Source organism: Alkalicoccus luteus, from assembly GCF_012034335.1.
GTDB classification, from domain to species: domain Bacteria; phylum Bacillota; class Bacilli; order Bacillales; family Salisediminibacteriaceae; genus Alkalicoccus; species Alkalicoccus luteus_A.
In genome coordinates this window covers 1-40957 of sequence record NZ_JAATHJ010000027.1, presented here as the reverse complement: position 1 = coordinate 40957, position 40957 = coordinate 1, and the positions used below count along the sequence as shown (strand labels likewise).

The window sequence follows — 40957 nt, the reverse complement described above, 5'->3', positions numbered from 1 at the left end:
AGCGACAGCGGTGAGGTCACACCCGTTCCCATGCCGAACACGGAAGTTAAGCTCACCAGCGCCGATGATAGTTGGGGGCTCTCCCCCTGCGAAAGTAGGACGTTGCTGGGTCACCTGAGAGGGTGTCGCCCGGAACCAGACCCTGGTTCCCGGGCGGCACCCTCTTTTTTTGCGTTCTAATAATTCCTATTCAGCTCCCGTGTAATCTCCTCCTTCATTTGCAGCAAAACCTTTTTCAAATATGATTGACCAGAGTGGTCGATAAGCGTACAATAAAGAAAAATATGGTAGACCGATCTGGTCGCAAAAGTGAGGCGATGATGTGAACGATAAATTTGCGAAGCTGGATGACAGCAAACAACGTCAGATTATCAATGCTGCCTACCGTGAATTCACAAGCGAAACCTATAAAAAAGCCTCGACGAATCGAATCGTAGAAGAAGCTGGAATAGGAAAAGGAATGCTGTTTTATTATTTTAAAAGCAAGCAAAAGCTTTTTCTTTATTTAGTGGAACGATCACTTGCTGCGGCAATTCGTTATATTGAAGAAATTGACTGGGATATACCGGACGTAATCAGCCGCTACGAGCAGGCATCTCGTAAAAAGCTGGAAGCATTCCTCGAAGATCCCGAATCCTTTTATTTTCTTGGAAGTATTCTGCTGAATGATTTAGATTCTTTACCGGAAGAGCAAAGACAGCAAATTTTGCACATGCAGCAGCAGACGAAGGAAAGAATGTTCAGCGGGATTGATTATTCTCTTTTTCGCAGCGATGTTGACCCAGAAACGGCGCTGAAGCTGATTTTGTGGTCGATCAATGGCTACGAGCAGGATCTGATGGCCCGTCTCAAGGGAGAGACGTTTCAACACATCAATATGACGTCTTACTGGGATGAGTTTCATCATTATTTACAGACACTGCGAACCGTTTATTACAAGGGGGATGAGTGTGATGGCAATGGTTGAACTGAAGGGGATATCCAAAACGTTTGGACGAGTCCAGGCTCTGCAGGATGTTACTTTTTCCGTAAATAAAGGAGAAGTGTTCGGATTTATCGGACCTAACGGCTCGGGAAAATCCACGACGATTCGAGTGTTGCTAGGTATGATAAAAGCATCGACAGGAACAGCTGAGATCTTTGGACAGGATGTATGGAAGCAGGCGCCCGTTATTCACCGCCATACAGCATATGTGCCCGGCGACGTCCATCTGTGGCCCAATTTAACTGGCGGGGAAGTCATCGATCTCCTGATTGAGCTTGGCGGAGGAGGGGACCGTAACAAGCGGGATCAGCTGATCGACCGTTTTCAGCTTGATCCGACGAAAAAATGCCGGACGTATTCTAAAGGAAACCGGCAGAAAGTGGCGCTGATCGGAGCGTTTGCCTCCTTTGCAGATCTGTACTTATTTGATGAACCTACGTCAGGTCTTGATCCGCTGATGGAACGGATTTTTCAGGAATGTGTACGAGAGATCCGGGCTGAAGGCAAGAGCGTCCTTCTGTCCAGCCACATTCTTTCTGAGGTGGAAAAACTTTGCGACAGAGTGGGGATCATCCGCGATGGTACGATGATTGAAACTGGAAGTCTTTCCGACCTTCGTCATTTAACACGAATGACCATGGAGGTTGAAACAAAGCGTGACGTCGTGTCACTGGAAAAACAGGCTGGAGTGTACGACGTAAAGCGGGAAAGCTCTAAATTAACGTTTCAAGTAGATACAGAACATTCAGGCGCTGTCATAGCGTACCTAACTGAATTTGGCATTAAGCATCTTGAAAGCCGTCCGCCGACGCTGGAGGATTTGTTTCTTCGTTACTACGAAGAAGGGAGGCAGGCACCATGATGTCCCCATTCGACCGGACCTGGAGATTGACGAAGCTGTTATTAAGGCGTGACCGGATCAGACTGACAGGCTGGCTGTCCGTCATCACTGCTGCGACTCTGCTAACGGCAGCGGCGTTTCCCGGCCTGTATACGACGGAAACAGAACGGGAACAGCTGGCTATTTCCATGATCAATCCTGCTGTGACAGCCCTGGTCGGACCGGGACACGGCTTAGATGATTATACGTACGGACCGATGATGGCACATCAAATGTTAGGACTGACGGCTTTGATAATCGCGATCATGGCTGTGCTGCTCACCATCCGTTATACACGTGCGGATGAAGAGGAAGGCAGAACTGAAATGGTCCGGGCACTCGCGGTTGGCAGATCTGCTCCGCTGATGTCGGCACTGCTTGTCATGACGATGCTGTCTGGTGCGATTGGATTGGCAAATGCAGTCGGACTCGGTTTGCTTGGTTTAGAAGGAATGAACTGGGCTGGCTCGCTTCACTATGGAGCCGTGCTGACATTGACGAGCCTGTTTTTCACCGGTGTCACCTTTATTACCGCTCAGCTTGCGGAAACAGCGCGAGCTGCTTCCGGAATGGCTATTATTGCCGCAGTAGGGGCGTATGCCGTGCGGGCTGTCGGTGATATCAGCGTGGATATATTGACGTGGTTTTCCCCTTTTGGCTGGCTGCTTGCCGCAGAAACTTACGTAAACAATTACGTTTGGCCGCTCCTTCTTACGCTTTTTGCATCCACTCTGGCAATAACAGCAGGGCTTTGGCTTGCCGCCGGCAGGGATGTGGGCAGCGGACTGCTTCATTCGAAGGCTGGCAGAAGCCGTGCCAGAAAATCGCTTTTATCCCCAATCGGCCTGCAGATGCGTCTGCAGCGTACGAGCATTCTCGTTTGGACCGCTTCACTGTTCCTGCTTGGCGTGACGTACGGTTCGGTGCTTGGCGATATTGATTTGTTTTTCTCGGACATTGATTTTATGGAGGACTTTCTTCCGGCTGTAGAGGGTCTCAGTTTAACTGATCAGTTTTTAAGTGTCTTATTTGTAATCATGGCGATCATGGCATCCGTTCCGACTGTTATGCAGCTGACGAAGCTTCGATCTGAAGAGAAGAAACAGCGAATTGAACCGATTGTCAGTCTTGCTGTTTCCAGGGGTAAACTGCTTACTTCATACATGGTGCCTGCTTTACTGACGTCTGTTATCATGCTCTCAGCAACCTCAGCGGGGCTTGGAGCAGCAGCAGTGGCAGTCATCGAAGAGGGCCGGCCGTTTATGGAGTATTACGGAGCAGGAATGGCTTATTTACCAGCTGTGCTGGTCATGACAGCGACGGCTGCCCTGCTGATCGGATGGGTCCCGGCATTTACAAGTATTGTCTGGGGCTATTTAGCAGCCTCGTTCGTCATCGTTTATATGGGAAATTTGTTTCAGTTTCCAGACTGGATGGATCGGCTTACCCCATTCGGCTATGTTCCTGCCGTTCCAGTAGAATCAGCCGCTATACTGCCGACAGCCGGATTGGTGGCTGCAGCACTCGTGCTGACAGCTGGCGCTTATATCGGATTCGGACGGCGCGATTTGCAGCAGGGATGATTGTATCTTTTCGTAAAAATCGGTATGATAGAGCAATAGTGAATCAACTGGAGGGACCGCATCATGTATTTCCATACAAAAAACGTACATTTCCCAGCAAAAGAGCAGGCATCTGAAGTAAGCAAAACGAAACCGATATACCAGACATCGGCTTTCACCTTTACCGATTTTGAAGATATGGAATCCTATTTCAGCGGAGATAAATCGTATTTATATACGAGGATGGGCAATCCGAACAGCGATGATCTCGGCAGAGGCACAGCTGAGCTGGAAGGAGCTGACATGGGGGCAGCCTCTGCTTCCGGACTTTCCGCGATTTTAGCGGGGGTGCTTGCTGTTGCTGAGAACGGGGATCATATCATAGCGACAGAGGATCTTTACGGGGGAACGTGGTCGTTGTTTTCTGCGGAGCTGCAGCGATTCGGGATTGAGGTCAGCTTTGTAAACATGGAGAACCGTGAAGATATTGAAGCCGCTGTGAAGGACAACACCGTCCTGCTTTATTCAGAATCGATCACGAACCCGCTTCTTCGTGTCGAAGATATAGACGGACTCGCACAAATCGCTTCTTCTAAAGGAATAAAGCTCATGATTGACAACACGTTTGCGACCCCTTACCTGATCCGCCCGCATGAGAGCGGGGCAGATATCGTCGTCCACAGCGCCACGAAATATATCGGCGGCCACAGTGACGTAACGGCTGGGGTGGTTACGGGAAGCAGAGAGCTGATAGAAAAGGCACGGGCGAGAGTTGCCATGCTCGGCAGCAACATCGGACCAATGGATGCCTGGCTCGGAGTCCGTGGCTTAAAAACGCTCAGTCTCCGAATGGAGCGTCAGTGCCGCAACGCTGCGTCACTTGCGAAAGCACTTGAACGTCTGGAAGGGATCGAAAGCGTTTATTATCCTAAGGCGGCCTCACCGGATGGGAATGGAGCGATCGTGACGATCGAACTGGCTGATCATCTGGATATTATGAGCTTCTCTAAAAGCCTCGGCTGGGTCAAAGTCGTTCCGACTCTCGCCGGACTGGAAACCTCGGTGACGTATCCGGCAGCAACCTCTCATCGTCCGCTTCCGCGTGAACAACGGGAAGCACTCGGTGTGACAGATCAGATGATCCGGATATCAGTTGGTATTGAAGACGAACGCGATATTATTGAAGCGTTTGAACAAGCTGTCAAACGAACATTGACTAATATCAAGGCGTAATTAAAGGGCGTGCCGAAGCAGACATAATCTGCTTTGGCACGCTTTTCATCTGCGTCCCGTATTGATATAATGAGAAGCGATATCTGCAGAGAGGGGCCGCCTGACATGAATGAATTTGACTGGATTCGTTCCATTGCACCAACGCACCATCATCGAAGCAGCGTGATCCAGGGAATCGGAGACGACGCTGCTGTATTCCGCCCCCGGAACGGGTGGGACATGGTCACGGCAGTGGATTCATTCAGCGAAGGGGTCCATTTTACGAAAGATACGATGCCGCTGGATGCAGTAGGGTACAAGCTGCTTGCAGCGAACGTCAGCGATCTGGCAGCGATGGGGGCTGTGCCGCTCTATTATCTCGTGTCGGCGGCCATCCCTGCAACGGGCTGGAAACTGTCAGAGCTGGATCCGGTGTATGCAGGCATGAAGCGGCTTGGCGATGCTTACAGCATGGATTTGATCGGCGGAGATACGATCTCGACTGGAAACGGACTGGTGCTTACCATTACGGTGATCGGGCGAGTGGAGCAGGATCGCAGGCTGCTTCGCAGCAGCGCGAGGCCAGGAGACGTTTTGTTTCTGACGGGGCCGGTCGGACTGGCAGCAGCTGGTTTAAGCCGGCTGTTAGCGCAAGGGAAATCAGCCTGGAGCAAAGAGCGGGATATAGAAGCGCATCAATACCCGGTTCCGCACGTTGAGTATGGTCGCGTGTTTGCAGAAAGCGGGCTGCGTGTTGCCATTAATGATGTCAGCGACGGTATCGCCCATGAGGCTGAGGAGATCGCAGAAGCAAGCAATGTGGCTGTTACGATCATTCGCGAACGGCTTCCGGAAACAGGCATTCAGGCGGAAAGCTCGAAGCTTGAAGACTGGATGCTTCGCGGAGGCGAGGATTTTGTGCTGATCGGAGCAGCTTCGGAGGCAGATTACCTCGGCCTGGAGAAAACGTGCGCGGAACAAGAGCTGCCGCTATATAGAATCGGGTTTGTTGAAGAAGGAAACGCACAGGTAGTAATCGAACGGAACGGAAAAAGGGAGCGCCTGACCGGAGGCGGTTACTCGCATTTTTAGAGGGGGATCACAGTGGTGAGAAAGCAATGGCATTCAGCTTCAGAGGAAGAGACGAAAGCCGCTGCCGAAACGCTTGCGGCACTGTTAAAGCCAGGTGACCTGATTGCACTTTCCGGAGATCTTGGCGCAGGAAAAACAACGTTCACCAAAGCACTTGGTGCTGCATTTGGAGTGACTGAATTAATTAACAGTCCGACGTTTACGATTATGAAAGAGTACGAAGGGAGGCATCCATTTTATCATATGGATGCCTACCGGCTTGAAGACAGCATGGAAGAGCTTGGGCTTGATGACTATCTGGAGCATGGTGTGCTCCTTGTAGAATGGCCGGAAATGATTGACGATATACTGCCGAAAGAGCGCCTTCAGGTGACGATCCGCTATGACGGGCCATCCGAACGCACCATGACGGCTGAAGCGTTCGGCTCAAGGGCCGGACAGCTTTTGGAGGATTGGATATGAGAAAGCTGTTAACAGTGGATACGTCTACCTATGTGCTGAGCGTCGGCCTGTATGACGGAGACGAGACGCTTGCAGAATACGTTTCCACTAAAAAAGAAAACCATTCGGTCCGGCTGATGCCGGCTGTACGCTGTGTGATGGAAGATGCCGGAGTACGGCCGGAAGAGCTTGACGGAATTGCAGTCGCCGCCGGTCCCGGTTCTTATACCGGGGTACGAATCGGAGTAACGACGGCAAAAAGCATGGCGTGGGCTTTGCAGAAGCCGCTTTACGGCGTGTCATCGCTTGAGGCGCTCGCTTATAACGGATTATGGAGCAGCGCCAGGATTCTGACCTTTTTCGATGCAAGAAGGGGGCAGGCATTTGCCGGTCTTTACGAATCAGGGGGCGGTGCTGTTTATCAGGTTGAAGCGGACAGCATGGTAATGCTTGATGAACGGCTGACACGTCTTGCTGAAGAAGGCCGGCCGGTGCTTGCACTGAGCCCTGATCTTGATAAACACAGGGAACTGCTGCAGGAGAAGCTTGGCAGCCTGTTGGTTGAAGCGGCTGGACCGGTTCATACAGTCAAACCGTCCGGGGTATGGGCAGCAAGCCGGGGCAGAACTGCTGAAGATATTCATACGTTCGTTCCACAGTATCTCCGTCTGGCAGAGGCAGAAGCGAACTGGCAGAAAAGGCAGAGTGATCATGGCTAAAGCAGAAATCCGAATGATGGATACCATTGATATTGAAGAAGTGATGGACGTAGAAAAACGCTGCTTTTCGACACCCTGGACGCGTGATGCGTTTTGGCAGGAGCTGACGAAAAATCAGTTTGCCTATTATTTTGTTGCAGTCCATAAACATAAGGTGATCGGGTACTGCGGCCTCTGGGTAGTCGTCGAAAATGCGAACATTACTAACATAGCCGTTGATCCGGAATTCCGGCAGCAGGGAGTCGGGGAAAATCTGCTTCAGAGTGCGATGGAAATGTCCCGTACGCTTGGAGCAGAAAGACTGAGCCTGGAAGTGCGGGTATCCAATCATCCGGCACAGGCCATGTACAAAAAATACGGATTTGAACCTGGAGGAATTCGCAAGCGATATTATACGGATAATCAGGAGGATGCATTGGTTATGTGGGTGAAACTATGAACGAGAACATACGGATTCTGGCGGTGGAAACGAGCTGTGATGAAACCGCAGCAGCAGTGATTGAAAACGGCACGACTGTTATCAGCAGTGTCATCGCCTCCCAGATGGAATCGCATAAGCGGTTTGGCGGGGTTGTTCCGGAAATCGCCTCACGCCATCATGTGGAGCAAATTACAGTTATTATGGAAGAAGCGCTGAACGAGGCGAATCTGACGTTCCAGGATTTGCATGCTATTGCAGTAACGGAGGGTCCCGGTCTCGTCGGGGCGCTGCTGATCGGTGTCAATGCGGCGAAAGCAGTAGCGTTCGCTCATGGTCTGCCGGTGATTGGTGTGCACCATATTGCAGGCCACGTTTACGCCAATCATCTCGTAGAGCCGCTGCAGTTTCCACTGCTCTCCCTTGTCGTCTCCGGCGGACATACTGAGCTTATTTATATGAAGGAACACGGTTCGTTTGAGGTTATCGGACGTACGCGAGACGATGCGGTCGGAGAGGCATATGATAAAGTCGCACGAACTCTCGGACTTCCGTATCCTGGTGGACCGGAAATTGATAAGCTCGCGGCTTCCTCTGATGAAGCAGTGGAGCTGCCGCGTGCCTGGCTTGAAGAAGGATCGCTCGATTTCAGCTTCAGCGGCTTAAAGTCAGCTGTAATCAATACGCTTCATAATGCAAAACAAAAAGGGGAAATCGTTGATCCCGGAGCGCTTGCAGCCGGATTTCAGCAGTCCGTAATTGAGGTTCTGGTCGGGAAAACGATTGCTGCCTCCAGACAGTACGGCGTCAACCGGCTTGTGCTCGCAGGCGGCGTAGCAGCTAACAGCGGTCTGCGAAAAGAGCTGGAAAAAACGGCAGCTAAAGAAGGGTGGGCGCTAACCATTCCGCCGCTTTCCTTGTGCACAGATAATGCTGCCATGATCGGAGCAGCGGCCTATGTACGCTATCAGCAAGGTCGTTTTGCTGATGATCGCTTAAACGGTGTGCCCGGACTATCGATCAGCTGAAGCAATCATACGTAGAGCGAGCCGTCCTTCAAAGGGCGGCTCATTCTTTTGTCAGGGTGAAAGCAGGACCTTTATCTTGTATGTGTATAAATTGTTAAGGTTCTGTGGATAATGTGAATAAAACGGATACATTCCCACCGTAGAAGGGTTCAAGTTGTTAACAGAAAATATGTGGATAACTGTGGATAATGTGAGTAACTAAATCAAAATGCGTTTCCTGAGCCGATGAAATGTGCATAAGTCTGGGGATAACGTTGATAACTGTGAATAGGTGACCATTTTTGTATTGACTCGCGTCACGAACTGTGAGTAACTTTGTGAACGCGTTCAGCCTGTGGACAACATAAAAAGGAACGGCGATTATTCACCGTTCCTTCCAGAGTGTGGATAAAGTCATTTTAAGTGAATAACGTTGCATCTGCCTGTATCTGCGGACGCTCGCTTTCCGGAGGGAACGGCCTCAGCTAACCGATTCCTCCTGCTGTCGGAAGCGCTGGATCTTCGCCTCGTTCTGATCCTCCCGGAGTCGAGATCCTTCGATGCCGGCATCTGGCAGTGCGTTTCATGTGCTGGTTATGAAGGCACGATCCGGTTCCATATGGATAGCCCCCCCAGATCAGACGTTTCGATGTTAAATAGGGATGCCAGTCCTTCATCGAATTCATGATAAACATAAAAAAACAGTCGTGTCTGTCTGTTGTGACGTTGTTCTCCAACAAGCAGAGCCGTTTCCCCGATGTGTCCGGCGGGGACGCCTGTGGAATCAGCGCAGTCTGAAGATCCTTTCTCAGGGGTCACCCCGAGAAATAGCTGAAGACAAGCCCATGGCAAGCTTCCGCCGGTAAACAGAGGGGAAATACAATCAATCGAATAATCATGTAAGCTGATTGACTTTGTCAACAGCCTGAAAGGAACGGCGATTATTCGCCGTTCCTTTGCGTTAATCCAGCTGTTCCTGCAGCGTTTCCCATTCATTCATCCACTCTTCCAGACGGCTGTTTATTTGCTCAAGCTGACCATTCAGCTCCAGCGTACGCTCGTGGTCCTGATAAACGTCAGGCTCGCATAAGAGCGCCTCGATTTCTTCAATAGCCGCTTCTTCCTGTTCGATAGCCTGCTCGAGCTCCTCAATTCGCCTCGTCAGCTGCCGAACCTCTTTTTGACGGGCTTTTCCAGCTTTAAAATCGGCTTTTGCAGACGGCTGCGAAGCGACGTCCACAGGCGACTCCTCGGCTTTGATACGGGCGAGCTCCTGCTGCTCCTGCTTTTTTTCTGCATAGTAGTCATAATCTCCGAGATAGCTGATTGCCGAGCTGTTCGTCAGTTCAATGATTCTCGTCGCCATTCGATTGACGAAGTAGCGGTCGTGAGAGACAAACAGAATCGTACCTGGATAGTCGATGAGGGCATTCTCCAGTACTTCCTTGCTGTCGAGATCAAGGTGGTTCGTCGGCTCATCGAGAATGAGCAGATTGGCTTTTTTCATCATCAGCTTAGCGAGCGCGACCCGGGCTTTTTCCCCGCCGCTTAAATCCTGTACCTGCTTCAGCACATCGTCTCCGCTGAACAGGAAATTACCGAGCACAGTGCGAATATCCTTCTCATTTACGTGAGGATAATGATCCCACAGCTCCTGCAGCACGGTTTTACTGGAAGTGAGTTCGGTCTGCTCCTGATCGTAGTAGCCGATCGATACGTTACTCCCGAGACGAATCGTCCCCGCATGAGGCTGAATAGCGCCCGTGACTGCTTTAAGCAGACTCGATTTGCCAATTCCATTCGGACCAAGGAGCGCGACGCTCTCACCTCTTGTGAGTCGTGCGGTGATATGGTCGATCAGCGGCTGATCAGGCTTGTAACGGACGGATACATCGTCAAGCTGCAGTACATCGTTGCCGCTCTGCCGATCGATCTGAAAGCGGAAGGAAGCTGATTTATCATCATCTTTCGGCCGGTCCATTAAATCCATCCGCTCCAGCTGTTTGCGGCGGCTTTTCGCGCGGTTGCTCGTAGAAGCTCGTGCCAGATTGCGCTGTACGAAGTCTTCCAGCTTCTTTTTTTCATCCTGCTGCTTCTCGTACTGCTTCATGTCGAGTTCGAGCTGTTTCGCTTTCTGATCAAGGTAACTGGAGTAGTTGCCGGTAAACCGGTGTGTTCGCTGAAACGACAGCTCATAGACGGTATCGACGACCTTATCGAGAAAATAGCGGTCGTGGGACACGATCAGGACGGCGCCGTCATAGCTGCTCAAATACCCTTCAAGCCATGTCAGCGTCTCGATGTCCAGGTGGTTGGTCGGCTCATCGAGAATCAGCAGATCCGGCCGTGACAGCAGCAGTTTTCCGAGTGCGAGCCTTGTTTTCTGACCGCCGCTCAGGGACGAAACGGGTGTATCGTAATCGAACGACTGAAAGTGCAGACCGGTTAATATGCTGCGGATATCGGCTTCGTACTGAAAGCCGCCGCGCTGCTGAAATTGAAGCTGCAGCTGATCATATTCGGCGAGCACTTTTTCGCCGCCTGCGGCCATTTTTTCTTCAAGCCGGCGAAGCTCCTTTTCCATTGCCCGGAGCTCGGTAAATACCGTCAGCATCTCTTCCCAGATGGAGCGTTCTGAGTGCAGACCGCTGTCCTGGGCCAGGTAGCCGATGGACACTTCCTTTGGAATCATGAGATGCCCGTCGTCATGTTCGTATTCGCCGGAGAATACGCGCAGCAAAGTCGATTTTCCAGCTCCGTTCCGGCCGACGAGGGCGATCCGTTCACGGCTTTTAATTTCCATTTTCACGTTTGCCAGCACCTGTTCAGATCCAAAAAACTTGGACAGCTGCGAGCATTGCAGTAATATCATGGCGGTTCATCCTCTTCTGTCAGTTCATTCTTCTCCTACTACAGTGTACATGAGCTGTCCTGCACAGGCAAAGCATGCATTGAAATAGCGAATAGTGTACAATGGATGATGGAAATGTGAGGTGGAAGCATGAGTGATTTAACACACTTTAATGAAGAAGGCCGTGCACGCATGGTCGATATTTCCGATAAGGAGATCACAAAGCGGACCGCCCGGGCGATATCCAGCGTGGAAGTAAATGAAGAGATATATACAAAGATCCGGGCCGGCCAAATCGGAAAAGGTGACGTGCTGCAAGTGGCGCAAATTGCCGGAATCATGGCAGCTAAAAACACGGCTGATATCATTCCGATGTGCCATCCGCTCCCTCTTTCAGGCGTGGACGTTGCTTTCGACTGGATTGTGAAGGAGCAAACATATACACTGAAGATAGAAGCAGCTGTAAAAACGACAGGCAGAACCGGTGTCGAAATGGAAGCGTTAACATGCGCCTCTGCCACAGCGCTTACGGTTTACGATATGTGCAAGGCCGTGGATAAAGGGATGGTCATTGGTCCGACCTACCTGAAAGAAAAAACAGGCGGCAAAAGCGGCGACTTCTCACGAGAGAGCAACGACCGCTAAAGGACAGGGGGAAATGGAATGATGGATATTGATCAGGCAAAAATACCGCAGGCGACCGCAAAACGGCTGCCGCTTTACTACCGGTTTTTAGAAGGGCTGCAGGCTTCCGGTAAGCACCGCGTATCGTCGTCTGAGCTCAGTGAGGCAGTGAAAGTGGACTCGGCTACGATCCGCCGTGATTTTTCCTACTTCGGCGCGCTAGGGAAAAAAGGCTATGGCTACAATGTCAGCTACCTGCTTTCATTTTTCCGTAAAACGCTCGATCAGGATGAGCTGACGCAGGTTGCGCTTGTCGGCGTCGGAAATCTCGGAACAGCCTTCTTAAAATACAACTTCAGCAAAAGCAACAACACCCGGATCGAAATGGCGTTTGATGTGGACGAATCGATTGTAGGAGAAGTGATTGGCGAGGTGCCGGTGCATCATTTTAAAGATCTCGTTAAACATATCGAAGGAAAAGTGGAAGTGGCGATTCTGACCGTGCCGTCCCAGCATGCACAGGGGATTGCAGAAGAGCTTGTGGAAGCCGGCATCAAAGGTATTTTAAATTTCACACCGGCAAGATTGTCGCTCCCGGACCACGTCCGCGTCCACCACATCGACCTTTCTGTTGAACTGCAGTCGCTGATTTATTTCATGAAGCATTATCCGCTCTCTTAAACGATGGAGGAAGCTGAGCCGTCCCGGAAACGGGGCGGTTTTTATCATGCAGGAAGCCCGGCTCTTAATCACCGCTCAGGGCAGAGGGGCGTGCTTTATGATAGGATAGAAAAAGATTCGTTAATCGAAAGAAAAATGAAGGTGACATCATGGCACGCATACCTCAAAAGTGGCTCGTCGTCATATCCGTGCTGCTCGGTACATTTACGGTAATTTTAAATAACAGCATGCTGAATCCTGCTGTTCCGCACTTGATGGAAGTGTTCGATTCCGGAGCTGTTGCAACCGGCTGGGTGATCACAATTTTTATGGTTGTGATGGGCATGACGATGCCGCTGACCGGCTATTTAGGCGATAAATTCGGTAAAAAACAACTGTTCATGGTCGGACTGGCGATTTTTTTAACCGGCTCGGTGCTCGGTTCGATGTCGTGGGATTTAAGCTCGCTTATTTTCTTCCGCGGCCTGCAAGGAGTCGGGGGCGGTATTATGATGCCGCTCTCACTTGCGCTTATTTTTGAAGTGTTTCCAAAAGGAGAGCGGGGACTTGCCACTGGCGTCTGGGGCATCGCTGCGATGATGGCCCCGACCATCGGTCCAACGCTCGGCGGATTTATCATTGAATTTGGCACGTGGGAGTGGCTCTTTCTCTGCAACCTGCCAACCGGGATATTAGGTCTCGCCTTCTCCTGGCGCTATCTCAGGCAGACGAAAAAGGTCGATGATATTCGCTTCGACCTGCCGGGCTTTCTAACCGTGACAGCCGGAGTCGGCGCGATTCTGTTTGCGCTAGGGCGTATGAATGAGCTTGCGCAGTTGTATAATCCGGTCAATCTCTCGCTCGTCGCAGTCGGGCTGGCACTGCTCGTTCTGTTTACACGGATAGAGCTGAAAAGTCCGCAGCCTCTGCTCGATCTGTCTGTTTTTCAGGCAAGAGCGTACACGTACAGCGTTGTTGTGGCGATGATCAGCTCGATTATGCTCTTCAGCGGCATCTTTTTAATCCCGCTGCTCATTCAGAACGTGTACGGCCTCGGTGCCGTGATGACCGGTCTGGCATTTTTGCCGGCAGCTCTTTTGTCCGGCATCTTTATGACGGTCGGAGGCAGGATGCTCGATAAAATCGGCCCGGCTCTTCCCGTCACCGCCGGGCTGTCGATCATGGCAGTCGGAACGGCCGTGCTCGGGTTTATGCAGCTGGAAACGGCTGTCTGGATCGTGATTGCGGTGAACGCGGTGCGCGGGATCGGCATGGGGCTTGCGCAAATGCCGGCAACAACGGCTGGCATGAACGCGATACCGGAAAAGTTTGTGTCCCGAGGTTCAGCTATGAACAACGTCTTCCGGCAAATGAGCTCAGCGTTCGGGATCGTATTCGTCTCCATCTATTTTGAAGTGCGCCGCGGCCAGATCATGGCTGTAAACGGCAGTACACTCGAGCAGGCCAGTCTCACTGCAATCAATGAAGGCTTTCTGATTGTTGCTGTGCTCGGCTTTCTGTCGATTCCGGCAGGCATTTTGCTCGGAAGAGAGCACAGGCGCCAGCAGCGTCAGTCATAAACCGCCATACCGGCGTGGGTGATCTGGGAACCGATCCGCCCGCGCCCTTTTTGAATCAGCCCTTCGCGGTCAAGCTCGTTGACGAGACGCCGTATTTGCTGGAGCGTGAGCGGAGAAGCTTCCTGCTCCAGCTGCTTTAAGCTTTTACGTGTCCCGTCGCGAAGCGAGTCAAGAATCCTCAGGTGATCGGGCGTCATACTGCTTGCAGGACGGGTTAATACTGTTGCTGGCAGATCATTTGTGGAAATCACATCACCGCCAAGCGTCACGGCATAAGCGAGGCAGCTTTTCAACTCGCGGATGTTGCCCGGCCAGCTGTAGGAGGTCAGTGCTTCGAGAGCGGCTTTGGAAAGCCTTTTTCCTTCCGGTAAAAAAGCTTCCACTAAGAGCGGCAGATCTTCTTTTCGTTCACGAAGAGGCGGGATCGTGAGCGGGAGGACGCGCAGCCGGTATACGAGATCTGACCGGAAACGGCCCTGCTCCACTTCCTGATCGAGCACTTTGTTCGTTGCGGTCACAATTCGTACGTCTACGGGAATGTTGCGGCTGCCGCCAACGCGGCGGATTTCGCCCTCCTGGAGCACACGCAGCAGCTGACCTTGTACGTTTGGGCTCAAATCCCCGATTTCATCCAAGAAAAGCGTGCCGCCTGAGGCGAGCTCAAACAGACCGCGGCGGCCGCCTTTTTGCGCACCGGTAAACGTCCCCTCTTCATAGCCGAACAGCTCGCTAAGCAGCAGGCTCTCCGTCATCGCCCCGGCATTTACAGCGAAAAACGGGCCCTGCCAGACAGGGGAGTTATGATGCACGGCGTGGGCAAACAGCTCTTTTCCGACTCCCGTTTCCCCCTGCAGAATCACCGGATGGAGCGACGCAGCCATTTTACGCGCTGCTTCTTTTGCGCGGACCATTTCCGGGTCGCGGGCGATGATGTCGTCAAGCGTATACTGCGGGCGGAGGCCGTCCTGCTTGGCCCGTTTCGCCGTCTGTTCGACTTCAAATGCTGTTTCCACACTTTTCATCGTCATAATCGTGCCGGAACCCGTATCCGTTTTATAAAGTACATATTCATCATCCTCGCCGGATACGGTCTGACGACTGTTGTCGCTCGTTAAAAATTCACCGGCAGGCGTGGCGGTAAGCACGTCGGCGGCACTCCGGCCGAGCAAGGTCGTTTCCTGCATGCCGCAGAAGGCTGCCATGCGCTTATTCGCTGCGGTAATGAGACCCGAATGATCGACAGCGAGAATCGCGTCGTCGACCTGATCTAGCAGATCATGGTAGTGACTCATAAGCGAGGACGTCTGCTCCTCTTCTTCAAGCAGCCGCCGCTGCAGCCGCACAATTGTCTGCAGATAGCGCTCGGAAATTTGAGAAGCAAGCGGAAGCTTAAACGAAGCGACGATGTCGAGCAGCGTCTTCATACTGAAAGGACGGACCCCGATATCCACCATCGTGGAAATCGAAGGAGGACATTTTTCTGGTTCGCCTGGTGTAACGGCGGTATCGATGCCGTCGTAGTATAGCCTAGATGTCTCAAGTGCAACCGGAATCAGGTGCGTCAAGCCGAGCTGATACATGGACTCTGCGGTTTCACGGATGGACTGGGCGTCATCGTTCACAATTAACACCCGGCCTGGAGCAATGTGGAGCAGCACGTTTATCGCTTCCGGATCAATCGTCCGGATCCCCGTGATCGCAGGTGTGCGATTATTTGGAATCGTGCGCTCCCATTCCTTTCGAACCGAGTCAGAGGAGAAAACAAGCAAGTCAGCCTGAGGCAGCCACTCCGGGACGGGCACCTCATCAAGGGCGCATGAGCGTATCGATAAAAAGTCGCCGAGCAGCTGGTCGAGTTGAGAATACAGCGCTCTTTCTGTTTTCCTGCTTCCTGCAATTAATCCAAGCATCGTCATTCTCCTTTATATGTTTTTATCTATTTTATCATAAGAACACATAAAAATAGGGGAGCAAAAAAACGAAGCTTTGTGCATATTCCTTCAGTCTGATCAAAGCTGTTTAAAGGTGAATAAAAAGCCACAGACCAGTCATGGCTGCATAATGAGAGTGTTTTCGAAACGAATTTAATGTCGTATTGCAAAGTTGGCACCTAACTTGCATTAGTAAATAACCAGTCTTGAAAGGAGTGGGAAAGATGCCGAAGAAAGGAATTCAAATGCCCCATACGTTTGTCATTATTTTCGGGGTTGTCGTTCTGGCAGCACTGATGACGTACTTGATTCCGATGGGGATGTTTGAAACAGAAGAGGTTACATATGACAATGCAGGGCAGGAAGACACGCGTACCGTGCTCATTCCGGATACGTTTGAATACGAAACCGATGAAGCAGGAGAGCCTGCCCGCGAAGGAGTCAGCTTATTTGAACCGTTTGGCGGCGCCGGATTTTTAAATTACATGTTCGAAGGACTCGTTTCCGGGGATAGATGGGGCTCGGCTGTCGGAGTCGTCGCCTTTATTCTCATCATCGGCGGTGCCTTTGGCATTATTATGCGCACGAAAGCCATTGACCAGGGCATTTTGGCAGTGATTGATAAAACGAAAGGGAAGGAAGCGCTGCTCATTCCCGTCATGTTTTTCTTTTTCTCACTGGGCGGCGCGGTGTTTGGCATGGGGGAAGAGGCGATTGCGTTTGCGATTATTCTCGTTCCGCTCGTCATCGCACTCGGCTATGATGCAATCACCGGCGTGATGATCACCTACGTGGCAACCCAGATCGGTTTTGCTACGTCGTGGATGAATCCGTTTGGTGTCGCTATTGCCCAGGGAGTTTCGGACGTGCCGGTGCTTTCTGGAACGCCGTTTCGCATGCTCATGTGGGCTGTGTTCACCGGTGTCGGCATTGCCTACACGATGTGGTACGCTTCCAAAGTAAGGCGTGATCCGTCCAAATCGTATTCACCGGATGCGAACGCCTATTTCAAAAAGCACAATAACGTCCAGGATATTAACGGCAAGTTCACCGTTGGAGATTCACTTGTCGTGATTACATTAGCGCTAGGGATTGGCTGGATTATCTGGGGGTCGTACGGGACGCATATTATATTCCGGAAATTGCCACGCAGTTTTTCACGATCGGCCTTGTCGCAGGTGCGATTGGCGTGATTTTCAAGCTGAATGATATGACGATCAACGATGTAGCAGAGAGCTTTGGCGAAGGTGCGCAGCAGCTGCTGCCGGCAGCGCTTGTCGTCGGGATGGCTAAAGGGATCGTCATCATCTTAGGCGGCGATGATCCGGCTGCGGCATCTGTTCTGAATACGGTGCTGTACGCAGCGGGAGGACTCGTCGATGATATGCCGGAAGTGCTGTCTGCGTCATTCATACTTGTCTTTCAGTCAGTGATCAACTTCTTTGTCGTATCCGGATCCGGCCAGGCGGCGCTCACGATGCCGCTTATTGCACCACTTGCGGACATCGCAGGCGTGACGCGCCAGGTCGCTGTCCTCGGCTTTCAGCTCGGTGACGGACTGAAGAACATGATCGTGCCAACGTCCGCTGCGCTCATGGGAACGCTCGGTGCAGCACGGATCGGCTGGGGAACATGGTTCCGGTTTATTTTCAAATTCCAGCTCCTCATGTTCGGACTCGCGCTGGCCTTTGTCATCGCCGCAGTCTTAATCAACTTTTCATAACAGATACGGAGGGATTGCATGTTCACGCTAATTAAGGGGGCTTCGGTGTATGCGCCGGAGCCGCTCGGGGAGAAAGACGTGCTCGTTGCTGCAGGAAAAATTGCCGCAATCGCCGATTCACTGGAAGCACCGTCGGCAGGGGAAACGGCCGTTATCGAAGCAAAAGGACAAGCGCTTATTCCAGGGCTGATCGACAGCCACGTTCATATCATCGGCGGCGGCGGAGAAGGCGGCTATCATACGCGCACGCCGGAGCTGAAGCTGTCTGACGCGGTGAAAGCCGGGATCACAATGATTGTCGGCGTCATCGGAACCGACGGAGCAACAAGAACGATGGCGGAGCTGATCGCAAAAGCACGTGCCTTGGAAACCGAGGGCATCAGCTGCTACTGCCACGTCGGAAACTATCATGTTCCGGTGAGGACCATCACCGGCAAAATTGAAGATGACATGATGCTGATCGACCGGATTATCGGCGTCGGTGAAGTCGCAATCAGCGACCACCGCTCGTCGCAGCCGACGACGGACGAGCTCGCAAAAGTAGCTTCCCAGGCCCGGATTGGAGGCATGCTGTCTGGGAAAGCAGGTATCGTTAACGTCCATATCGGCGGCGGAGAAAGCAGGCTGGATCCACTGCTTGCGGTCGTTGATTCAACGGATCTGCCAATCACGAGCTTTTGCCCGACGCACGTTAACCGGACCGAAAAGCTGTTTCAGGCAGGGCTTGCATTTGCTGAACGAGGCGGCGTAATCGACTTTACGACTAGTACGATTCCGCAGTTTCTGGATGACGGGGAAGTGAACGCTCCGAAAGCGCTGCGCCGAGCGCTGGAGGCAGGCACCGATGATCGGAAAATCACGATGACGTCAGACGGTCAGGGAAGCCTCCCGGAATTCAACGAAGCAGGAGAGCTGACCGGGCTTACGGTTGCAGATGTCGGCAGCCTGCAGCGCGCGCTTACAGAAGCGATAGTTACCGAAGGAGTAGCGCCGGAGCAGGCCATCCGCACGGTCACAGAAAATCCGGCCAGTGTGCTCAAGCTGCGGGATAAGGGCCGGATTGAAGTTGGACGAGATGCAGATATGCTGCTGATGAATGAAGACTGGGAGCCCGAAACAGTGCTTGCCCGCGGACGCATCATGATGCAGGAGAGAAAAGTGCTTGTGAAAGGTACATTTGAATAAGGAGGAAATGTGACGGACCAGCAGAAGGGCAGTCACAGATGAATCCATATATGAGAAAAGAGCCAGCCGGCAATGCGGCTGGCTCTTTCTATTTCGATCCGTTCTCGCGCCGTTCTCTGGCAGAAGCGCCTAGAAATTTAAAGGCGAGAACATAATCAAATGCGGCAAACGCGATCAGAATAATGGTCAGTGCATCCATGCCTCCGGTCCGGTTCGTGCTTTGAATCGCCATGAGCACGAATACAGTACCGAGAAAGACGAACAGATACCCGTTGAAGCGAAGCGATCCGATCATAGCAGCCAGCCTCTAACAATCAATTGAATAGACTGCTCCATTTCCTCCATCTGCTCCATCAAATCCTGAAGCTGTTCGCCAAAAATGACCTGAACGAGCATCACGAAGGAGTTGATCCCAACGTGCGCAATGATCGGTACGATGATCCGCTTCGTCTTCACATAAAGCCATGCAAACACAACGCCCATTGCCAGGTAGACGAGCAGGTGCTCAAAGTCGAGATGAATCACCGCGAACAAAAAGCCGCTTCCGAGCGCTGCGATCCAAAAGCCGAAGCGTTTGTACAACGCACCAAAGATCACCATACGGAAAACGATTTCTTCTATAACCGGTCCTAATACGGCAACGACGAAGATGACGAACGGCGCGGCGTTGGCCATGCCGACAATCATGTCCGTGTTCTCGGATCCCGGCTCAATGCCGAACGCAAACGTCTCAATTAAAGCTGCAGCATACTGGGCGAAAAAAGCGAGGAAAATACCGCCGATTGACCAGAGAATCGTCTGCGGAATGTCTGCTTTACCATCCTGAAGCTTCGGATTCGGCTTCGCACGGAGCGCGAGCCAGACAATAATGAAGAAACCAATCGTAAACCCGACCGAAATCGACTGGCCGGACAGCTGTTCCATCGACCCACCAAACCCAAGCGCGATTAACAAAGGCGCGATAACGACCGGGGAAAGCTGCATGAGAATAAAGGCTACAATAATGAGCCAATAGTGTTTATTCAAACGAACGTCTCCCCTTTTATAGTAAAGTCACAAGTCTAAAATCCATTGTAGCATACGAACGATGGCACCGCCTTTCTTACGTTTTAACGTTTCTGTGAACGGGCATAGTAGGAAGGTGTGTGCGGTTACAAAGCCTAAAAAAATCAGCCGAAAGGGTTGCAAATTTTTCTGAGGTTGATTATTATAGGAATTGTGTTAGCACTCAAATTATCCGAGTGCTAATAACACTACTTAACGTGAAAAAGCATGCCTGGCATGCCCAAATATTAAAGGAGGGTGTTTTCCTTGTTAAAGCCATTAGGAGATCGTATCGTAATTGAACTCGTACAGCAGGAGGAAAAGACGGCAAGCGGAATCGTACTGCCGGACTCTGCAAAAGAAAAGCCGCAGGAAGGGAAGGTCGTAGCAATTGGTACCGGCCGTCTCACAGAAAGCGGAGAGCGCGTAGCGCTTGAGATCAAAGAAGACCAGAAAATTCTGTTCTCCAAGTACTCCGGAACAGAAGTGAAGTATGAAGGTCGCGAGCTTCTGATTCTTCGCGAAAGCGATGTACTGGCGATCATCGAATAAGGAATTCCCGTTTACACTAAATCTACGTATGGAGGTTGATTCAGCATGGCAAAAGAAATTAAGCACAGTGAAGATGCACGCCGCGCAATGATGCGCGGGGTAGACCGTCTTGCAGATACAGTAAAAGTAACGCTTGGACCTAAAGGACGCAACGTTGTTCTGGAGAAGAAGTTCGGCAACCCGCTTATCACGAACGACGGTGTGACAATTGCGAAGGAAATCGAACTGGAAGACAACTTCGAGAACATGGGTGCCCAGCTCGTATCCGAAGTAGCTTCTAAGACGAATGACATCGCTGGTGACGGTACAACAACAGCGACTGTTCTTGCACAGGCTATGATCAAAGAAGGACTGAAAAACGTCACTTCCGGTGCGAACCCGATGGTTATCCGCCGCGGAATTGAAAAAGCGACTCAGGCTGCGCTTGACGAGCTGAGGAAAATCTCTAAGCCGATTGAAGGCCGCGAGTCTATCTCCCAGGTAGCAGCAATTTCTTCTGCAGACGACACTGTCGGTGAACTGATTGCAGAAGCAATGGAACGCGTTGGAAACGACGGCGTTATCACAGTTGAAGAATCCAAAGGCTTTTCGACAGAGCTTGAAGTCGTAGAAGGAATGCAGTTCGACCGCGGCTACGCTTCTCCTTACATGGTAACGGACTCTGACAAGATGGAAGCCGTTCTGGAAGATCCGTACATCCTTATTACGGATAAGAAGATCGGCAACATTCAGGAAGTGCTTCCTGTGCTCGAGCAGGTTGTACAGCAGAGCAAGCCGATCCTCATCATTGCAGAAGACGTAGAAGGCGAAGCGCTCGCAACACTCGTTGTGAACAAGCTGCGCGGCACGTTCAACGCAGTAGCAGTAAAAGCACCTGGCTTCGGTGACCGCCGTAAGTCTATGCTCGATGACATCGCGACGCTCACAGGCGGCGAAGTGATCACAGAAGACCTCGGTCTCGACCTGAAGTCTGCGCAGATCACACAGCTTGGCCGCGCATCTAAAGTTGTTGTCACAAAAGACAACACGACGATCGTGGAAGGTGCCGGCGACTCTGCGAAGATTGCAGACCGCGTCAACCAGATCAAGTCCCAGATCGAAGAAACAACATCTGACTTCGATCGCGAAAAGCTGCAGGAGCGTCTGGCTAAGCTTGCAGGCGGTGTAGCAGTCGTCAAAGTCGGTGCAGCTACAGAAACAGAAATGAAAGAGAAGAAGCTCCGCATCGAGGACGCCCTCAACTCTACGCGTGCAGCAGTAGAAGAAGGCATCGTTGCAGGTGGTGGTACAGCGCTCGTAAACGTGCTGACAGCACTGAAGACGCTCAACCTCGAAGGTGACGAAGCAACTGGTGCCAACATCGTGTACCGTGCGCTGGAAGAGCCAGTACGCCAGATCGCTGAAAACGCCGGCCTGGAAGGCTCTATCATCGTAGAGCGCCTCAAAGGTGAAAGCGTCGGCATCGGCTACAACGCCGCAACTGGCGAGTACGTCGACATGGTCGAGCAAGGTATCGTAGACCCAACAAAAGTAACACGCTCTGCCCTTCAGAACGCAGCATCCGTATCCGCGATGTTCCTCACAACAGAAGCAGTCGTAGCAGAACTGCCTGAAGAGGACAACGCCGGCGGTGGCGGCATGCCTGACATGGGCGGCATGGGTGGAATGGGCGGCATGATGTAAGCCCAGCCCCCCTTATATAAAGAGGCAGAAAGGAATTCGTTCCTTTCTGCCTTTTTTTATAGAAAAAGCAGTTGTAAACTCGGTTATCTGGTTAAGAGTAATGGCGGGTTAGCTCGAGTGGAAATTGAAAGCTAGATCACAGAGGAGTTTTGTAACATACATTAAAAGCGAATGTATCTTCGAAAGTGAGTCTTTAATCAACAAATTCAGCTAATACCGGTAAAGTGTTAAGGTAGTTATGGAGAACGTTTATGTCAAAGTAAAAAAAGTATTGGCACGGCCCGCCCGCTGTTCAGGGTTTCACATCAATCCACTATTAAGAAGATAGTGATCTTCACAGCAGAGATGCATTCATTTTTATCTTAATGGTTGATTATACTAGAAAGCATACTGATCTATGTACAGAAGTAAGTTCCACTTCAATCTTAGTATTCTTACTTTTAAAAGCTGTCGTGCCGTCTGTTGAAAGAGGGTTTGTTACAACATGGTGTTAATTGGTAAATCAGTTCCCAATTCATTATAGTAAAAGGCTAATATGCTATACTGTGTGAAAAAAGAGGGTGGAATTGTATGGGAACGGAAGCTGCCAATAAGAAGGAGATGATGACATTACTCCGCTCTATTATAGAGAATCAACTGAGCGAAGAAAATGTGCGCGTTTATCTGTTCGGCTCCTGGGCTCGTAAGCAGGAAAAGCATAGTTCGGACATTGACATCGCCGTGGAATCAGTTGGTCCCATTTCACCTGCCGTATGGAACAGCTTACTTGACGAAATCGAAGAATCAGCTATTCCGTATAAAGTAGACGTTGTAGACTTGCATACTGCTAATGCAGTGTTCAGAGAACGCGTGAAGAAGGAGGGAATTATTTGGAAAGATTACATCAGCGACTAGCATCAGCTGAAAAAGCACTGAACTCTTTCGAACAGCTGGCGCTACTGGATACACTTAGTGAAATTGAAAGAGATGCTGCTATTCAACGTTTTGAATTTACGTTTGAAGCAACTTGGAAAGCTGCGAAGCAATATTTATATGATGTAGAAGGAATAGACGTCGGGTCGCCTAAAGGTGTGATTCGCAGCAGCAGAGAGGTTCATCTGTTCAATGATGAAGAAACTGTTCAAGCACTGGAAATGGTAAACGACCGTAATCTGACGGTTCATACGTACAACGAAGAGGTGGCATTCAAAATTAAGCAAAACCTCCCTCGCTATTATCAGCTTCTCAGAACTTGGACCGACCGTATGAAGCGCCATGTTAAATGAAATGTAACCAGTTCAATCAAGCAGAACGACTGCTGATAGAGAAAGGAGTATATCACCAAATGAAGCCTATCTCGATGGAATCGTATATCAAGAAACATAGCCAATCGAATCCGCACAGTAATCCAGAATCTATCAGAAAAGCTCTTAAAGAAGCGGTTAAGAGTAAAAAGAATGGTGAAACATGCAGCACATGTGGCAGCACTATATGGGCGCTTGGCAGTGCATTCGCAGGAAAAGAATGTTTTACCTGCATCACCGGAGACACGGATTCATCAGATGATTACGAAATCAGAGAAGTGTGCTGGTAGCAGCTGTTCAGATAAGAGCGTGTCTCGTCTATTCATAGCGCTAATAGGAATTTGCAGAGAGATTGTTCAATGAAGCAATCTTGCTGTGCCCGTAGCGTCTGGCAGCTTGAAGGTGTAAGGACATGGCGCACTTGATAATGGGAATCTTTAGCGAACGAAAAAGGCGTCCGGGGTGGCCCGTGAGTTGAAGGAAACCGGACGCAAACAAACGAGGTAATGAACTGAAGCAAGATTCAATACCAAACTGAAGCGTAAAGGATAAATCTGACAAACTGATGAAGGCCAATAAATGAAACCTCCTATGCCATCTTATTTACCGTGTAGCGTCAATACAGTTGTTGTCACTGAAAGCTATAAAGTAAACTGTAAACAGCATCGACTTTACAAATAAATAAGCATGTTCGATAAATGGATCCCTTCTATTTTCAGCTTGGCGAGAACTTACCTTAATGCAGCTCCTTGATGTTTAAAGAAGGTAAGGCTAGCTCGTTCTTTTCCAACCTGACTTTTCGAAGCGAAGATCGCCTTCTCAGGAGGATCAGAACGAGGCGAAAGCCGAGCCCGTTCCCTCCGGAAAGCGAGTGCCCGCAGATACAGGCAGATGCAACGTGATTCACTTAAACCGACTTTGCCGACACTCTCAGACGTTATCCCACAGGATAAGGTCTTTTTTTATTCCTCTCCTATTAAAAAACGTCCAGATTTCTTTTGACAAGGGGGGATTCACGTGTTATCGTTAAAAACGTTAAATAAATTCTTAACAAACTTAATTCACTTCAAGAACTGGAGTTGATCATAATGGATGTCAATCTAACACTGAAAAATTACATTAATGGGGAATGGGTGGACGCGAAGTCCGGCGAGACGCGCGATATCATCAATCCGTACAATCAGGAAGTGATTGCAACGGTCCCGGAAGCAGATGAAACAGACACGAAAGAGGCGATCGCCGCAGCACGTGAAGCGTTTGATAACGGGGAATGGCCGGAGACACCGGCGACGGAGCGCGGAGCGATCGTGCGACGTATCGCGGAGCTGATCGAGCGGGACAAAGAGGAGCTTGCTTACCTCGAATCCCTTGATACCGGCAAAACAATGGACGAGAGCCGCGGCGACATGGACGATATCGCCGGCGTGTTCCGCTACTACGCAGAGCTTGCGGATAAGAACGGCGGAGAGCTGATTGATTCTCCGGTGCCGAACTCTGTCAGCAAGGTCGTTCACGAGCCGGTCGGTGTCTGCGGTCAGATTACACCGTGGAACTATCCTCTGCTGCAGGCGTCCTGGAAGCTGGCGCCGGCACTTGCAACAGGCAACACGCTTATCATGAAGCCTAGTGAGATTACACCGCTCACAACGATCAAGACGTTTGCGCTCATGGAAGAAGCCGGCGTACCAAAAGGTGTCGCAAACCTCGTCTTAGGTGCAGGCGCTACTGTCGGAAACGAGCTTTCCACAAGCAACGATGTTGATTTGATTTCCTTTACCGGCGGAATTGAAACGGGTAAAAAAATCATGCAGGCAGCAAGCGGCAACGTGAAGAAGCTGGCGCTTGAGCTTGGCGGGAAAAACCCGAACGTGATTTTCGCGGATGCTGACTTTGACTTGGCAGTGGACCAGGCGTTAAACGGCGTCTTTTTCCATGCCGGTCAGATCTGCTCAGCAGGAACTCGTCTGATCGTAGAGGAAAGCATTCACGATGCATTCGTGGAGGCTCTCGTTGAACGCGTGAAGAAATTCCGCATCGGCAGCGGTTTTGATGAGGATACGCAGATGGGGCCGCTCATTTCAGCGGAGCATCTGGCGAAAGTAGAAAAGTACGTTGAAACCGGCAGGAAAGAAGGCGCTACGATCGCTGTCGGCGGCGGACGCCCGGAAGATCCGGAGCTTCAGAACGGCTTCTTCTACCTGCCGACCATTTTTACCGGCTGCACGACCGATATGAACATCGTGCAGGAGGAAGCGTTCGGTCCGATCATCACGGTCGAAACATTTACGTCTGAGCAGGAAGCAGTAAAGCTAGCGAATGACTCCATTTACGGACTTGCCGGCGGCGTATTCACACAGGATACGGTGAAGGCAGAGCGTTGTGCGGCTAAGATGCGCATGGGCACCGTCTGGATCAACGAATTTAACCTGTACTTCCCGCACGCGCCGTGGGGCGGCTACAAGCAGTCCGGCATCGGCCGCGAGCTAGGAAGACTCGGAATTGAAGAATATACGGAAACAAAGCATATTTTCCAAAACCTGAAGCCGGAGCCGCTTCACTGGTTTTAATTACAGCCGCTTAGGCACACAGATTGGAACATCAAGGAGGAATCGATCATGAGTGAACGTTACGATTATGTCATTGTAGGGGGCGGAAGTGCCGGGTCTGTACTCGGCAACCGTCTCAGTGAAGATGGAAAGAAAAGTGTTCTCGTACTGGAAGCGGGACGCAGCGACTATAACTGGGATCTGCTGATTCAAATGCCGGCGGCTCTGCCGTTCCCGGCAGGAAAGAGCCTGTATGACTGGAAGTACGAATCAGAGCCGGAGCCGCATATGAACGGACGCCGCATCAAGCATGCGCGCGGAAAAGTACTAGGCGGATCAAGTTCGATTAACGGCATGATTTACCAGCGCGGCAACCCGAAGGACTATGAGCGCTGGGGCGCAGATGAAGGCATGGATACGTGGAACTTCGCTCACGTGCTGCCTTACTTTAAGCGTCTGGAGAATGCACTCGCTTCTCCAAAAGATGATGAGATGCGCGGCCATGACGGTCCGATCAAGCTGGAGCGTGGACCGGCAACGAACCCGCTCTTCCAGGCCTTCTTTAATGCAGGTGTCGAAGCAGGGTACAACAAAACGGCTGACGTGAACGGTTTCCGTCAGGAAGGTTTCGGACCGTTTGATAAGCACGTATACAAGGGACAGCGTATGTCTGCGTCCCGTGCCTATCTGCATCCGGTCATGGACCGTGAGAACCTGACGGTCATGACGCGCGCATTCGTTCAAAGCATCGACTTTGAAGGCAAGCGTGCGAAAGGGCTCACGTATAAGCGCAACGGTAAAATCCATCAAGTCGAAGCGGGCGAGGTTGTCCTTGCCGGCGGTGCGATCAACACGCCGCAGCTGCTTCAGCTCTCCGGTGTCGGTAACGCTGAGCACCTCCGCTCATTAGGAATCAAGCCGGTGATCGATCTGCCGGGCGTCGGTGAAAACCTGCAGGATCACCTCGAAGTGTACGTGCAGCACACGTGCCCGGAGCCGGTATCTGAGCAGCCGAACCTGAACAAGCTGAAAATGCCGTTCATCGGCCTTCAGTGGATGCTCGGCCGTAAAGGTCCGGCAGCGACGAACCACTTTGAAGGCGGCGGATTTGTCCGCTCCAACGATATCGTCGATTATCCGAACTTGATGTTCCACTTCCTGCCGGTAGCGGTCCGCTACGACGGGGAGAAGGCAAAGACAAAGCACGGTTTCCAGGTGCACATTGGACCGATGTATTCCGATGCGCGCGGATCTCTTAAGATTCGTTCCAAGGATCCGAAAGAGCATCCAAGCATGGTATACAACTACCTGTCGACTGACCAGGACCGCCGTGAGTGGGTAGAAGCGATTCGCATCACCCGCCACATTATGTCCCAGCCGGCCATGAAAAAGTACAACGGCGGCGAAATTTCGCCAGGACCTTCTGTGCAGACAGAAGAAGAAATTCTCGACTGGGTTCGGGAAGATGCTGAAACAGCGCTGCACCCGTCCTGCACAGCAAAAATGGGGCCGGAGTCTGACCCGATGGCTGTTGTCGATCCACAGTCTATGCGCGTGCACGGTCTGGAAAACGTCCGCGTAGCAGATGCGTCTGCAATGCCATACGTAACAAACGGCAACATTCACGCACCTGTTTTGATGCTGGCTGAAAAAGCAGCAGATCTGATCCAGGGCAAAAAGCCGCTTGATCCAGTTGAAATGGACTACTACCAGCACGGGATTCACCCGGAAGATGCTGGAACAGTAGAATAATTGTTTCGTAAAGAGAAGGCCTCGGTGCCTTCTCTTTTTTATGGGTAAATAGTTAAAATATACTATGAAAATAGATGTGAATAGGTGAAGTTTCTGTTCTCCCTTCCGATATAAAGAGAGACTATTGGAAGAGAGGAAGAAGTATATGAAGCTATCGATTCGCACAAAGCTGCTCAGCTTTATACCCATCATGGTGGTTGTCGTCCTGTTGATCACAGGGCTTAGCTACAGCTTTGCTAAAGGAGAAATAGAGAATCAAATTGAAGAGAGACTCGCGCGGCAGGCAGGGGAAACGGCACAGGGAATGAACCGTGAACTTGCCGAGCATCAGCGCATCGGTGAAACGCTGGCAGAAACGGTCGGAACAGAGGGATCGGCGTTCAGTCAGGCAGATTACGCAGCTCTGCAGGAACGGCTCGTGCAGCTGAACGACGCCACATTCGGCATCGGCGTCTGGTTTGAGCCATTCGCCTATGACGCAGATACGGAGTATTTCGGTCCTTACAGCTACGAAGACGGCGACAATGTCGTGTTTACGGATGAATATGAGTCGGCAGAATACGACTACCCGTCCCACGACTGGTACGAGGCAGGGGTGGAAGCAGGGGAAGCAGCCTGGACCGAGCCCTATTACGATGAAGCGCTCGACACGGTTCTCGTTACGACGAGCACACCGTTTTACAGCGGGACCGGTCAGCTGGAAGGTGTTATCTCGAGCGACATGGATGCGGCTAACATTCAGCAGATGGCAGAAACGTTGGAAGTCGGCGAGAGCGGCTGGGCGTTTCTCGTAGATGGAACCGGCACGTTCCTTGCCCATCCGAATGCCGAGACGCTGGAGAACGATCCCGCGCTTGCAGCCTTAAGCGACCAGTTCGGCGAAAGCGGCACACGATCCGTCACGTTTGCGGATGGGGATGCAGTCGTCTCTCACGTGCCGCTCGATGCTACGGGCTGGACGCTTGGACTCGTGCTGCCGGAAGCAGAAGTATATGCCGGGCTGAATGCGCTGCTGCGAAACATCGCGATCACAGCTGGTATCCTGCTTCTGCTCACAGGAGCGGCGATGGCTGTGCTGGCAGGACGCATCACGAAGCCGATCCGGGCTTTAAATGAGGAAGTAAAACATGTCGCAGAGGGCGATTTGTCCCGCCAGCTGACGGTTGAATCGCGTGATGAAACCGGCGAGCTGACAAAAAGCTTTAACGTCATGGTTGCAAACTTACGCTCGCTCGTCGATTCAGTTAAGCAGTCGGTAAATACCTCAGCAGACGCGGTGGAACAGCTCAGTGCTGTTTCAGAAGAAACGATGGCGTCAAGTGAAGAGATTTCCCGGGCGATTCAGGATGTCGCAGATGGAGCTACGAACGCGGCGGCCTCTGCCGAGCAGTCCTCACAAAAAACAACGGACTTATCTGGTCAGCTGACAGCACTTGCATCGATCACTGCTTCGTTAAACCGGCAGGCGAGAGAGGTGCAGGAGACCAATAAAACAGGCAGTGAACAGACGAACGAACTGCAGCACAAGGCAAAGCAGACGGATGCGATGATCAGCCGCGTAGAAGATACGGTGCGGGAGCTGAGCAGCCGTATGGGGGAAATCTCCTCGATCGTCAATACGATCACCTCGATCTCCGAACAGACAAACCTGCTTGCTTTAAACGCATCGATTGAAGCAGCGAGAGCCGGTGAACACGGGCGCGGCTTCGCCGTCGTTGCAGAGGAGGTACGAAAGCTCGCTGAAGAGACGTCCAGTGCTACAGGCCATATTCGGCGCTCCATGGAAGAGATTCAGGAGCAGACAGAAACAGCAGCGGGGGAAATGGGCAGCGTCCGTAAACTTTCCGGAGAGCAGTTTACGATTACAGAGACGACCGTCGCCTCCTTTGCGACCATTGCCGAACGCAATGAGCAGATGAGCATGCTCGTCGCGCAAATGAACGATGGCATCACAGGAATTGAACGGAATAAAGAAGAGGTCGTCGGCGCGATCTCCCACATTGCGTCGGTGGTGGAAGAGAGTGCAGCTGCTTCTGAAGAAGTGAGCGCTTCGGCCGACGAGCAGCTCCAGGCGCTGAAAACCGTCGCGTTTTCAGCTGAGGATCTGCAGCAGGCGAGCGAACAGCTGAAGCAGCAGATCGAACAGTTTAAAGCATAAAAAACAGGCGCCCGTGATGAGTTTGGTCACAGGCGCCTGTTTTTAGTCTTCTTCTTTTTTCTCTTTTTCTTTTTCCTGCTCCTGGAGGTATTCCTTCCGCTTGCGCTGCCGGTACCCGTACGTTCCTTTCAGCACCGTCTCTTCGTCTTCGAGACCGGCACCGATCGCACCGATCACCGTTGCGAGACTTGTTACGAGCCACGACAGATAGACGTAGTACCCGAAGCCGGCTTCGCGGCCGATACCATCTTCCGACTCCAGCAGATCGGGCGGAATGAATAGAAAGACGGCAATCAGGAAACAGGCAAGCAGAATAAAGTAATAAACTGCAACACCTAATCCGATCGTAAACAGGGTCGAATAGTTGTGAAGCTTAATGAGCGATCGTTGATCCGGAGAGTCGCTCTTTTTCTCCCAGAGTCCGTGTGCCAGAATGATCCAGGAGGTCATCGCACAGTACGATATCACCATCAGCGTGATGGCTCGCGTTAATGTATAGTGGTCAGCCAGCATCCACACGGTCGGAAAGATGAGGGCATAGGCCCCGGTTGCAAACGCGATGGCGACAACGCTTTTAAACGTACTGATCACCTGCCACGGATGGTTGGCGCGTACCATGCCGGTCGTAACTCTGAAATAACCGTTTCCTTTAGGACGCGCGCAGTAGCGCACGGCTGTATCCTCATTATCATCGGTGACGACACGACTGATCGGCAAAAGCTTTTTCTGAGGACCGCGCTTAATCAGCTCCCTGGAATTGAGGCTGTGAAGCTCCCTTCGCTTCGCTTTAGGAAGATCGTCGATCCGCTTCTGCTCGTTGTCCCGGACGTCGTCCGATGTGCCGTGATGCATTTCACTGATCAGCTGAAGAGTCGAGGAGCGCACGCGTTTGTAAAGCGGGGCAATCCCAAGGGCTGGAAATGAAATTTGAGCGATCGCTTCAGAATCGTCAACCTCTGCAACGAGAAATTCGTTGTCTTTAAAAAGTGGAATGTCCGTAATAGCGACCGTATAATCCCACTCTTTCTGCTTCGCGATCCGCTGGGCGTGCTGCATCGTTTTGTCAGCGTCTTCTTCAATGCCGACGTAGGAATCGACGACGACTTCCACCTTCCACGTGTACGCATCGTCCACGTAATCCTGAAGTAAGTTGGATAAATCGTTGGAAAGCTTATTGGATAAGTCAGAAGCAGCTTCCGGAGCCGGTACAATGCCGACGATCAACTCCTTTTTAGAGTCATCGTCAGACTCGCTGTCCGGCATCGATTCCTCTTCTTCCTCTTCCCGTTCTTCGGATGTTTTCTCCTCTTCCTGGCTATCCTGGTATTTTTCTTTTTCTTCTTCCTGCTGCAACGAAAAAACCTCCTTCATCATGTGACGTTGTATATGCATGTTCTAACTACCGTATATACCCTTCTTCCTGCGGATTTAATCATAGGTCAAAAGGATATCACAGGGCTTTTCGCGCAAAAGGAGTTGAACGACTTTCCATACAGGAACGAGCCGTATGGGGAAGAGGCGCCACAGGATAAACAACCAAATTTGGCAAGGAAAAGGGATTTACTGTAAAATGAACAAGCGTAGCGCAGTTGTTCTCATAGAGTGCTGCATGGCTGTCCAATGTTTCATTGGTGGCTGGCGGATGAAAGCGCTGATGAGCAGAATCGCTCTGTGTGTTCCGTATGTATTTGTCTAGTTTGTTTGAAAGGAAAACAGGTCGGACAGGAATCTGAATAAACGAGCTTCCTGACCATGAGTGCGTTTGCCGGAATTTTCTCATCCTCCCGTAATACGAAAACACAAGAACCTTCTCTTATTCGGGCAGGAAAAACGGTGATCATGCAGAAGTGTTAACGAGTGAAAGGAAGGAAGCAGATGAATCCATACGATTGCATCACGGATTTTATATACGTTGATCATCCACCGGAAGAGGCTGACATGATTGTGATACCCGGTTCGGATCACCTGCCGCTCGCGCGGAAGGCAGCCGAGCTGTTTCGAAACGGATTTGCAGCGCGGATTCTGGTTACTGGCGGACAGCCGGCTAACATGCAGGAGAGCGAATGGACGTTTTTATCAAGAGAGTTACGGCAGCTTGGTGTACCTGATGACGCCCTTATCAAAGAAGATAAAGCGCTGAATACGTTTGAAAATGCAGTATTTGCAAAAAAGGCAGCCGACGAGAAGGGCATACCTTATAGAAGGCTGTTAATTCCGGCGAAGGCGAGCCACGCGAGGCGGGTGCTGCTCACGTTTCAGGCGCGCTTCCCGGCTGATACGGAATGTTTCATCGTTTCCGTTCCGGACAGGAACGGTGTGACGGCATCAAACTGGATGCATTCAGAAGCAGGAATCGAGCGGACGATGCTTGAAGTCGAAAAAATCGGCCGTTATTTTAAACAGGAGGTGAGCAGATGGACAGCAGGAACAAAACCACAAAAGTGAGCGTGATTCAATCAGAGCAAGACCTTGAACGGGCGTTTTCCATTCGTCGACGCGTATTTATTGACGAACAGCATGTGCCGCCAGAGGATGAATTTGATGAGCACGATACGCTGACCTCAGACTGTGTGCATGTGCTGGCAGAGGCAGACGGAGAGGCTGCGGGAACGGGCAGAATGAGGCGCTCCGATACATACGGCAAACTGGAGCGGATCTGCATGCTTCCGGACTGCCGCGGCCGCGGAATCGGTCAGGCGGTCATCAAGGCACTGGAACAGGAAGCAGTCTCGCAAGGTCTTCAGGCAGTCAAACTTCACGGTCAGACACACGCGGAAGGATTTTATCAAAAACTCGGCTATGAAACGGTATCGGACGTGTTTATGGAAGACGGTATTCCGCATATTGTTATGACGAAACAGCTGAAGGAACGGGAGGAGTAATAGCTTGTATATCACATCCATCACAACGTCAAGACTCACCAATCCACTAAAAAAACCTTTTAAAACGGCACTTCGCACGCTCCATGAAGCAGAAGCAGTTCTCATCCGCCTTGAAACTGATACGGGCCTGACCGGCGTTGGAGAAGCGCCTCCGACCGCAGCTATTACAGGTGAGACACTGGAAAGCATTGAAACAGCAGTAAATACTGTGATTCGTCCAGCCCTTCAAGGCCTCTCCATAAAAGACAAAGAGCATCTGTTTCAACGGCTCCATCGCTGCCTGATTGGCAATACAAGCGCGAAGGCCGCTGTCGACATGGCGATTCACGATGTACTTGCAAGGCTGAGCGGACTCCCTCTTTATCAATATCTGGGAGGATGGACTAACGAGCTGGAAACCGATTATACGGTCAGCGTAAACGAGCCGGCTGAAATGGCAGAGGATGCCGGCTTATTTCGCCGGTCAGGCTTTCGTATATTGAAAATAAAAGTCGGAACCGACACAATCAAGAAAGACTTGGAACGCGTGCAGGCGGTGGCAGACGCTGCAGGAGAAGGAGTCCTGCTGAGGCTGGACGCCAATCAAGGCTGGAAGCCGAAGGAAGCGATTGAAGCGATTCAGGAAATGAGCCGCAGAGGACTGCCCGTCGAGCTGATTGAGCAGCCGGTGCACCGTGAAGATCTGCACGGACTGAAGCAGGTGACGGATGCCGTGTCGATCCCGGTCATGGCAGATGAGAGCGTGTTCTCCGTAGAAGACGCTCGCCGCGTGCTCGAGGGACGATGTGCCGATATGATCAACATTAAGCTGATGAAAGCTGGCGGCATCTACATGGCCCAAAAAATCTGTACGCTGGCAGACGCATACCGTGTTCCGTGCATGGTCGGCAGTATGATTGAATCACGACTGGGCATCTCGGCAGCTGCTCATTTCGCCGGCTCGAGCCGGGTGATCACCCATTATGATTTTGATGCGCCGCTATTAATGAAAGAAGATAAGTGGACAGGCGGCCTTCACTATGAAGGCGCGGCCATGTACCTTCAGGAAGACCCGGGGCTTGGAATCAATCCGGTTCCGGCAGAGAAAGGAGTGCCAAACGTATGACATATCGAGTGATTGTTCCGGTGGCGACGGTCTGGACGAGTCCGGACAAACCGCGCATCGAGGATGAAGAGGCACTTCAGGAGCCGATGGACGTACGCAGCTGGCTGAATGGATTGTCAACGAAAGAGGCAAGAGAGCAGTTGACAAAAGACAACATCATTCAGACACAAGTGCTCTATAACGACACGGTGGAAGTGGAAGAAATAAAAGGGGAGTGGGCGAAGGTGTACGTTCCGCATCAGTCCTCTCGCAAAGCGGAGCAGGGCTATCCCGGCTGGATGCCGCTCAGGCAGCTTCAGCAGGCAGAAAACGACGGCGCTCGGGATACCGCTGTGTCAACTGCGACTGCGTGGCTGTATAAAGACGGGGAAGCCTTCATGGAAGTCAGCTGGCAGACTCGTTTCCATCAGACTGGTACCTCTGGTTCAGCTATTCTCGTGGACACACCGCACGGAAAGCTGGAGCTTCCTGCAAAATCAGCAGGCCCTGCTGAGTCGGAAGGGAACGGCGAGGAAATCGTACGCAGCGGACTTCCGTTTCTCGAACTTCCTTACCTGTGGGGCGGCATGAGCGGCTTCGGCTTCGACTGTTCCGGTCTCGTTTACACAGTGCTGCGTGCCTGGGGCATTGAGGTTTCCCGTGACGCATCCGATCAGGAAAAAGAAGGAGAACCAGTGGCATTCCAGGACAAACAGCCGGGCGACCTGCTCTTTTTCGCGAAGGATGGGGGTACAGGAAACGTGTATCACGTCGGTTTTTATTACGGCGGCAACCAAATGCTGCATGCACCAAGCGCCGGCAACGGCATTGAGCTCGTCGATCTTGAACGGGCCCGGCACATGAAAGACTACTGCTCAATAAAACGTGTCATCACATGATAGAAAGAGACCGCTTCAACCGGAGCGGTCTCTTTCTATTGATCAAAGCTCTCTATTGAGCTTTTTTGTTTTCCGTAAGTAAGCAAGAAACGGCATAAACGAGAAAACGAAAGCTGTGACGCTCATGATGAGCAAGACAGTCAGGATCGGTGTGAGCCAGACCGGGTGGGTCATGTTCGTCAGAACCAGCAGAAGGATCAGCGGCAGCAGCGTCCAGAGCGACCAGCGGCCAAACTGCTTCTGCAGCGACAAATAATTCTCGTGGATGGTGGAAACGTCCGTGTACATCGGCACGGCTTCCGGAGCTGCTTCAAAGACGTGCATATCTCCCGTGGAAACGACGTGCATCCAGCCTGATTCAGAAAATAAACTCCAATAAGACGAATCCGGCTGCTGTTCATGATGAATGCTGTACTGCACAGCTTCCGGTTCTGCCTGACGCAGTTTGTAAAAAAAGCCGAACATGGCGAATCCTTCAAATTTCCAGCCTGCCGCAGCTAAATCCGACAGTTTTCGTAAATCCTTTTCTTCAGAAAATGCTAACCCTCGATTCATCACATACTTATGCTTCATTCTGCACGCTCCTCTCGTTTCGTCAGAACATCCTCCGCCAGCTGAACCATGCGGCGCCGCCTTTCTATTTCCTCTTCGAGCATCGTCTGCCCTTTTGCCGTAATACGGTAAGCTTTTCGCTTTCCGCTGCCGCCAGCTGTTTCGATCACTTCGGCATCTGTGAGTTTTTTTAACGTCGTATATAAGGAAGCCGGTCCAATCTTCATTTCTCCACCGGTCCAGTCTTCCACCTGCTGCATAATGAGATACCCGTGCTGCTCTGTCTGCAGGGAAAGCAGAATATAAAAAGCCGCATCTGTCAGCGTTCCGCTCTCAAGCGAGTCTTTTCTTGCCAACTAAATCCCTCCTTTATATCATTTAATGATATATCATAATGTGATTGTATCATTAAATGATATAAATGCAACTTATTTTTTGGTGCTTTACATGTCATAAAGAATTAGTGTACTATGTAGTTAATACACTAGAACAAAAAAGGAGGAGCAGCAATGGACATTGTGCTGGAGGCAGTTGGACTGACAAAACGAATCAAACGAAGTACGCTCGTCGAAAATGTAGACGTATCGATCAGAAAAGGAGAGGTATTTGGTCTGCTTGGACCAAATGGTGCAGGGAAAACAACGACGATTCGGATGCTTTGTGGCTTAATTCGTCCGACAAAAGGAACCGTTCATATTAATGGGGCAGACTTAAAGCAGCAAAAACGGGAGGCGTTATCAGGTGTCGGAGCTGTCGTGGAAAATCCGGAGCTGTATGATCATTTAAGCGGCTGGGACAATCTGAAACACTATGCAAGAATGCAAAGCGGCATTGCCATACCCGATATAGTAGAAGCAGCGGAGAAGGCGGGAATTGCAGACAGGCTTAAAGAAAAAACGGGGACGTATTCACTGGGCATGCGGCAGCGGCTCGGTCTTGCCCAGGCATTGCTCCATAAGCCGCGTTTGCTTATTTTGGATGAACCGACGAACGGACTCGATCCGGCAGGCATTCGTGAAATGCGAAGTTATTTTCGTGAACTTGCTGAAAAAGAGGGCATCAGCATTCTTGTGTCCAGCCACCTGCTTTCAGAAATGCAGCTGCTATGTGACCGGGCAGCTGTGATGCAAAACGGACGTATCATTCATACCGCTACGATTAAGGAACTGCTGCATGCAGACAAGCAAATTGTGTTGAAAACAGAGGATATGGAGTTGGCGGCCAACGCATTAAGCGAGCAGACGATTGTAACGAAAGATGGGCTGCTGATTGAAGCGGGTTCGGCAGATGTACCCGATTTGAATCGGACTCTTGTAGAAGCGGGAGTCCGGGTTCAGGCACTGTATCCCGAAGAAAATGGCACGTTGGAAGAAACGTTTTTATCGATGACGGGAGGGAAAGAAGGATGAAGCTGCTGCAAAATGAATGTATGAAGCTGTTTAAGAAAAAAGGAACGTGGGTGATGGGAACGCTGCTCGTTCTGTTTGTGATTGCAACATCTGCACTGTTTACCGTGATTCTGGAGCCACCTCCGCAGTCAGTAGACATGCAGGAGGCAGAAGCCGCTTATGCGGAAGCGGAGGGGCTCGCCTACGCCGGTGAGGAGCATATTCTCGTGCCGGTTATTGAGAACGCAGCGTTGATGAGCATCGTCACGATGTTTACCGTCATCGCAGCAGCCACCATCACTGCTGGCGAACATGCGAAGGGAACGATTAAGCTATTGCTGATCCGTCCCGCTTCCCGGTGGCAGATTCTGCTGTCAAAGCTCGGAGCGGTTGTCCTCTTCGGACTCGTCATGACAGGTTTGCTGTTTGCTTCCTCGTTCGTATCAGGTATGCTGTTCTATGGATGGAATCTTCCGGAAGGATATGTCGTGCAGACCGCAATGGACGGAATGACGGCACACGGAGTGTACAGCTATATCGCTGCGATGTACAGCCTTTGGTTTGTGGATTTGCTGCTGTTTGCTGCAATCGCCTTTATGATCGGCACCGTGTTTAAAAGCAGTGCTCTCGGAATTGGAGTACCGCTCGTGCTGCTGTTTACCGGCAGCACTGCCGCAACGCTGATTGCGGATTACAGCATTGCAAACGTATTTTTGTTTTCACACACGGATCTGGCATCACGCTTTATGGGCTTTCCCGGGGTAGTGGACGTGTCACTTGCTGTTTCCGGTCTCGTGATGGCGCTGTACGCAGCTGCTTTTCTCGCTGTTTCCTTCTGGCGGTTCACCGTACAGGACGTGCTCGATTAGAACGGAGTAAAGAGGTGAAGGAATGGCTATGGAATTCAATGACTACCAGCCGATTTATCAGCAGCTGATGGATCACATCAGCCAGCGGATCTGCCGCGGCGATCTTACACCAGGCGAGAAGCTGCCGTCGGTCCGCCTGCTGGCAGCGGAGGCCGGGGTCAACCCAAATACGGTTTCAAGAACCTACATGGAGCTGGAGCGTGAAAACATCGTGGAATCAAAGCGAGGACAAGGAACATTTGTGACCACCGAACAGCCGGTGATCGAAGAACTGCGCCGCAGTCAGGCTGCGGTTCAGGCAGATCGGTTTAAATACAGCATGGAGCAGCTCGGTATTGACAAAGATACTGCAATCGGACTGCTTCAGCATGCGTGGGATGAAAAGGGAGGTTCGTCATGACAGAGGTGAATTTGCACAAGCTGACGAAAAAATACGGAAGAAAAGAAGCGCTCAGCCAATTGGAAATTCAGTTGCCGAAAGCCGGCATCACCGGTATCATCGGACCGAACGGGAGCGGCAAATCAACGCTTTTAAAGCTGATTTGCGGATTGATCCGTCCCAGCAGCGGATCAGTCGAGCTGAATGGTGAACAAGCAGGTCGAAAAAGCGGCGCAGTCGCCGCTTACCTCTCGGAGGAGGATTCGCTTTACGATTACATGACGATTAAAGGCACCGTCTCATTTGCAGCAGGAGTGTATCCCGACTTTGACCAAGAGCTTGCCATGACGCTGCTGAAGGAAATGAAGCTGCATGAATCTGAAAAAGTAAAGGAGCTGTCGCGCGGGAATAAAGCACGGCTGAAACTTGCAGTGACGATGGCTAGGAAAACGCCTGTGCTCTGTCTGGATGAACCACTCTCCGGGATGGACCCGCTAGTGCGGGAAGACATTCTCCGGCTGATTGTGACGCATCTGGACGTCGACCGTCAGCTGTGCCTGATCACGAGCCATGAAGTGAAAGAGCTGGAGCCGTTTCTCGATCATGTTCTGATCGTGCACGAAGGCCGTGTCGTCGTTGACCGGAACGTTGAAGACCTGAAAGAAGAGAATCGGAAATCACTGATAGACGTGCTGCGGGAGGTGACGGTCTGATGTGGACAGCGCTATGGAAAAAAGAGTGGCAGGAAAGCATTCCGCGATTCGCCGTTATCATGGGCATTCTTCTGCTGGCGTATGCCGCGATGATTTACTTCGCGTTTAACGGTTCCGGCTACAGTATTTTACTTGGATTTTTAAGTATTGGCCTTCATACGGTGTTCCTGTTTCTCGTCTGGGCACTTTCATTCCATGGAGAATGGAAAGGAAAAACGCAGTGGACGTGGCTGAATATCCCGGCATCAGGCTGGAAGCTTGTCACCTCGAAGCTCGCGGTAGGCTTCACACAGTTTCTGATTTCGGTGGTGCTGCTGACGGTCGTCGGCTTTTGGACACTCAGCCTCTTTGGCGAACATGCACAGCAAGTGGAAGAGAACGGGATAGCTGTTATTTTTGATGCGTTGTGGGCACTGTACCCGCTGCTGATCGGCCTGCTGATGTCGGTTGGGGTGACGCTTGGATTAGGAGCGGTGTTCACCATTTTGATGATGCGCATCATCAAGCCGTTTGGCTGGGCAGTCGGTATCGCCGTCTGGGGTGTGTTTGTGTATGCAATTATGCGATTTACGCAGACGCCGGTCTATGAAGCGATGTTTCGGCACGGGCAGCTGTTTGATGCGGAGGCGCAGCTTCAAGAGGCTGTTGTGGGAAATGCGACTTTTCAGCTGGAAGTGGATGAAGGCATCTATTTATTCGCTGGAGAAATTGCGTTCGAACTGCTTGCAATCGCAGCTGTTATCGTCCTGTTTTCGTGGCTGGTGGACCGCTTTGTTCAGGCCTAACCAGGAAACAGTTGTAAGCAGCTGGGAATTTTGATACAGTGAAAACAGAATATCCACTAGGGGAGCCCAAAAGGCTGAGACGGCTTACGCCGGACCCTTTGAACCTGATCTGGTTGATACCAGCGGAGGAAAGTGGGAATGTGTCTGAAATGGTCGCGTGAAGACCGTTTACGCTTTCAGGTGCTTCTCTTTCTCCGGACTGAGAAGCACTTTTTTCGTGTCCGGAGAGTGGGTGTTCGTCCAAATCATCCGGTACGCCGGAATAATCAGGAGGGCCTATACAATGCGATTTTCAGAAAAGCTGAGACAGGAAGCAGACCCTATTTTCAACGCGATTTTTGAGCACCCGTTTGTAAAAGGAATCGGAGAGGGGAATGTCCCAAAACAGGCGCTGATCCACTACGTCATGCAGGATTATGAATACTTGACCACCTTCTGCCGGATCTATGGTCTCGCCGTTTCCAAATGCACAACCAGAGAGGATATGACGTTTTTTCAGGAGCAGATCGGCTTCGTTCTGAATGAGGAAATTCATCCGCACAATAACTTCTGTGAAGTCGCAGGCGTCCGTTATGAAGATTTACAGAAAGCGCCGCTTGCACCGACGGCTCATCACTATACGCGCCATATGATGGAGGCCTCCATAAACGGCAGCCTCGGGGAGACGCTTGCTGCGCTCGCTCCTTGCCCGTGGACCTACTGGGAAATCGGCCGCAAGCTGAAGTCAGAGGTTAATCCGGATAAGCAGCACCCATTCTATGACTGGATCAGCTTTTACGGAAACGATGAAGTCGGCACGATTACAGAGACATTCATGGCCAAAATCGATGCCTGTGCAGAGCAGGCAGGAGAACGTGAAAAAGAGCTGATGCTCTCCCATTTTCTAAAGAGCAGCCAGCTTGAGCATCAATTCTGGACGATGGCGTATGAGCAGGAAGAATGGCCGGTCCGACTGCAAAGCAGCATCTCGTCATTGTAAACGACAGAACAGGGCACTGAAAAAACGATTCTTATTCAGTGCCTTGCTCATTATTGCTTTTCATTTGGCAGGCTTCGGCTCAGCAGCAGACCAAGAGCGCTTACGCCGGCAAAAAGGCCGACGAGAATAAGAAAATCATCTCGGTAGTTGAAGCGGTCAGCTGTCACGGCGTAGACGAGAAGAGCTCCGAGACTGCCAATTAAGTTAATCCAGAGCAGCGGTTTAACAAGGTTCATGATAAGCCTCCGTTTCTAATTCCAGTATAGCCCAGAAAAAAGATGAAAAAAGGTCTTGCGAGTATTGTCAGAATTATTTACACTGTTAGAATACTTACGCGAGTGCAAAAACAGCGCCTTATTGGCCGCTGTTTTTCTTTTTCGCATCATTTTTGGAGAAGGAGTTTTTATCCATGACTCGAGTTCGACAGTAAATAGGCACATTTCCGCTTTTCTGGGCCTCATGGTCCACTCCTGACAAGGCATGAAGCGAAAATGCGCTCCTTTTTTACAATTTTTACATAGGCACACGTTTATATTATT

41 protein-coding genes, 1 rRNA gene and 1 riboswitch are annotated in these 40957 nt (G+C 51.2%); of the genes, 33 read left to right on the top strand and 9 right to left on the bottom strand.

Features of this window, described 5'->3' with window-relative positions; all coding sequences use genetic code 11:
• From rrf to tsaD, 10 genes are all read left to right on the top strand, one after another.
• A 5S ribosomal RNA gene (rrf, locus tag HCN83_RS14130) occupies positions 1–111 on the top strand; the annotation flags it as partial.
• 211 nt (positions 112–322) lie between these two features.
• Complete coding sequence (locus tag HCN83_RS14125) at positions 323–967, top strand: TetR family transcriptional regulator (protein ID WP_168008425.1); 645 nt, start codon at positions 323–325, stop codon at positions 965–967.
• On the top strand, positions 954–1847 hold the full coding sequence (locus tag HCN83_RS14120) for an ABC transporter ATP-binding protein (RefSeq protein ID WP_168008423.1): 894 nt from the start codon (positions 954–956) through the stop codon (positions 1845–1847). Before HCN83_RS14125 ends, HCN83_RS14120 begins: the two co-directional genes overlap by 14 nt.
• Positions 1844–3448 (top strand): ABC transporter permease, encoded by a 1605-nt coding sequence (locus HCN83_RS14115; RefSeq protein ID WP_168008421.1) that lies wholly within the window; start codon positions 1844–1846, stop codon positions 3446–3448. The genes HCN83_RS14120 and HCN83_RS14115 overlap by 4 nt, the downstream gene beginning before the upstream one ends.
• 63 nt (positions 3449–3511) lie before the next feature.
• Entirely contained in the window at positions 3512–4660 is a 1149-nt protein-coding gene (locus HCN83_RS14110; protein WP_168008419.1) for a trans-sulfuration enzyme family protein, read from the top strand.
• 105 nt (positions 4661–4765) lie between these two features.
• Entirely contained in the window at positions 4766–5731 is a 966-nt protein-coding gene (gene thiL, locus HCN83_RS14105; protein ID WP_168008417.1) for a thiamine-phosphate kinase, read from the top strand.
• Between the two features lie 12 nt (positions 5732–5743).
• Complete coding sequence (gene tsaE, locus HCN83_RS14100) at positions 5744–6193, top strand: tRNA (adenosine(37)-N6)-threonylcarbamoyltransferase complex ATPase subunit type 1 TsaE (RefSeq protein WP_168008415.1); 450 nt, start codon at positions 5744–5746, stop codon at positions 6191–6193.
• Positions 6190–6891 carry a tRNA (adenosine(37)-N6)-threonylcarbamoyltransferase complex dimerization subunit type 1 TsaB gene (gene tsaB / locus HCN83_RS14095; RefSeq protein ID WP_168008413.1) on the top strand — a complete coding sequence of 234 codons (702 nt, stop codon included), beginning with the start codon at positions 6190–6192 and terminating at the stop codon, positions 6889–6891. Before tsaE ends, tsaB begins: the two co-directional genes overlap by 4 nt.
• Positions 6881–7330: a ribosomal protein S18-alanine N-acetyltransferase gene (gene rimI / locus HCN83_RS14090; protein ID WP_343033743.1), complete on the top strand. Its 450-nt coding sequence runs from the start codon at positions 6881–6883 to the stop codon at positions 7328–7330. Before tsaB ends, rimI begins: the two co-directional genes overlap by 11 nt.
• On the top strand, positions 7327–8337 hold the full coding sequence (gene tsaD / locus HCN83_RS14085) for a tRNA (adenosine(37)-N6)-threonylcarbamoyltransferase complex transferase subunit TsaD (RefSeq protein WP_168008409.1): 1011 nt from the start codon (positions 7327–7329) through the stop codon (positions 8335–8337). The genes rimI and tsaD overlap by 4 nt, the downstream gene beginning before the upstream one ends.
• A 573-nt stretch (positions 8338–8910) precedes the next feature.
• On the opposite strand, the gene HCN83_RS14080 is transcribed toward tsaD, so the two are convergent.
• Both HCN83_RS14080 and HCN83_RS14075 read right to left on the bottom strand, forming a co-directional pair.
• Positions 8911–9135 carry a hypothetical protein gene (locus HCN83_RS14080; protein WP_168008407.1) on the bottom strand — a complete coding sequence of 75 codons (225 nt, stop codon included), beginning with the start codon at positions 9133–9135 and terminating at the stop codon, positions 8911–8913.
• A gap of 142 nt (positions 9136–9277) precedes the next feature.
• Positions 9278–11188 (bottom strand): ABC-F family ATP-binding cassette domain-containing protein, encoded by a 1911-nt coding sequence (locus tag HCN83_RS14075; RefSeq protein ID WP_168008405.1) that lies wholly within the window; start codon positions 11186–11188, stop codon positions 9278–9280.
• A gap of 129 nt (positions 11189–11317) precedes the next feature.
• Here HCN83_RS14075 and moaC point away from each other — a divergent pair, with 129 nt between their 5' ends.
• The 3 genes from moaC (at position 11318) to HCN83_RS14060 (ending at position 14031) form a co-directional block, all read left to right on the top strand.
• The gene (gene moaC, locus HCN83_RS14070; protein ID WP_168008403.1) at positions 11318–11812 is read left to right on the top strand and encodes a cyclic pyranopterin monophosphate synthase MoaC; all 495 of its coding nucleotides are present in this window, start codon (positions 11318–11320) and stop codon (positions 11810–11812) included.
• A 21-nt stretch (positions 11813–11833) separates the two neighbouring features.
• On the top strand, positions 11834–12472 hold the full coding sequence (locus HCN83_RS14065) for a redox-sensing transcriptional repressor Rex (RefSeq protein WP_168008427.1): 639 nt from the start codon (positions 11834–11836) through the stop codon (positions 12470–12472).
• A 149-nt stretch (positions 12473–12621) separates the two neighbouring features.
• Entirely contained in the window at positions 12622–14031 is a 1410-nt protein-coding gene (locus tag HCN83_RS14060; RefSeq protein ID WP_168008401.1) for an MDR family MFS transporter, read from the top strand.
• Here HCN83_RS14060 and HCN83_RS14055 read toward each other — a convergent pair.
• Positions 14022–15941: a sigma-54 interaction domain-containing protein gene (locus tag HCN83_RS14055; RefSeq protein WP_168008399.1), complete on the bottom strand. Its 1920-nt coding sequence runs from the start codon at positions 15939–15941 to the stop codon at positions 14022–14024. The genes HCN83_RS14060 and HCN83_RS14055 overlap by 10 nt on opposite strands.
• A 245-nt stretch (positions 15942–16186) precedes the next feature.
• On the opposite strand from HCN83_RS14055, the gene HCN83_RS18645 reads away from it, so the two are divergent.
• From HCN83_RS18645 to iadA, 3 genes are read left to right on the top strand one after another with little or no spacing between them, the layout of a single operon-like run.
• Positions 16187–17155 (top strand): hypothetical protein, encoded by a 969-nt coding sequence (locus HCN83_RS18645; RefSeq protein WP_281351746.1) that lies wholly within the window; start codon positions 16187–16189, stop codon positions 17153–17155.
• Positions 17041–17685 (top strand): hypothetical protein, encoded by a 645-nt coding sequence (locus tag HCN83_RS18640; protein ID WP_343033742.1) that lies wholly within the window; start codon positions 17041–17043, stop codon positions 17683–17685. Before HCN83_RS18645 ends, HCN83_RS18640 begins: the two co-directional genes overlap by 115 nt.
• Before the next feature lie 18 nt (positions 17686–17703).
• On the top strand, positions 17704–18870 hold the full coding sequence (gene iadA / locus HCN83_RS14045; protein ID WP_168008397.1) for a beta-aspartyl-peptidase: 1167 nt from the start codon (positions 17704–17706) through the stop codon (positions 18868–18870).
• An 88-nt stretch (positions 18871–18958) separates the two neighbouring features.
• On the opposite strand, the gene HCN83_RS14040 is transcribed toward iadA, so the two are convergent.
• Positions 18959–19165 (bottom strand): DUF4305 domain-containing protein, encoded by a 207-nt coding sequence (locus tag HCN83_RS14040; protein ID WP_168008395.1) that lies wholly within the window; start codon positions 19163–19165, stop codon positions 18959–18961.
• Positions 19162–19896 carry a CPBP family intramembrane glutamic endopeptidase gene (locus tag HCN83_RS14035; protein WP_168008393.1) on the bottom strand — a complete coding sequence of 245 codons (735 nt, stop codon included), beginning with the start codon at positions 19894–19896 and terminating at the stop codon, positions 19162–19164. Before HCN83_RS14035 ends, HCN83_RS14040 begins: the two co-directional genes overlap by 4 nt.
• A gap of 285 nt (positions 19897–20181) precedes the next feature.
• Between HCN83_RS14035 and groES the strand changes: the two genes are divergently transcribed.
• From groES to HCN83_RS14000, 7 genes are all read left to right on the top strand, one after another.
• Positions 20182–20466, top strand: a complete 285-nt coding sequence (gene groES, locus HCN83_RS14030; protein WP_168008391.1) for a co-chaperone GroES — start codon at positions 20182–20184, stop codon at positions 20464–20466.
• Between the two features lie 45 nt (positions 20467–20511).
• Positions 20512–22149: a chaperonin GroEL gene (groL, locus tag HCN83_RS14025; protein WP_168008389.1), complete on the top strand. Its 1638-nt coding sequence runs from the start codon at positions 20512–20514 to the stop codon at positions 22147–22149.
• Between the two features lie 600 nt (positions 22150–22749).
• Positions 22750–23043: a nucleotidyltransferase family protein gene (locus HCN83_RS14020; RefSeq protein ID WP_168008387.1), complete on the top strand. Its 294-nt coding sequence runs from the start codon at positions 22750–22752 to the stop codon at positions 23041–23043.
• Positions 23019–23414, top strand: a complete 396-nt coding sequence (locus HCN83_RS14015; protein ID WP_168008385.1) for an HI0074 family nucleotidyltransferase substrate-binding subunit — start codon at positions 23019–23021, stop codon at positions 23412–23414. The genes HCN83_RS14020 and HCN83_RS14015 overlap by 25 nt, the downstream gene beginning before the upstream one ends.
• Positions 23415–24520: 1106 nt before the next feature.
• On the top strand, positions 24521–25999 hold the full coding sequence (betB, locus tag HCN83_RS14010; RefSeq protein WP_168008383.1) for a betaine-aldehyde dehydrogenase: 1479 nt from the start codon (positions 24521–24523) through the stop codon (positions 25997–25999).
• Between the two features lie 48 nt (positions 26000–26047).
• Positions 26048–27730 carry a choline dehydrogenase gene (gene betA, locus HCN83_RS14005; protein WP_168008381.1) on the top strand — a complete coding sequence of 561 codons (1683 nt, stop codon included), beginning with the start codon at positions 26048–26050 and terminating at the stop codon, positions 27728–27730.
• 145 nt (positions 27731–27875) lie between these two features.
• Positions 27876–29888 (top strand): methyl-accepting chemotaxis protein, encoded by a 2013-nt coding sequence (locus tag HCN83_RS14000; protein ID WP_168008379.1) that lies wholly within the window; start codon positions 27876–27878, stop codon positions 29886–29888.
• A 42-nt stretch (positions 29889–29930) separates the two neighbouring features.
• Here HCN83_RS14000 and HCN83_RS13995 read toward each other — a convergent pair whose 3' ends face one another.
• The gene (locus HCN83_RS13995; protein WP_168008377.1) at positions 29931–31241 is read right to left on the bottom strand and encodes a hypothetical protein; all 1311 of its coding nucleotides are present in this window, start codon (positions 31239–31241) and stop codon (positions 29931–29933) included.
• 522 nt (positions 31242–31763) lie between these two features.
• Here HCN83_RS13995 and HCN83_RS13990 point away from each other — a divergent pair.
• From HCN83_RS13990 to HCN83_RS13975, 4 genes are read left to right on the top strand one after another with little or no spacing between them, the layout of a single operon-like run.
• Positions 31764–32333: a YdcF family protein gene (locus tag HCN83_RS13990; protein WP_168008376.1), complete on the top strand. Its 570-nt coding sequence runs from the start codon at positions 31764–31766 to the stop codon at positions 32331–32333.
• Positions 32303–32770, top strand: coding sequence for a GNAT family N-acetyltransferase (locus HCN83_RS13985; protein WP_168008374.1), 468 nt, complete (start codon positions 32303–32305; stop codon positions 32768–32770). Before HCN83_RS13990 ends, HCN83_RS13985 begins: the two co-directional genes overlap by 31 nt.
• Positions 32771–32774: 4 nt before the next feature.
• Complete coding sequence (locus HCN83_RS13980; protein ID WP_168008372.1) at positions 32775–33875, top strand: dipeptide epimerase; 1101 nt, start codon at positions 32775–32777, stop codon at positions 33873–33875.
• Entirely contained in the window at positions 33872–34753 is an 882-nt protein-coding gene (locus HCN83_RS13975) for a C40 family peptidase (protein WP_168008370.1), read from the top strand. The genes HCN83_RS13980 and HCN83_RS13975 overlap by 4 nt, the downstream gene beginning before the upstream one ends.
• Positions 34754–34795: 42 nt before the next feature.
• Here HCN83_RS13975 and HCN83_RS13970 read toward each other — a convergent pair whose 3' ends face one another.
• Together HCN83_RS13970 and HCN83_RS13965 are read right to left on the bottom strand one after the other, a co-directional pair.
• A complete protein-coding gene (locus HCN83_RS13970) occupies positions 34796–35326 on the bottom strand; it encodes a DUF2812 domain-containing protein (protein WP_168008368.1) in 531 nt (176 codons plus the stop codon).
• Positions 35323–35661: a PadR family transcriptional regulator gene (locus HCN83_RS13965; RefSeq protein WP_168008366.1), complete on the bottom strand. Its 339-nt coding sequence runs from the start codon at positions 35659–35661 to the stop codon at positions 35323–35325. The genes HCN83_RS13970 and HCN83_RS13965 overlap by 4 nt, the downstream gene beginning before the upstream one ends.
• A gap of 153 nt (positions 35662–35814) precedes the next feature.
• Here HCN83_RS13965 and HCN83_RS13960 point away from each other — a divergent pair, with 153 nt between their 5' ends.
• The 6 genes from HCN83_RS13960 to tenA all read left to right on the top strand — a co-directional run bounded on the left by HCN83_RS13960 (position 35815) and on the right by tenA (position 40418).
• On the top strand, positions 35815–36714 hold the full coding sequence (locus tag HCN83_RS13960; protein WP_168008364.1) for an ABC transporter ATP-binding protein: 900 nt from the start codon (positions 35815–35817) through the stop codon (positions 36712–36714).
• The gene (locus HCN83_RS13955) at positions 36711–37562 is read left to right on the top strand and encodes an ABC transporter permease (protein ID WP_168008362.1); all 852 of its coding nucleotides are present in this window, start codon (positions 36711–36713) and stop codon (positions 37560–37562) included. Before HCN83_RS13960 ends, HCN83_RS13955 begins: the two co-directional genes overlap by 4 nt.
• A gap of 22 nt (positions 37563–37584) precedes the next feature.
• Entirely contained in the window at positions 37585–37962 is a 378-nt protein-coding gene (locus tag HCN83_RS13950) for a GntR family transcriptional regulator (RefSeq protein WP_168008360.1), read from the top strand.
• Positions 37959–38654, top strand: a complete 696-nt coding sequence (locus HCN83_RS13945) for an ABC transporter ATP-binding protein (protein ID WP_168008358.1) — start codon at positions 37959–37961, stop codon at positions 38652–38654. Before HCN83_RS13950 ends, HCN83_RS13945 begins: the two co-directional genes overlap by 4 nt.
• Positions 38654–39439 carry a hypothetical protein gene (locus tag HCN83_RS13940; RefSeq protein WP_168008356.1) on the top strand — a complete coding sequence of 262 codons (786 nt, stop codon included), beginning with the start codon at positions 38654–38656 and terminating at the stop codon, positions 39437–39439. Before HCN83_RS13945 ends, HCN83_RS13940 begins: the two co-directional genes overlap by 1 nt.
• Before the next feature lie 48 nt (positions 39440–39487).
• Positions 39488–39587, top strand: a riboswitch (TPP riboswitch).
• Between the two features lie 135 nt (positions 39588–39722).
• Complete coding sequence (gene tenA / locus HCN83_RS13935) at positions 39723–40418, top strand: thiaminase II (protein WP_168008354.1); 696 nt, start codon at positions 39723–39725, stop codon at positions 40416–40418.
• A 50-nt stretch (positions 40419–40468) separates the two neighbouring features.
• On the opposite strand, the gene HCN83_RS13930 is transcribed toward tenA, so the two are convergent.
• Positions 40469–40654, bottom strand: coding sequence for a hypothetical protein (locus tag HCN83_RS13930; RefSeq protein ID WP_168008352.1), 186 nt, complete (start codon positions 40652–40654; stop codon positions 40469–40471).
• Positions 40655–40957 lie beyond the last annotated feature (303 nt).

Bases quoted from the DNA above. Each gene is read 5' to 3' on its own strand.
- HCN83_RS18645 (WP_281351746.1), top strand. From the start codon at position 16,187: ATGCCGAAGAAAGGAATTCAAATGCCCCATACGTTTGTCATTATTTTC.
- tsaB (WP_168008413.1), top strand. From the start codon at position 6,190: ATGAGAAAGCTGTTAACAGTGGATACGTCTACCTATGTGCTGAGCGTC.
- HCN83_RS13955 (WP_168008362.1), top strand. From the start codon at position 36,711: ATGAAGCTGCTGCAAAATGAATGTATGAAGCTGTTTAAGAAAAAAGGA.
- tenA (WP_168008354.1), top strand. From the start codon at position 39,723: ATGCGATTTTCAGAAAAGCTGAGACAGGAAGCAGACCCTATTTTCAAC.
- HCN83_RS13940 (WP_168008356.1), top strand. From the start codon at position 38,654: ATGTGGACAGCGCTATGGAAAAAAGAGTGGCAGGAAAGCATTCCGCGA.
- HCN83_RS13985 (WP_168008374.1), top strand. From the start codon at position 32,303: ATGGACAGCAGGAACAAAACCACAAAAGTGAGCGTGATTCAATCAGAG.
- tsaD (WP_168008409.1), top strand. From the start codon at position 7,327: ATGAACGAGAACATACGGATTCTGGCGGTGGAAACGAGCTGTGATGAA.
- HCN83_RS14000 (WP_168008379.1), top strand. From the start codon at position 27,876: ATGAAGCTATCGATTCGCACAAAGCTGCTCAGCTTTATACCCATCATG.
- HCN83_RS14065 (WP_168008427.1), top strand. From the start codon at position 11,834: ATGGATATTGATCAGGCAAAAATACCGCAGGCGACCGCAAAACGGCTG.
- HCN83_RS13945 (WP_168008358.1), top strand. From the start codon at position 37,959: ATGACAGAGGTGAATTTGCACAAGCTGACGAAAAAATACGGAAGAAAA.
- HCN83_RS14060 (WP_168008401.1), top strand. From the start codon at position 12,622: ATGGCACGCATACCTCAAAAGTGGCTCGTCGTCATATCCGTGCTGCTC.
- HCN83_RS13960 (WP_168008364.1), top strand. From the start codon at position 35,815: ATGGACATTGTGCTGGAGGCAGTTGGACTGACAAAACGAATCAAACGA.
- HCN83_RS13950 (WP_168008360.1), top strand. From the start codon at position 37,585: ATGGCTATGGAATTCAATGACTACCAGCCGATTTATCAGCAGCTGATG.
- HCN83_RS14075 (WP_168008405.1), bottom strand. From the start codon at position 11,188: ATGATATTACTGCAATGCTCGCAGCTGTCCAAGTTTTTTGGATCTGAA.
- HCN83_RS14055 (WP_168008399.1), bottom strand. From the start codon at position 15,941: ATGCTTGGATTAATTGCAGGAAGCAGGAAAACAGAAAGAGCGCTGTAT.
- HCN83_RS14115 (WP_168008421.1), top strand. From the start codon at position 1,844: ATGATGTCCCCATTCGACCGGACCTGGAGATTGACGAAGCTGTTATTA.
- HCN83_RS14110 (WP_168008419.1), top strand. From the start codon at position 3,512: ATGTATTTCCATACAAAAAACGTACATTTCCCAGCAAAAGAGCAGGCA.
- HCN83_RS14040 (WP_168008395.1), bottom strand. From the start codon at position 19,165: ATGATCGGATCGCTTCGCTTCAACGGGTATCTGTTCGTCTTTCTCGGT.
- HCN83_RS13990 (WP_168008376.1), top strand. From the start codon at position 31,764: ATGAATCCATACGATTGCATCACGGATTTTATATACGTTGATCATCCA.
- HCN83_RS13930 (WP_168008352.1), bottom strand. From the start codon at position 40,654: ATGAACCTTGTTAAACCGCTGCTCTGGATTAACTTAATTGGCAGTCTC.
- betA (WP_168008381.1), top strand. From the start codon at position 26,048: ATGAGTGAACGTTACGATTATGTCATTGTAGGGGGCGGAAGTGCCGGG.
- HCN83_RS14020 (WP_168008387.1), top strand. From the start codon at position 22,750: ATGATGACATTACTCCGCTCTATTATAGAGAATCAACTGAGCGAAGAA.
- betB (WP_168008383.1), top strand. From the start codon at position 24,521: ATGGATGTCAATCTAACACTGAAAAATTACATTAATGGGGAATGGGTG.
- moaC (WP_168008403.1), top strand. From the start codon at position 11,318: ATGAGTGATTTAACACACTTTAATGAAGAAGGCCGTGCACGCATGGTC.
- HCN83_RS14120 (WP_168008423.1), top strand. From the start codon at position 954: ATGGCAATGGTTGAACTGAAGGGGATATCCAAAACGTTTGGACGAGTC.
- thiL (WP_168008417.1), top strand. From the start codon at position 4,766: ATGAATGAATTTGACTGGATTCGTTCCATTGCACCAACGCACCATCAT.
- groL (WP_168008389.1), top strand. From the start codon at position 20,512: ATGGCAAAAGAAATTAAGCACAGTGAAGATGCACGCCGCGCAATGATG.
- HCN83_RS13975 (WP_168008370.1), top strand. From the start codon at position 33,872: ATGACATATCGAGTGATTGTTCCGGTGGCGACGGTCTGGACGAGTCCG.
- HCN83_RS13970 (WP_168008368.1), bottom strand. From the start codon at position 35,326: ATGAAGCATAAGTATGTGATGAATCGAGGGTTAGCATTTTCTGAAGAA.
- iadA (WP_168008397.1), top strand. From the start codon at position 17,704: ATGTTCACGCTAATTAAGGGGGCTTCGGTGTATGCGCCGGAGCCGCTC.